The following is a 45,789-nucleotide window of genomic DNA, read 5'->3' as shown; positions in this document are numbered from 1 at the left end:
CCCGCACAGGGGCGACGCGTGAAGCGAGCTAACGTAACGCGGATGCCAGCGAAAAGCCAATTCGCGAATGCCAGCAAAATCAAAACCACCCCACCAGCGTCGCAGACAAAAAAAATCACTTCATCTGCACAGACCCTGAAACATTAACAGTCACGGTGGACGTCCCACCTTCAACCGGCACAGGCGCCGCCGCCTTGGCACTAACATCCGACCGCATGCTCATCATCATGACAGGCCGCGGCGGCACGCCGCCACTATGCCCGACATTCACTTCACGAATCGTATAACCGCTATACCCGAATGCCTGCGCAGCCGCACCAGCCTGCTGCTTGAACGATGCAATCGCCTGTCCCGTCAACTTCTGCCCGGCAGCGCGCTCAGCCTCCGGCGACAGTGAAAACTGCACATTCCCAACCTGCATGATCGAAGACAATTGCCCCGCAAGCTTCGACGCCGCCGCGAAGTCGTGCGACTCCAGCACGATCTCCGTGCGGCCCCGCCACGCGGAAATGCGCCCGTCGCGATCCGTCGACGGATAGATCGAGAACGACCCGGTGCGCGCCGTCACGCCGCTCACGCCCTTGGCCTTCTGCAACGCCTGGTCAGCATGCTGGTTCAACGTGCCCGTCAGCGACGACGGATCGCTCGCCTCCTGTTCGTAAAACAGCGTGATATCGACAACGTCCTGCGGTATATCGGCGCTCGCCTGCGCGTTCAGCGACAGCACGCCGGCCGGCTGGTACTGCTGCACAGCGGTTTGCGCATTGGCCGCGACGGACGTGAGCGCAAGTGCAACAGGCGCCGCGCACGCGCCGGCCGCGAGCGCCCACACGAGCGCAGATTTTCTGGTCATTCTTCGACTCCTTTGTTGAGCAGGTTGTGCATGCATGCGTCGAGGTCCGCGTCGCCAGACGCAGTGGCGCGGCGCGCGTGGCATGACGCTTGCGAGGCGGTTAGGCGTCTGAAAGGGGCGTCTGGTTCCCGAGTGAATGCTCGAATCTCACGCGAACGCCTGTTCACCACGCATTCATGCAGCGCGCTTTGCAAGCTGCTTCGTGATGAACGCCCATTCCGCCTCCGTGACGGGCGTGATCGACAGACGGTTGCCCTTCGCGAGCACGCGCATGTCGGCAAGCTCGGGATGCTCGCGCAACGCCGCCAGCGCAATCAGCTTGATCTTCTTCTTGAATACGACATCGACGAGCGTCCAGCGCGGCGTTTCCTGCGTCGATTTCTCGTCGTAATAGGGACTCTTCGGATCGAACTGGGTCGGGTCGGGATAGGGCGTCGACGATACTTCCGCGATGCCCGCAATGCCCGGCTCAGGGCAACTGGAGTGGTAGAACAGCACGCCGTCGCCAATCTTCATGACGTCGCGCATGAAGTTGCGCGCCTGATAATTGCGCACGCCCGTCCAGGGCAGCGTGCGTTGCGGGGCATTCGCGAGATCGTCGATGCTCGCTTCGTCCGGTTCGGACTTCATCAGCCAGTAGCGCATGAGTCGGATTGAACGTGAGATAAAAGGAAGGTCTTCGTCGAACTGCTTCAAACGGCTTGCAACGCGGAGCGCGCCAATCTGCACAAAGCGCGCGCCCAAAGAAAAACGGCACCGGACAAAGTCCGATGCCGTTCGTATGGGTCCCCGCCTTAGCCGCTAGGCCGGCATCCTGAACCTGAGGTTCAGAATTGGTCGCAGTTAGCAGCACTTCGGGTACATCAGACAGAGTGACGCGCACACCCGTGCTACAAATTTCCGCAACCGTGCACATAGCATTGGTTCAAGGAATATATGACCTTGGCGAACCAGGCAGGGAAGCTTTAAAACGTTTGCTCTACAACATGAGCCCGACCGCGAAACAATCAAGCCCACCAGAATTTTCTTTACTGCACGCTGCTGTACTGTTGAATCACAGTGCCCAGCTGCTCATTCATCTGGTGCATTGTACGCCGGATTTCTTCGGCGGGAAATGATTCTCCGTGTCGCACGCTGGCTTGCAACCTAAGCAGTTCCGATGCCAGCGACAATGCCGCCATCACCGCTATACGGTCCTGGCCGCGTACGTTGCTGTTGGAGCGGATCTTCGACATCTCGGCGTCGACACGCGCCACCGCTTCGAGCAGCGCCGCTTCCGTTTCCGGCGAGCAGGCGAGACGATAGGGCTGGCCGAGGATCGACACTTCGATCTGCTTCGTGGTCATGCGTTTTCTCCGTGGCGGGTCGCGTCGTTGTTCGCGTCGTGATTGGCCTGCACCTGCTGCTCGGGCGCGAGGAGATCGAGTTGATTGTCGGGCTCATGACCGCGAGCGCGCGGCAGCTTCTCGAGGATGGCGTTCAGACGCACCTGGGCGTCGTCGATCTTCGCGGACAGCGCATCGCGCTCCGCTTGCAATGCGGCGCGTTCTTCGCGGGTCTGTTCGAGTTCTACGCGGGTCGCTTCGCATTCGGCGCGCGCTTGTGCGAGCTGTTCTTCGAGTGCGAGGCGCGCTTCGTTGTAGCGTTGGCTGATCTCGATCAGCCGGCCGATGTTCTGTGACAGTGTTTCGAGTTCGGTGAGCATGTGCTGCGTCCTCTAAAGACATGGCATTCTAGCGCGGAATGTCGCACGCTCGGGCATTTGTCTCGTTTCGAGACGTAACAGTAGCGCTTTAATGCCGCATTATCCAGGTGTGTCGTCGCGATTCACGCATTTTTACCCTTGAAAAAGGGACTCTTTCTAACAGTCCACCCTCGTCGTCCCTGCGCCGTCCCCGCGTTTCTTGACGCGTGTGTGCGCCACTTCTAAACTTGCGGCACTCTGGTGCCCGCGCGCGGTATCGCGCCGCGCGCAGTTAAACGGGAAGCAGGGAGCGAAGTCCGCCCGGACGAGCCAACCTGCGCTGTCCTCGCAACGGTACAACGACCGCAGTTCCTGCAGGTCGACCCATGCACGCGTCGAGCCATCCATGAGAGCCGATGCCGTGCGAAGCGCCACTGCGCATGCTGCGTGGGAAGGCGGGTCGGCCAGTCGTCAGCCCGGATACCGGCCGGAGGCAAGGAGGGTGTTGCTCCTTGTACAGGCATCGGCCCACGAGGAGCGGGCCGCGCACAGGCCCACAGGACTCTTTCGATGCTCACCTCCGTGTTTGTCCACCCGGCGTATCTGCGCCAGGTGTTTCCGCGCCCGCTGTGCCCACACTTCACACGCGCGCCGCTTGCTGCGCTCGCCGTGATCGCCTTCGCTTCAGTCCCGCTCGCCGCAGGCGCGCAGACGGCCGACGAGGCGAACCCATCCGCCACATCCACGGATCGATCGGACAACGGCTCGACCGACATGTCGTCAAAGACGATCCCGGCGACGTTGTCGCCCATCGTGGTGACAGCCGACCGTCGCGCGCAGCGCCTCGCCGACGCGATTCCGCAGACCACGCTGTTCGACGCGCAGGACATCGCGGACAGCAGCGCGCGCGATTTGCCGGGACTGCTGCAGTTCGCGCCCGGCGCGCAGATCGTGCGAAACGGCGGGCCAGGCGCGACGTCGAGTCTCTTTCTGCGTGGCGCGTCGGCGACGCAATCGCTCGTGCTGATCGACGGCGTGCGCGTCGACTCGGTGAGCCAGGGCAACGCGCAGCTCGAACAGATTCCGCTCGACCAGATCGATCACGTCGAAGTGGTCAACGGCAACGTGTCGGCGCTGTACGGATCGGGTGCGATCGGCGGCGTAGTGCAGGTGTTCACGAAGGACGGCGGCAATCATCCGCCGCGTTTTCACTTCGACGTCGAGTACGGCAGCTATCACACGCAACGCCAGGCGGCGGGCGTCGACGGTGCACTCGACAAGGACGGCCGCACGACCTTCAGCGTCACACTCGCGCGCGCGAAGACGGACGGTTTTTCGTCGATCGACCCGGCGCTCGCGCCCGTCAATCCGAACGCAAACGGTTACTTCAACGAGAGCGTGAGCGCGTCGCTGCGCCACAAGCTCAACGACCAGTGGGACATCGGCCTGCGCTATTTTCAGTCGAACGGCAACGACAGCTTCGACAATCCCTTCGGTCTGCCCACCGATCTCAACAATCTGCACAGCAAGGTGCAGACGGCGTCAGCCTTCGCGAACGGCAAGCTCACCGACTGGTGGACCACGCGCTTCGTCGTCGCGACAGGCAACGATCGCAGCAACACGTCGCTCAACGGCGACTACCTATACCGCTACGATTCGGACAACCGGCAGTACACGTGGCAAAACGACTTTACGTTTTCGCGCGATCAAAAGCTTCAACTGGGCTACGAGCATCTCGACCAGACGCTCGACTCGAATCAGTACAGCGCGCCCGCGCGTCACGTGAACTCGGTATTCGCGGGCTACACGGGGCGCTTCGGCAACAGCCAGGTCCAGGCGAACCTGCGGCGCGACCAGTACTCGGATTTCGGCGGAGCCAACAGTTACTATCTGGGCTATGGCTACGACTTCAACGAGCACTGGAAGGTGACTGCAAGCTGGTCCGATGCGTTTCGCGCGCCGAGCTTCAACGATCTGTACTACCCGTACAGCGGCAATCCGCTCATTCAACCGGAGCACAGCCATTCCGTCGAAGCTGCACTACAGTACGCATCCGACGCGCTCGGCCTGCTGAAGCTCACGGCATTCCAGACGCGCTATACGAACCTCATCGACTATGTGCAGACCACGCCGGGCATCTACGTCGCGGAGAACGTGGGACATGCGAAAGTGCAGGGCATCGAAGGATCGTGGCAGGGCCATGTGGGCAAAACCGACGTGCGCGCGGCCGTGACGTTCCAGAATCCCGTCGATGAAGACACGCATACCGACCTGAACCGTCGCGCGCGTCATTTCGCGTCGTTCGCCGCGAACCGCAATCTCGGCAGCTGGCGGGTGGGCGGCGAATGGCTCGTGAGCGGCGAGCGCGACGACGGCGGCACGGTGCTCGGCGGGTATGGCATCGTGAACTTGTCCGCGCGCTATAACATCACGAAGTCATGGTACGTGGCCGCGCAAATCCAGAATCTCTTCGACAAGGACTATGAACTCGCCTACACGTACAACACGCCAAGGCGCGGCGCCTACCTCACGCTCGGCTGGCAGCAGCAATAACGCGCGATGAGCGGACTCGTGCAACGTCAGCCGCAACCCCGACCGGTCCAGCTCGCGCGCGGCATGAGTGCGAAGCGCGCGCTCGCCATCTGGACGGCGCTCGGCATCGCGGCGCTCGTGGTCTTCGTGGCGTCGCTCGCACTCGGCAGCGTGAGCGTCGCGCCGTCGCGCGTGCTCGATGCGTTGCTGCCGTCGCCTGATGCATCGTCCGATCTCGCCACGCAGATCGTTCGCACGCTGCGCCTGCCGCGTGCGCTCGCCGGCTTCGGTTGCGGCGCGTTGCTTGCGCTCGCGGGCGCATTGCTTCAGGTGCTGCTGCGCAATCCGCTGGCCGAGCCGTATGTGCTCGGCGTGTCGGGCGGCGCGGCGAGCTTCGCGCTGGTCGCGATGATGGCGGGCTGCGCGTGGTGGATCGTCGATGCATCGGCGTTCGCCGGAGCGTTCGTCTCGATCCTGCTGGTGCTCGGTCTTGCACGCGGCGCGCTGTGGCGCGGCGAGCCGCAGGACGCATCGCCGCGTCTGCTGCTGACGGGCGCGGTGATCGCGGCCGGGTGGGGCGCCGTGATTACGCTGCTGTTGACGGTCGCGCCCGACAGCCGCCTGCGCGGCATGCTGTTCTGGCTGACGGGCGATCTGAACGGCGGCGGCGCGCCGTGGCTCGCACTCGCTGCGTTGTGCATCGCGTTGCTCGCGATCGTGCCCATCGCGCCGCAACTCAATGTCCTGCTGCGTGGTGACGCCGCGGCGCAAGCGCTCGGCGTGCCCGTGATGCGCGCGCGGCTGCGCGTCTATCTGGTCGCGTCGCTCGCCGCCGCCGCTGCCGTGACGACGGGCGGCACGATCGGCTTCGTCGGGCTCGTCGTGCCGCACATGCTGCGGCTCGCGTTCGGCAACGATCAACGGATGCTCCTGCCCGCAGCCGCGCTCGGCGGCGGCGTTGCCGTGATGGGCGCCGATCTGGTCGCGCGCACGGTGATCGCGCCCGCGCAGTTGCCCGTCGGCGTCATCACCGCGTTGATCGGCGTGCCCGTGTTCCTGTGGATGCTGCTTCGACGGAGGCGCGCATGAACGCACGCATGATCGCAGACACAAGCGCCGATGCCACCCTGCATGCCGACCAATTGACCTTGCGGGCCGGCTCGCGCACCTTGCTGGGTGACTTCACGCACACGTTCTATCCAGGTGAAGTCTGGTGCATCGCCGGTCCGAACGGCGCGGGCAAGACGACGCTCATCTCGACGCTCGCGGGTCTTGTGCGTCCAGCGAAAGGACACATCGAACTGGACGGAATGCAGGTGAACGCATGGCCGCTCGCGCGCCTCGCGCAGCGCCGTGCGTTGATGCCGCAAACATCGCACGATGCGTTCAGCGCGAGCGTGCTCGATATCGTGCTGCTGAACCGTTTTCCGCACCTCGCGGGATGGGGCTGGGAGCGCGACGAGGATCGCGCCGCCGCGCATGCGGCGCTCGATGCGCTCGGTCTCGCGGACTTCGCTGCGCGCGACGTGCTGTCACTGTCGGGCGGCGAGCGGCAGCGCGTCGCGCTCGCGGCCGTGCTGTGCCAGGACGCGCCGCTGCTGCTGCTCGACGAGCCGCTCGCGCATCTGGACCTGCATCATCAGATCGACTGTCTCGAAGCATTGAGCGGATGGGCGCGCGGCGGCGGGCGTACAGTGATGTTCTCGTGCCACGATCTGAATCTCGCGCGGCGGTTCGCGACGCACGCGCTGCTGCTCGAAGGCAACGGCGTCGCGCATGCAGGACGCGCACGCGACGTGCTGACGCCCGAACTCGCCAGCCGCGCCTTCGGCTATCCGCTCGTGCTGATCCGTGACGGCGACGATGAAGCGCTGATTCCGGCGCTGCGCGCAGCGTCTCGCAACTGAACACGCATGAACCGAACTCTTCACGCAAACACGAACATGACCACTTCGCATTCCCTGCCTATCGTCGAGCCGCTCGAACAGTCATTGCGCGCCGAGATGCAACGCATCATCGACCTGAAGACCAAGCCGCCCGGCAGTCTCGGCCAGCTCGAGACGCTCGCGCGTCAGATGGGCATGATCCAGCGCAGCACGCAGCCCACCGTCACACGTCCCGCGATGATCGTCTTCGCCGGCGACCACGGTATTGCGAACGCGGGCGTGAGTCCGTATCCGCAAGCGGTGACGGCGCAGATGGTGCTCAATTTTCTCGCGGGCGGGGCGGCGATCAATGCGTTCAGCCGCGTGGCGGGCCTCGAACTCGAAGTGGTGAATGCAGGTGTCGCGCATGAGTTCGCGCCGCACGAAAGGCTCGTCGATATCCCCATCGCCCGTGGCACGCGCAACTTCGCGCAAGAGCCGGCCATGACGCGCGACGAAGCACTCGCCGCGATGCGCGCGGGCGCGGACCGTGTTCGTCATCATGCGTCGCTCGGCACCAACGTGATCGGCTTCGGCGAAATGGGCATTGCGAACACGTCGTCGGCTGCGTGCCTGATGAGCCGCCTGTGCGGCGTGCCCGTCGACGATTGCGTCGGGCGCGGCACGGGCCTCGACAACGCCGGGCTCGTGAAGAAGCGCAACGTGCTGGCGGCGGCGCTTGCGTATCACCCGGCATCGAATGATCCGCTCGATGTGCTCGCAACCTTCGGCGGCTTCGAGATTGCGATGATGGCGGGTGCGTACCTGGCAGCGGCGGCGGCACGCATGACGATCGTCGTCGATGGTTTCATCGCGACGTCCGCGCTGCTGGCGGCCGATGCATTCGCGCCCGCCGTGCGCGACTACTGCGTGTTCGCGCACGCGTCGAACGAAGCAGGGCACCGGCGCATGCTCGATCACTTCGGCGCGGTGCCGCTGCTCGCGCTCGATCTACGTCTTGGCGAAGGAACGGGCGCGGCGCTTGCTATGCCTTTGCTGCGCGCAGCCGTTGCATTCGTCAACGAGATGGCGAGCTTCGAATCGGCGGGCGTCGCGCAACGCGACGCATGATGCGCGACGCGTGCATCAATACAGGCGTTCGAAGCGAGAACGTTGATGAACAGAATGCGTCGAATCAGCCATGAATGAACTGCGTTATTTCTTCACGGCGCTCGGCTACTTCACGCGCGTGCCCGTGCCGCGCTGGGTCGGCTACGAACCGCATTATCTGAACGCGGCGGCGCGTTACTTTCCATTGATCGGCGCGTTGGTCGGCGCAGCGGGCGCCGTCGTATACATGGCCGCCCTGCGCATCTTTCCGCCGGGCGTGGCCGTGTTGCTGTCGATGGCAACGACGCTGCTCGTCACGGGCGCATTCCATGAAGACGGGCTGGCCGATTGCGTCGATGCGTTCGGCGGCGCCTATACGCGCGATGACACGCTGCGCATCATGCATGACTCGCGCATCGGCGCATTCGGCGCGATTGCGTTGATGGTCGCGCTTGCATTGAAGTGGCAAACGCTCGCGGCCTTGCCGCCGCTCTACGCGGCGTGGCTGATGATCGCGGCGCATGCGGCGAGTCGCGCCTGCGCGATCAGCTATCTCGTCACGCTCGATTACGTGCGAGCGCAAGGCAAGGCGAAACCGGTTGCGCAGCGCATGTCACGCAATGCTTTTGGCTGCGCTATCTTTCTGGGTATGCCATGGCTCTTCTGGCCGCACTGGCGTGCCGGTTGCATCACGCTGCTGGTGCTCGTGGTGTTGCGTTTCATGCTGGGCCGCTATTTCGTCAGACGCATCGGCGGCTATACGGGCGATTGCCTTGGCTTCGCGCAGCAGATCTTCGAACTGGCCATCTACCTGGTGGGACTCGCATGGATATCGTTCTGATCCGACACCCGGCTGTTTCCGTACAAGAGGGCGTGTGCTACGGCCAGAGCGACGTGGCGCTCGCCGATGCGCCGGAGGCGTCGGCGGCTGCCATCGCCGTGCGCCTGGCAACCTTGCAGGTGCCCGCGCCACGCGTGCTGCTGTCGAGCCCCCTCACACGCTGCGCGACGGTCGCGACCGCGCTCGCCGCGAACTTCGGTTGCGCGTACAGCATCGACGACAGCCTGAAGGAAATGGACTTCGGCACGTGGGAGTTGCAACGCTGGGACGATATCGATCGCGCGTTGCTCGATGCGTGGGCAGAGGATTTCGAAGGTGCGCGCGCGCATGGCGGCGAAAGCGTCGAGCAGTTCGTGGGCCGCGTGCGCGCGTGGTTCGACGTGTTCCAGCAGACACGGGAATTGACGCCGGCATATGTCGTCACGCATGCGGGCGTGATGCGCGTGATCGCGGCGACCGTGCTCGGGTTGCCTGTCGAGCGCTGCCTGAGATGGTCGATCGATATGGCGGGTTGCGTCTGGTTGCGCCGCGACGATACGAACCTGCAATGGTCGATCGTGCGCTGGAACGCGTGACGTCGGTTAATGGCCCGCGCGGCGCGAGCGCGCAACGTCGAGGTCTTCGCACAGTTGCGCCGCGCCTTGCGCGAGACGCGGCGCGGGGCGGTTGATCAGATCGCCGTCGATCGCAAACAGGTTGTGGCGCGCCACAGCCGTCATGCCGGGCCAGGCTTTCCATTTGTCGAGCGAAGGGAGTGGGCGATCCGGCTGCGTCGCGCCGGCCGCGGCCGTGACGATCGCCTCGGGATTGGCGGCCAGCACCGCTTCCGTCGAGACCGTCGGCACCAGCGGTTCGAGCTTCGCAAACACGTTGCGTCCGCCGCATAGTGCGATCACATCGCTGATCATGTGCTCCCCGTTGAGCGTCATCAAGGGCTCGTCCCATACCTGATAGAACACGCTGACGACAGGCTGCGTCGCATAGCGCGTGCGCAGCCGCGCGATCTCGTCGCGATAAGTGCGCGCCGCCGCGTCGGCGGATGGCGACGTGCCGAGCAGCGCGCCGAGCTTCGTCAGCGATACGGCGATATCGTCCAGGCGCTGCGGCTCGCTGAAGTAGAGGGGGATGTGCAGTTCGCGCAGCCGGTCGGTCTGCCGCTGCGCATTGCCATGCCGCCACACGACGATCAGATCGGGTTTCAACGCGACGATGCGTTCGAGATCGAGCGACTTGTTGTCGCCGACGCGGGGCACCTGTTTCGCCGCGGGCGGGTAGTCGCTATACGCGACCGCGCCGACGAGCTTCGCGCCGCCGCCTGCTGCGTAGATCAATTCCGTGACGTGCGGCGCGAGGCTGATGACGCGTTGCGCGGGTTGTGCGAGCGTCACGGTCGCGCCTGTGTCGTCGACGACGGTGACGGCCGCATGCGCGTGCGCTGTGATGGCAAGCGCGCAGGTCGCGATCAGTGCGCGAAGTGATCGGGAAAGTCGCATTGTTCTTATCGTGCCGTCATCGCGTGTTGCAGGCAGGTTTCCAGGCGGGTCCATTCGCTTTGCGTTGCAGGCAGCCCGAAGCGCACGCTCGCCGGATCGGCGAAGAAGCGTGTCCAGATACCTTGTTTTGCGAGCGCATCGTGCAGTTGCGCAGCGCGCGTGTCGGCGATCCATGCGAAGAGCGGCGTCGAATGCACGATGAAGCCGTGCGCAGACAGCAGCGCGACAAGTCGGGCGCTTTCGTCCGCGAGCTGCGCGCGCATGTCGTGCTGCCACGCCGTGTCGGCGAATGCGGCGCTGACGGCATGACGTGCCGGGCCGCTGACGGTCCATGCTCCCAGCGTGTGATCGAGCGGTTCGAGCAGTGAAGGGCAAGCCAGCACGAACCCCGCGCGCACGCCCGCAAGACCAAAGAACTTGCCGGGCGAGCGCAGCACGACGAGTCCTTCGCGATGCGTATGCGCGGCCAGCGACCCGGACGGCATCGCATCGGCGAACGCTTCGTCGACGATCAGCGTGCCGCCGCGTTCGCTCAGCGTTTCATGCCATTGCAGCAGCGTCGCGGCGCGCAGATGGTCGGCTGTCGGATTGTTCGGATTGACGACGACAGCATGCGTGATGTCATCAGGCAACGTCGAAAGTGTGACGTCGAGTGTCGTCACGCGGTGCCCTGCGCGCGAAAACGCAGGCGCGTATTCGCCATACGTCAGCGGTGCAATGCCGACCGTGCCCTGTCGAAGCAGGTGAGGCAGCGAGCGGATCGCCGCCTGGCTGCCCGCGACGGGCAACACATGCGATGCGTCCGGCGCGCCGTAGTAACGCGCCGCACGTTCGGCGAAACCGTCGCCGTTGTCGGGCAGACGCCGCCATGCATCGGCGGGAACGGGCGGCACCGGGTAGCCGTGCGGATTGATGCCCGTCGACAGATCGAGCCACGCGTCGTAAGGGATCGCGTAGCGGCGCGCCGCTTCATGCAGATTGCCGCCGTGCAGAATGGTTCGTGTCATCGTCTAGCTCTGAAACGGCACGCTCAACAGCGCGAGCGCGATGAACATGGCGAGCCACAGGATCACGCTGCGCTCGACCAGTATCAGCGCCGCCTCGATATGCTGCGCGCTCGCCGCGTGACCTGCGCCGAGCGTCGGACGTTGTTCTATCACACCGTGATAGATGGCCGCGCCGCCGAGCAGCACGTTGAGGCTGCCCGCGCCTGAGGCCATCACGGGCCCCGCGTTCGGGCTGTCCCAGCGCGGTGCCTGTTCACGCCAGCATTGCAGCGCGGTGCGCGTGTCGCCGAGCAACGCGTAGCTGAGGGCGGTCAGCCGCGCGGGCAGGTAGTTGAGCACATCGTCGAAACGCGCGGCTGCCCAGCCGAAGCGCAGATAGCGCGGCGTGCGATAACCCCACATCGCATCGAGCGTATTCGCGAGACGAAACCCCAGCGCGCCCGGACCGCCGAAGATCGCAAACCAGAACAATGCGCCGAAGATCGCATCGTTGCCGTTTTCCAATGCCGATTCGACGGCGGCACGCGACAGCGCGCTTTCGTCCGCATGCGATGTTTCGCGCGACACGATGCGCGCCGTCAACACGCGCGCTTGCGCGAGATCGCGTTTCGCGAGCGCGCGGCCGATCGGCTCGATGTGATCGTGCAAGCTGCGCGCGCCGAGCGCGAAGTACAGCAGCGCGACATGCAGCGCGCACGACCAGATCAACGGCAGCGTCAGCACGAGCCACGTGGCGATCAGAACGGGCGGCGCGACGGCAAGCAGCCACGCGAGAATGCCGAACAGCCGGCCGCGCCGGCCCGTGTTCAGCGCCGCTTCGAGCTTCGCTGCGAGCTTGCCGAAGCCGACCAGCGGATGCGCGCGGCGCGGTTCGCCGAGCCATTTGTCGACGGCGACGGCGGCCGTGGCGAGTGTCGCGACAAGCGGCAAGGACAGCAGCATCATGCGCGGCTCGCGGGTTTCAGTTGCAGCGGCAGGCCCGCGACCATCATCGTTGCCTGCGTGCTGACGGCCGCGATGCGCTGGTTGAGACGGCCCAGCTCGTCGACATACAGACGCGTGGCCGCGCCGAGCGGCACGACGCCCAGGCCAATCTCGTTGCTGACGACGATGATCTTCGCGCGCGCCTGCGCGAGCGTCGTTTCGAGCGCGGCGAAACGGTCGAGGTAATCGGCTAGCGGCGGCGAGCCGTCGGCAGGGCAAAGCAGGTTGGCGAGCCACAACGTCAGGCAGTCGATCAGCACGCAGTGCTGCGGCTGATCGACCTGCGCGACGGCTTGCGGCAGATCGAGCGGTGCTTCGAGCAAGGCCCACTGCGCGGGCCGTCGTTCGCGATGACGCGCGACGCGCGCAGCGAATTCGTCGTCGCCGATACGCGCGGTCGCGATATAAGTGACGGGCAACGCGCTCGCGCTAGCGAGTTGTTCGGCGTGCAGGCTCTTGCCCGAGCGGGCGCCGCCGAGGACGAAGGTGAGGTCGCGGGAAATCATCGCGTGATTGTACCGACTGTACCGACTGTACCGGCCGTGCCATCGTTCAGGCGCGTGGGCGAGAGTGCGATGGGATAATGCGGGCTTCCTTTCTCACCCTGTTCGCGCACACTGTGTCTTCCATTCCCGACGCTTTGTCTGAACCGCTCGACGTACCGCGCGGCACGCTGATGATCCAAGGCACGACCTCCGATGCGGGCAAGAGCACGCTCGTCGCAGGTCTATGCCGTCTCGCGCGGCGCACGGGCGCGCGGGTCGCGCCGTTCAAGCCGCAGAACATGGCGCTCAATAGCGCAGTGACCGTCGACGGCGGCGAAATCGGCCGCGCGCAGGCATTGCAGGCGGTGGCCGCGGGCATCGACGCGCATACCGATCTCAACCCCGTGCTGCTCAAGCCGACCAGCGACCGCGGCGCGCAGGTGATCATCCACGGCAAGGCGCGCATGAATCTCGATGCGCGCGCGTATCACGACTACAAACCCGTCGCGTTCGAAGCGGTGCTCGAATCGTACGCACGGCTCAAGGCGTCGTACGACACGATTTTCGTCGAAGGCGCGGGCAGTCCCGCCGAAATCAATCTGCGCGATCGCGACATCGCCAACATGGGTTTCGCGGAAGCGGTGGATTGCCCCGTCGTACTGGTCGCCGACATCGATCGCGGCGGCGTGTTCGCGCATCTGACGGGCACGCTCGCCTGTCTGTCCGAGACCGAGCAGGCGCGCGTGCGCGGCTTCGTGATCAACCGCTTTCGTGGCGACGTGAGTCTGTTGCAGCCGGGGCTCGACTGGCTCGAAGCGAAGACGGGCAAGCCCGTGCTCGGCGTCGTGCCGTATCTGCATGGCCTCACGCTCGATGCCGAAGACATGCTGCCGCGCGAGTTGCGGGCGGCGAATGCGGAGGGTCACGAGATGTTGCGCGTCGTCGTGCCCGTGCTGCCGCACATCAGCAATCACACGGATTTCGATGCGCTGCGCGCCCATCCGCAAGTCGATTTCCATTACGTGCGCGCGGGCAGCACGCCGCCGGCCGCGGATCTGATCATCCTGCCCGGCTCGAAGAACGTGCAGGGCGATCTGGCGTTTCTGCGCGCACAGGGCTGGGACGCCGTGCTGCAACGGCATCTGCGCTACGGCGGGCGGGTGATCGGCATTTGCGGCGGCATGCAGATGCTCGGGCGCGAAGTGGCGGACCCGTACGGCGTCGAAGGGCCGCCCGCGACCGTGGCCGGGCTCGGCTGGCTCGACTTCTCGACGACGCTCACGCGCGAGAAGACGCTCAAGAACGTGACGGGACGCCTCGCGGCCGAAGCCGCCGCGATCGCCGGCTACGAGATTCACATGGGCGAGACGCAAGGGCCCGCGCTCGATGTTCCGGCGCTGCTGCTCGCCGACGGGACAGGCGGCCTGCGCCCCGACGGCGCCCGTTCCAGCGACGGCCAGATTCTCGCCACCTACGTGCACGGTCTGTTCGACACGCCCGCCGCGTGTGCCTCGCTGCTGGCGTGGGCGGGGTTGAGGCAAGCCGAGGCGATCGACTATCCGGCGCTGCGCGAGGCGTCGCTGGAGCGCCTCGCCGACACGCTCGCCGAACATCTCGATCTGAAGCGCTTGTGGGCGGCCGTCGGTTGATTCGTTCTCAGCAGGAATTAATCTAAGCCGTGATGGCGATTTTTCCTACGCATCGGTTCGAATAAAGTCCGTTCCATCGACCGCGCATTCCGCGCGGTCAAACCTGATCCAAGGAACCGACATGAATCCGATCGCCGCCAGCAAACCCGAGCTTGCCGCCACGATCCTGCGCGTTGCGCTAGCCGTGTTGTATCTGGCGCACAGCCTGCAGAAAATCTTCGTCTTCACGCTGCCGGGCACGGCGCAGTTCTTTCAGTCGATCGGGTATCCGGGCTGGCTCGGTTATCTGACGGCCTTCGTCGAACTGTTCGGCGGCATTGCGTTGCTGCTTGGCGTGCAGGTCCGCTGGGTCGCCCTGGTGCTGCTGCCGTTCATGCTCGGCGCGATGTCGGTGCATCTGCCGAACGGCTGGGGCTTCGCGTCGCCGCATGGCGGCTGGGAATATCCGGCGTTCTGGGCGGTCACGCTCATCGTGCAGTCGCTGCTCGGCAATGGCCTGTTTGCAGTGGGCGGCGTGAAGGCGGCGCCGGTTGGCCAGGCGCGCAAGGCGGCCTGACGCATCGGGCGATGCAGCGCGGGCAGGCCGGTGCGCCGCTTGCCCGCTGAATCATGTGCGGCTTTGCCGTAACGCATCCGCGATGCGTTCGGCCACTTCCCGCCAGTCTCGCGCATCCGACTGCCGGAACAGGCGCATCACGCCCGGATACCACGGCGAGTCGTCCCGCTCCAGCAGCCAGCGCCAGTCCGTCCAGTCGCGCGGCAGCATCAGCCAGCACGGCTTGCCGAGCGCGCCCGCGATGTGCGCCGCTGCCGTGTCCACGGTGACAAGCAGGTCCAACTGCGCAACGATGGCCGCCGTATCGGCGAAATCCTCGATGGAGGAGCCCAGATGCACGATGGGCTGGCCTGCGGGCGGCGCAGCGGCTTCCGTCTCGCCCTGGCCTTTCTGCAGACTGAAGAATGTCGCGCCGGGCACCGTCCACAATGGCGCGAGCGGCGCGAGACCGGGAACCGAGCGCGTCTCGTCGTGCTGGTTTCCGGCGAAGCCTTTCCAGACCAGCCCGATCTTCAGCCCATTTCCTGCGGCCAGGCGCGGGCGCCAGCGCTCGATGCGTTCCGGCAAGGCACGCAGATAAGGCAGCGCGGCGGGCACCGTGTCGAGCCTGGTGCCGAACCGCAGCGGCAGGCTCAGCGGGTACGCCCAGTAGTCATGCGCGGGGAGGCCGGCGGTATGGCTTCTGATCTCGTCCACACCCGCCATCGTTGCCATCAGCGGCTTCATCGGCTCGGGGCACATCAGCGTCAGATGACGCACGCCGAGCGTTTTCAGGAGCGGCGCGTAGCGCGCGAACTGCACACAGTCGCCATAACCCTGCTCGTGCCACAACAGAAGCGACTTCCCTTCGAGCGATTCTCCCAGCCATTGCCGCATGCCCGCGGGCGGCGGCACGGCGTCCGGTTTGGGCTGCTGTGCGAGCCGGGCTTCGGCGTGCGGCCAGCCTTCTTCGAGGCGGCCTTGCGTGAGCAGCAGGACCCCGAGATTCCAGCGGGCATCGGCGAAATCCGGCGCGAGCGCGAGCGTCTGACGATAGGCGGCTTCCGCTTCATCGTAACGGCCCTGGAGCTTGAGCGCCGTGCCGAGATTGTGCAGCGCGTCGCGGTGATCGGATTGCACGGCGAGCGCGCCGCGGAACGCGGCTTCCGCTTCGACGGGCTGCGCGCCGCGCAGCAGCGCCATGCCGAGGTTGTACAACCCGTGGATATAGTTGCCGTCGAATTCCAGCGCCCGGCGAAACGCGGCAGCGCCTTCGTCGAGGCGGCCGAGGCTGACTAGCAGGTTCCCGAGATTGTTATGCGCAGCCAGGAACGGAGGTTCGAGGTCGATTGCGCGCCGATACGCGGCTTCGGCCTCCTCGACGCGCGAATCCGCGTTCAACGCTTCGGCGAGCTGGAAATGCGCGAAAGCGCAGTCCGGATCGATGCTGATCGCGCGATAGCAGATGGCATAAGCCTCTTGCGTCCGTTTGCGCATCAGCAGCAATTCCGCAAGATTGCCCAGGCAAAGTGCGTCTTCTCCCAGCGCGATCGCGCGGTAAAACAGCGCTTCGGCTTCGATCCACATGCCGCGCACCGTTAGCACGACGCCCAGCAGGCGTAGCGCATTGGGTTCATGCGGATTGCGTTCAAGCGTTTCGCGGTAGCCGCATTCGGCTTCGTCAAAGCGCCCGGCGCGATGCGCCTCTAGCGCGGCTTCAAGATTCGGGAGTTGAGAAGACATGTTGCTGGAGTGAGGGATACGGCGCGGTGACGACGCTGGCGCCCCCGATCATACGCGGGGGACGAGATGGGATTTGTCGTAAATCGTCATGGCGGCGCGTCGCCGCGCCAGATCCACCCCCACCGCAATCCCGTATCAGTACAGCACGATCTGCGTGCAGCGAAACAGCGCCATCGTCTTGCCGTCGGGCGCCGTCACCGTCGCGTCCCACACCTGTGTGCTGCGGCCCAGATGCACGGCTTTCGCGACGGCGCGGATCGTTCCTTCCGTCGACGTCCCGAGAAAGTTGCTCTTCAGCTCGATCGTCGTGAAATTGCGCGCATTGTCGGGCAGATGCGCGAGGCACGCGTAGCCGCAGGCGGTATCGGCGAGACCGATCACGGTGGCCGCATGCAGGAAGCCGTTCGGCGCGAGCAGTTCGCTGCGCACGGTCAGCTCGGCCGTCAGCGCGCCTTCTGCGAGGTCCGTGACGCGTACACCCAGCAAGCCCGGCAGCGAGCCTTTCTGGCGTTCGTGAAGCCGGTCGATCGTGTATTCGCTGCGCAGTTTGCTCATGGTCATGATTCTCGAAAAAAGGGGCTGGAAGCGTCCCTCAGGCGCGTAGGGACTTCGGCCTGACGGGTTTTGCCGATATTATCAACGGCTGGAACCAATCGGCCATGCCGCGCGCACGGGCAACGCAGGGGCACGAACCGTCGCAGCGAGCCACAATCGCGAGGCGGGCCGGAAGTCGAGCGGCAAACCGGCTGGCCAGCGCCAGCCATCTTCCCGGGAGAATTCATGACGGTGATCGTGGTGGCGAATCCAAAGGGCGGCGTGGGCAAGAGCACGCTGTCGACCAATCTGGCTGGCTATTTCGCGGCCGAGGGCCAATGGGTCGCGCTCGCCGACCTCGACCGGCAGCAGTCGGCGCATGCCTGGCTCGATCTGCGTCCGGAAACCTTGCCTGCCATCGAAACCTGGGAGGTCGACCCCGATGCGCCAGCGAAGCCGCCCAAAGGGCTCGAGCAGGCCGTGATCGACACGCCTGCCGGGCTGCACGGCAACCGGCTGAACGTGGCGTTGTCGCTGGCGGACAAGGTGATCGTGCCGCTGCAGCCGTCCATCTTCGATATTCTCGCAACCAAGGAATTTCTCGAACGCCTCGCCAAAGAGAAAGCCGTGCGCAAGGGCGCAATCGAAATCGGCGTGGTCGGCATGCGGGTGGATGCGCGTACGAAGTCGGCGGATCAGCTGCATCGCTTCGTCGAAGGGCTCGATCTGCCCGTGCTCGGCTATCTGCGCGACACGCAGAATTACGTGCAACTGGCGGCGCACGGCCTGACGCTCTGGGACGTGGCGAAGAGCCGCGTCGAAAAGGATCTGGAGCAGTGGGCGTCGATCACGTCGTGGGTCGACGGGAAGGCCGCGAACGGGAAGGGCGGCGGCAAGAAAAGTTAAAGGCGCCTGTCGCAAGCGCCTTCAACCGTGTCATGCATGAGGCTCAGACGGCCGGGGCGATCAGCTCCAGCTTTGCGTCGGGACGTGGTCGCGGCTGCCCTTGATCACGTTGTGTTCGTCGACGAACACCAGATCCGGCTTCCAGCCCGCCTTCAATTCTTCCTCGTCGACGTTCGCGAACGCCGCGATGATCACCAGATCGCCCAATTGCGCGCGCCGCGCCGCCGAGCCGTTCAGCGAAATCATGCCGCTGCCGCGCTCGCCCTTGATCGCGTACGTCGAGAAGCGCTCGCCGTTGTTGATGTTCCAGATGTCGATACGTTCGTTTTCGACGATGTTTGCCGCTTCGAGCAGGTTCTCGTCGATCGCGCACGAGCCTTCGTAGTGCAGTTCGCAGTGCGTGACCACCGCGCGGTGAATTTTCGACTTCAGCATGTTGCGTTGCATGGCTTGTCCTTCAGACCGTCAGATTTCGAGATTGTCGATCAGGCGCGTCGCGCCGAGCTTCGCGGCGGCGAGCACCACGAGTGGCGCGTCCAGTTCGTGCGCGGCGGGCGCGACGAGGTTCGAGCGCTTGCGGATCGCGATGTAGTCCGGCTTCCAGCCGCGCGCAGCCAGCGACGCGACGGCTTCCTGCTCCAGCTTCGCGAAGTCGCGGTTGCCCGACAGCACGCGCTCGCGCACGCTTTGTAGCGTGGCGGCGAGCATCGGCGCCTCGGCGCGCTCGGGCCCGGTCAGATAGCGGTTGCGCGAGCTGAGCGCGAGGCCGTCGGTGTCGCGCACGGTTTCGGCGGCGACGATGTCGCACGGCAGCGCGAACTGCTCGGTCATCGCGCGCACGATCATCAACTGCTGGTAATCCTTCTTGCCGAACACGGCGACGCGCGGCTGCACGCACGACATCAGCTTCATCACGACCGTGCACACGCCCGTGAAGAAGCCGGGGCGGAACTCGCCTTCGAGAATGTCGCCGAGATCGTGCGGCGGATGCACGCGGTATTCCTGCGGCTGCGGGTACATGTCCCGCTCCGTCGGCGCGAACAGCACGTAGACGTTTTCCTTCTGCAGCTTGTCGATGTCGTCCTGGAGCGTGCGCGGATACTTGTCGAAGTCTTCGTTCGGTCCGAACTGCAGGCGGTTCACGAAGATGCTCGCCACCACCGGGTCGCCGTGCTGACGCGCGAGGCGCATCAGCGACAGATGGCCCTCGTGCAGGTTGCCCATCGTCGGCACGAAGGCGGTGCGGTTCTGGCCGCGCAACTGGTCGCGCAATTCCTGGATCGAGCTGATGACTTTCATGATCGGGCAATGTTGTGAGTCACGCCGACCGCCGGCAGGCGGCAGCGAGGCTCGCGGTTGTCTCGTTCACGCGACGATTCGCGCGGTGTCGGGAAATCCACGCGAAGCCCGGCGCAGGCCGTCCGGCAGGCTGGCTTCGAGCGCGGGATTGTAGTGGATTTATTGTCGTGCTGCACCGAGTTTGGGCGGCGGGGTAAACGCCTGGCATCCCGGATATTGGAACGCGATGCGGGCCGGATAAGCCACGCGAGGCCGTGCGATACGGCGTCCGGAAAGCTTCGTTTCGGTTCCGTGAACGGCTGCGACAGCGGGAGGAAAGCGTGCTGCAATGACGTCCCCGCGCGCGGCCGGCAGCCCGTCAGGCGGGCAGGTAGGCCAGCCGCACGTAAATCGGCGCGAACGGCTCGGCTTGCGTGATCTCGATCAACGATTCACGCGACAGCTCGAGCATCGCGATGAAGTTCACGACCACGACGGGTACGCCGCGCGTCGTGTCGAACAGTTCGGAAAACTCCATGAAGCGCGCGCCCTGCAGCCGGCGCAGGATCACGCTCATGTGCTCGCGCACGGACAGCTCTTCGCGCGAGATCTTGTGATGCTGGACGAGCTTCGCGCGTTTGATCACGTCGGCCCACGCGGAGCGCAGGTCGTCCGTGTTCACGTCCGGGAAGCGCGGCGTGATGCTTTGCTCGATATACACCTCGGCGCGCAGGAAATCGCGTCCAAGTTGCGGCAACTGATCCAGGCGCTGGGCCGCGAGCTTCATCTGCTCGTATTCGAGCAGGCGGCGGACCAGTTCGGCGCGCGGGTCTTCCGCTTCCTCACCCGTGTCCGCCTTCTTGACGGGCAGCAGCATGCGCGACTTGATCTCGATGAGCATCGCGGCCATCAGCAGATATTCGGCGGCGAGTTCGAGATTGGTCTTGCGCAACTGTTCGACATAGCCGAGATACTGGTTCGTGACTTCGGCCATCGGGATGTCGAGCACGTTGAAGTTCTGCTTGCGGATCAGGTACAGCAGCAGATCCAGCGGGCCTTCGAACGTCTCCAGAAAGACTTCGAGCGCGTCGGGCGGGATGTAGAGATCCTGCGGCAGCTTGAAGAGCGGCTCGCCGTACAGGCGCGCGAAAGCGATGCCGTCGACGGTATTGGGCGTCGAGTCGGTAGCGGGCGCGGCGAGCGCTGCGTCGGGCTGTCCCGAAGCGGCGCGGGCCTCGTCGGCGGTGGTCACTTAGAAGTTCTGGTAGTAGACGTACGAGTTCTGCTTCACGCGCGCTTCCTGATTGGCTGCGCGCTCGTCGAGGTCGATTGGCTGCTTGTCCCACAGCAGCGAGCGGCCGCGGCGTTGCTCTTCTTCCAGGGTGGGCTTTTGCGCCTTCAGTTGATTCAGGAACTGCGTGATATCCGATTGATACATGGCTCGACGTCCGTGAATGAAGATGACGGCGCCCGACGTGCTGATGACGCGGGGCCGCTCGTGCAGAACAGGATTTTACCGCAAGCTCGCCAGCCTCAAGCGAAAAGTCGGCGGAACCGGGCGGAACCGTGGGCCGCCGGCCGCGTCCAAGGCGGGCGCCCGTTGCACCGTGCCGCCTCGGGGCAGCGTGCAGCGGCGTATCCCGTAAATGGCGCGGCGGCGCCGATGTGTTCAAATAGCGCTCGTTCCCCCTGCGCCCAGGCGGGCCGGGTGTCGGCAATCTTCAACAATGGTCAATAAGAGCCGGAGGTCGTGTTTGGCGGGGTGGGCCATCGAGCGGTCGCGCAAGCATCGCCACGAAAGCACCGTGACAGGGCGTCGCGCGATGCAGCGCGCGTCGTTGGCGGCGACGCTGCTGCGCGCATGTCTGTCGTGCGGGTTGTGCGTGCTGCTGCTCGCCACGACGCACGCGCACGCCGCGCGCGCGAAGCCGGCGTACACGGTCGACGTGGAAGCGGAGCCGCGCTCGCTGCGCAAGCTGCTCGAAGAGCATCTGGACATTTCCCGCTTCGCGAAACGCGAGGACATCAGCCCCGAGCAATTCGACTTTCTCGTGACGGCGACGCCGCAGCAGGTGCGCGACCTGACGTCGACGCAAGGCTATTTCACGCCCGTCGTGCGCACCGACGTGCGCACCGTCGACGACAAAAAAGTCGTGCGCGTTTCCGTCGATCCCGGCCCGCGCACGACCATCTCTTCGATTTCGCTGTCGTTTCGCGGCCCCGTGCTGACGGAAGACCCGGAGCAGGAAAACAAGACGCGCTTTGCGTTCTCGCTGCACGAGGGCGAACCGTTCACGCAGACGGACTGGGACGATGCGAAGGACGCGTCGCTCAAGGCGCTGCAATCGCGCCGCTATCTGGGCGCGAAGATCGCGCGTTCGGAGGCCCGGATCGATCCTCGCACGCATGACGCGAAACTGTCCGTCACCTACGACAGCGGCCCGACCTTCACGATGGGCAACCTGGATGTCTCGGGCACGCGGCGCTATCCGGAGCGGATCGTGCGGAACGTGAATCCGATCTCGCCGGGCGAAGTCTACGATGTCCAGCGTGTGACCGAGCTGCAGCGCCAGTTGCAGAACACGCCGTACTACGCGAGCGTCGCGATCGACGTCGGCAACGACACGGAAAAGCCGCTCGACACACCCGTGCACGTCAAGGTCAGCGAGTTTCCGTATAACAGCGTGCGCGGCGGCGTCGGCTATTCGACGGACACGGGCGCGCATGTGCAGGGCTCGTATTCGTATCTCGACACGTTCGGCGCGGCCTGGCCGTTTACCGTCGCTGGCCGGCTCGACCAGATCCAGCAGTACGGCCAGGTGACCCTTGCGATGCCGCCGGGCCTGCGCGGCTGGACCAATAGCGCGCTCCTGTCGTACACCAGCACCAACGTGTCCGACACGCGCATCTACAGCTTGCGCGCGGGCGTGCAGCGCACGCGGACCTCGCAGTACATCGACTACGCGTACTCGCTGCTCTACTACCAGGACAGGCTGGACCAGAATACCCAGGCGCCGACCACGAGCCGCGCGCTCGTGCCCGCGTGGTCATGGACGCGCCGCAATACCGACGACCCGCTGTTTCCGCGCTCGGGCAACCTGATCCACGTCGAGGCGGGCTTCGCGGTCAAGGGCGTGGCGACCGACCAGACCTTCATTCGCGGCTATGCGCGCGGCCAGCAATACCTGCCCGTCGGCGCGCGCGACCTCGTGCTGTTTCGCGCGGAGCTGGGCGGCGTGTTCACGAGCGGGCCGTCGAGCGGCGTGCCCGCGTCGCTGCTGTTCCGCGCGGGCGGCTCGAACTCGGTGCGCGGGTACGGGTATCAGAGTATCGGTAACAACGTCGGCGGCTCGATTCTGCCGACCAAGTACCTCGTGACGGCGACGTCCGAATATCAGCACTGGTTCAACCGCGACTGGGGCGCGGCCGCGTTCTTCGACATCGGCACGGCCACCGACGCGTGGGGCGAGAAAGTCTTCTATCCGGGCGTCGGCGTGGGCGCGCGCTGGCGCAGCCCCGTCGGCCCGGTCAACATCGACGTCGCGTACGGCACGCGCAACCGCAGTGTGCGGCCGTATCTGACGCTAGGTATCGCGTTCTGACATCACACTGAATCGACGGCACTTTTTGAGCATGACGACGGACCTATCCGAGAACTCATCCGACCACCCGTCCGGCGGCGCACCGTCCGGCGGCGAACCGCCGGGCGGTCCGGATGGTTCGGACACGCCGCCGCCGAGGAAGCGGCGTCGTCTGTGGAAAAAGATCGCATGGGCGATCACCGTGCCCGCAGTGCTCGTTGCGCTCGTCGGCGGGCTGCTGTACGGCGTGGTCGTCACCGAGCGCGGCACCGCGTACGCGTGGCAGACGGCCGTGAAGCTGCTGCACGGCCAGCTGGAAGGCAAGCTCGACGGCGGCGCGATCGCGACGGGGCTGCACATGCGCGACGTGCGCTGGCGCAGCCTCGACGGTAGCGGCACAGATATTCGCGTCGACCGCATCGACGGGAAATGGGCGCTGTCCGACAAGCCGTGGCGTTTCGTCGTCGATTATCTGCATGTCGGCACCGTCGAAGCGCGTATCGCGCCGTCCACGTCGAAGTCCAAGCCGCTGAGTCTGCCGCAGGATCTGCGGCTGCCGCTGCAACTGGCCGTGCGCGATCTGAGCGTCGGGAAGCTGATCCTGCACGAGGGCGCATCCACCTCGGAATACGCGCGGCTGCTGTTCCATGGGCGCAGCGACGGGCGCCATCACGAAGCGTCCGTCGATCGCCTCGATACGCCGTTCGGCGCAGTGACGGCAGCGGCGAAGCTAGACGGCGTGCGGCCGTTTCCGCTGACGGGCGACGCTGGCTATTCGGGCAAGGTCAACGACGAAGCCGTCCAGGTGAGCGCGCATCTGTCGGGTTCGCTCGAAACGCTGGTTGCCGAGCTCGACGCATCGGGCATGAAGCTGACAGGCCACGCGCGCGTCGAGGCGACGCCGTTCGCGGAGGTGCCACTGCAACGCGCGACGCTGAATTTCGATCACGTCAATCCGCAAGCGTTCGCGCCCGGCGCGCCGCTGGCCGATCTCGCCGTGCGCGCAGAACTCCAGCCGGTGCAGCGGGACGCGGCAGGGCATGGGGTGCCCGCGAGTGGCGCGGACGTGGCGAGTGCCGTGGCTGCTGCGAGCACGGTCACGGCGGCGGGTTCGGTGGGTTCGTCGGGTTCGGCGAGCGGGGGGAAATCTGCGCGTGCGGGCAGTTCGGCCAGTTCGGCGAAAGCAGGCCACGCGGCAAGTTCCTCAGTCCTCGCGAGCGCGGCAAGTGCACCTGGCGCACCGCTGGCGGCATCGCAGGCGGAAGCCGATGCCGCCCATCGCTCGCCGGGTTTCGCGGTGCAAGGCCAGGTGTCGATTGTGAACGCGAAGCCCGGCTCGATCGATGCGCATCTGCTGCCGCTGATCGACGCGCGCGCCGACGTGAGGCTCGACGCCAAGGCGCAGCGCATTTCGAACCTCGCCGTGCGCCTGCTGAAGGAAGCGACCGTCACGGGCGGCGGCGAGCTGATGGGCAAGCGTGGCCAGTTCGATCTGAAGGTCGCGAAGCTCGATCTGAACGCGCTGCAAGCGAGCGTGCGGCCGACGCAGTTCGCCGGCCCGGTCTCGATCCGGCTGAACGACGACGTGCAGAGCGTCACGCTCGACCTGAACGATCCGAAGGCGGCGCTGCGCGTGCAGGGCAAGGTCACGCTCGACCCCGCGCGCACCAGTTTCAACGACGTGCGCGTGAGTTCGGGCAAGGGACGCATCGACCTGAACGGTGCGATCAAGCGCGACGCCAGTTCCACCTATAACCTGAAGGCGACGCTGACGGATTTCGATCCGCTGTCGTTGACCACGCAGACGCCGTCGCGCGCGGCGGCGCCAGCCAGCGCGAGCGGCTCGGGCAAGGGCAAGAGCGCACCGGCAGGCGCGCCGAAAGCGCCCGTGAAAGCTCCCGCGTCGCGCAAGATCGAGGCACGCGTGAACGGCACGCTGACGGCGGCGGGCCTGCTCGCACCAACCTTCACGACAAAAGCCGAGTTCCGTCTCGGCGAAAGCGTCTACGACGGCCTGCCGATGACGGGCAGCGGCACGATCCAGCTCGCCGGATCGCGCATTCTGCCGAGCCGCGCGAATTTGTCGGTGGCGGGCAATCAGGTCGATCTGCAAGGCAGCTTCGGCGCGCGCGGCGACCGGCTGCGCTTTCATGTCGACGCGCCGGAACTGGAGCGGCTCGGCTTCGGTCTCGCCGGCGTGGTCGCGGCGCAGGGCGACGTGACGGGCACGTTCGAGCATCCGAATGTCATGCTCGACTACAACGCCGACAGCGTCGTGTTCGGTGCGAACAAGGTCGGGCACGCCGAAGGGCACGCCGAACTGCGCGACGGTGCGAACGGCGCGATGGTCTTCACGACGGACGCGCGCAATCTCAGCACGGCGGGCGTCGAACTGAACACGCTCACCGCGCGCCTGAACGGCACGCGTGCAAAGCACACGCTCGAAGCCGCCGCGAAAGGCACGCTGCAAGGCCGCCCACTCGATCTGGCCGTGGCCGCGAACGGCAAACTCACCGATGCGCGCGACGGCACGCACTGGGACGGCACCGTCACGCGCCTGTCGAACAAGGGCACGCCTGCGCTCAACATGGAGACGCCGCTGACCGTCAGCGCGGGCGGCCAGCGCGTGACGCTCGGCCCGACGCGCCTCACGCTGGAGGGCTCGGTGCTCGACCTGAAGTCGTTTGCGCTCGATCACGGGCGCATCAGGTCGGCGGGTACGCTGACGGGCGTGTCGGTGGCGCGCATGCTCGAACTGCGCCAGGAGTTCACGGGCGTGCCGTCGACCTTGAAGACGGACCTCGTGTTCGACGGCGACTGGGACTTTGCGCTCGGCGAGACCGCGACAGGCCATATCCAGCTGAAGCGGCGCGGCGGCGACATTACGATCGAGGTCGGACGCGGCTTCTCGCCGCTCGGCATCACCGACGTCGCGGCGCGTGCGGATTTCAGCGGCGGCAATCAGCTGAACGCGACCGTACATGCGCAGGCAAGCCGCATCGGCGTGGTCGACGCGTCGGCGCACACGACGCTCGTACCGCGCGACGGCGTGCTGATGGTCAACGACGAAGGGCCGCTGTCGGGCTCGATCAACGCGAACGTGCCGTCGCTGAAGACGACGGGCGGCCTGTTCGGGCCGAGCTACCTGCTCGACGGCCATCTGGCGTTGAAGCTCGCGCTCGGCGGCACGGTCGCGAAGCCGAATCTGTCGGGATCGCTGGTCGGCGACGGTCTGTCCGCGACGCTGGTCGATCTGGGGGTGCAGTTGAAGGACGGCGTGGTGCGCATCGCGTTGTCGGAGAACCTCGTCGATTTCCAGCAGGTCGAGTTCCACGGCGCGACAGGCACGCTGCGCGCGACGGGCCGCGTGCGGCTGGATAACACGGAGCCCGACCTGACGGCGAGCATCGTCGCCGATCAGCTCGAACTGTTCGCGTCGCCGGACCGGCAACTGACCATGTCGGGCAGCGCGAGCGTCGCCAACGCGGGCACCCAGGGCGGCCTCGCGATCAACGGCAAGTTCGTCATCGATCACGCGCTGTTCGATATGCCCGACAAGTCCGAGCCGCGGCTGGGCGACGACGTGGTGGTGGTGCGTCCGGATGGCTCGGTGGCGAGCGGCAAGCCGCAGGAAGTCGGCAATTCGAACAAGCCCGTCGGCGCGTTTGCGCCGCGCGCGAACATCGATATCGATCTCGGCCAGAAATTCCGCTTCCGCGGCCAGGGCGCCGATGTCGGTCTGCGCGGCACGATCACGGCGCTGTCCGCGCCGAATCTGCCGCTGCGGGCAGTGGGCAACGTGCGCGTGACGGAGGGTTCGACCTATACGGCATTCGGCCGCAAGCTCGGCATCGAGAACGGCTTCTTCACGTTCAACGGGCCGGTTGCGAACCCCGGCATCAATATTCTCGCGATGCGCCGCAACCAGCAGGTCGAAGCGGGCGTGCAGGTGACGGGCACGATCCAGTCGCCCGTCGCGAAGCTGGTGTCGGAGCCGAACGTGCCCGACAACGAAAAGCTGTCGTGGCTGCTGTTCGGCCACGGCACCGACCAGGGCAACAACGTCGGCCAGCAAAGCACGATGACGACGGCGCTCGCGTTGCTCGGCAGTGCGAGCGGCAAGCGTATCGCGCAGGAGTTCGGGCTCGACGAGTTCTCGATCGGGCGAAGCGAAGTGGGGCTGACCGATCCACAGGTCGTGATGGTGTCGAAGGCGATGAGCGAATGGCTCGTGATCGGCTACGAACAGGGTTTGCAGTCGGCGAGCAACGCGATCAAGGCGACGGTGAACCTGACGCGTTACTGGTCGGTGGCCGCGTACGGCGGCACCTTCCAGGGGATGGATCTGCAGTACACGCGGCGCTTCGACCGGCTGCGGTGGTGACAAAAAAACCGGCGGGGCGGCGAGCGCCCGGCCGGTTTCTGGCTGGAAGACGGAGGCGACGTTCTACGCCGCCGTCACGTGGTCAGATTCGAGTCTGCAAGTTCACGTGGCCTTGCGCCTGTGCGTTCACGAGCGCCAGCACATTCCGGCCAAACGCTTCGGGCCGCCCCTCGAAAATCCGTTCTACCGCTTTCGTCTCGATCATCTTGCGGCGCAACGCTTCGCGCTCCTCGTGCTGGGTGGCGAGCCGCACGGCTGCGCGCACGTATTCGTCGACGGAATGGGTGGTCAGCCAGCCGGGCATGTCGCAGCGTTCAAACAGCCCGCTGTCGATGTGCTCGAAGACCTCGCGGCCGCACAGGTTGACGCCGGGCAGGCCGAGCGTGAATGCATCGACGATGCCGTTGGTGTTGCCGAACGGGAACGGGCTGACGAACATGTCCATCAGGTTGATCACCCTCAGATAGGCCGGATAGCTCATCCCGCCGTACACCACGACATTTTCGAGCGGCAGCGCGGACTCGACCAGACGGCGCACGTACGCGATATCGAGTCCTTCTGACCAGGACGTCATGAAGTGGAAGCCCACCGGGATGCCGGCCGTGTCGATGATGCGGCGGCACGCGTCGAGAAAGCGCGGATTGAGCTTCATCGCGCTCGCCGTCACGGCGATGTTGATGAACTCGCCACGCCTGGGGAGGCTCGGCGCAACGTCGGTCAGCAGCCTGGACGGCACGTACGGCTGGCCGTCTTTCGGCAGTTGCATCAGCTTTTCGCTGAAGCACGCGGGATCGCCGACGAAGTCTTCCTCGACGCTCACGTAGTCGATGCATTCGGCGTGCATCGTCGCGGGATGGCCGAGCGCGGCGATCTGCAGCGGCGCGACGCGCACGTTCGTCATGAAGACGGTATGCGGGAACATGCCGACGCTCGGCATGTACAGCACGGCCGCCTGATTCTCGAGCGCGAAGTCCCGCACCTGCCGGACGATCTCGCCGACATATTCGGCATGCTCGAACGGTATGAAGCGGTCGAACACCGCGCGTCCCGCTTCGTCTACATGCTGCGCGTCGCCGAACGCAACGACTTCGAAGCGCTCGCGGGCGGCGAGCATCGTGCGCGAATGGGTGCGATAGATCGAATGGCCGCCGTTGAACCATTCGAGCACCACCACCATCAGCGGCTTGCGTTCGCCGCGCGATGCCGCAGCTTCGGGCGTTGCAGCACGGCCGACTTCGGCTTCGTGGTCGAGCAGGCCGAGTGTGCCCAGCTTCTTGCGCACCAGCCGGCTGATGCCGCGCTTGATCGCGTGCCGGTTCGGCAAGTCCGAATAGCTGCAATGCATGTACGCACCGCAAACAGCCGGGCCGGCCAGATCGTCGAGATCTTCGATGGATTCGAGGGCGCTGGGCAGCCATTCGATCAGACGTTCGCGCTTGGCGTGCGCTGCGGGCGAAATCACCACGGCCGAACTGACGACCGACATGCCGAGGCTCGTTGCCAGCACGGGATCGCTCTTCGCCATGTCGGCGAGATCGATGTCGTACTCCGATTCCACGGTGTAGAGCACGATCTGCTTCCTGATCAGCGCTTTCGCGACGTCGGCGGCGGGCGCTTCGCCTGCGTCGGCGAGCAGCGTGCGCAGAATGTGGTCCGTGCTGCCATACGCCGACGCGACGAACAGCATGTTGAGGAAATGCCGGGCGGAGAAAAGCTGATTGAACTGTTTTTCGTTCAGCTGGAATTGCGGATCGGCGAGGAGCGCGGTGATGGCGTCCGTGATGCGCTGCAGCGTCCGCGCGCCTTCTTCGTTGGCCGGTCGGGTGGGGTCGGCGAGCGCCAGTTCGACGCCGGGCAGCCTGCTGCGGTTCGAGGCCAACGTATTGAACAACACGATCAGCTCTTCATTCGCGGCGTCGTGATCGCGCGCAGAAACGAGGGATTCGAACCGGTCGAGGGAGAATTCAGTGCTCATGTCAATGCTCTGTGGAAGCGGCTCAGCTTGCGCGAGCGCGTCGTGTTCAATGGAAAGCGGATAGCGCGGCGGCGTAGCGGGTGCATCTACCGCGAAGCGCGTGCCGTCTGCGTAGGAGGCCCGCGGCGCGCGTCTCATAAAGCGATCTCGATTTTCGAAGAATTCGCTGCGGATGAATCTAGGAGGAGTCTTATTTTGAGAGAGGAAGCCGCTGCAAAAAGCCCGGGCGTAAGGGCGAAAAAAAAGCACGTCGGGAGACGTGCTTTTTTGCGTGGGCGCGGGGGCCGCGCCGGAGGATGGCCGCTTAGGTGTTACTTGACGCGCATGCCGGGCTTCGCGCCGCTGTCCGGTTCGAGCACATAGATGCCCGGTTCGGCCTTTTCGTCAGCCGCCGATGCCGCGAGCACCATGCCTTCCGACAACCCGAACTTCATCTTGCGGGGCGCGAGGTTCGCGACCATCACGGTCAGCTTGCCGACCAGCTGTTCCGGTTGATACGCCGACTTGATGCCGGAGAACACGTTGCGCGTCTTCTCTTCGCCGACGTCGAGCGTGAGTTGCAGCAGCTTGTCCGACCCCTCGACCGCGCGGCAGTCGACGATCTTCGCGATGCGCAGATCGATCTTCGCGAAGTCGTCGATCGTGATGATGCCGCTGTCGTCCGGCTTCGCTTGCGCGTCGCCGTGCACGGCCGCCGTCGCTTTCGCGTGCGCCTTGGCTTTGGTTTTTGCGTCGGCGGCCTGGGCCTCGGGCGACACAGCCGGCTGCAGCGAGCCCCGGTTCGCGGCGAGCAGCGCCTCGATCTGCTTCGGGTCGACGCGCGTCATCAGATGCTTGTACGCGTTGATCGCGCGCGCCGAGCTCAGTGGCGTATTCGCGTGCGACCACGTCAGCGGCTCGATGCCGAGGAACGATTCGGCCGCTTCGATGACCTTCGGCAGCACGGGCTTGAGGGCCAGCGACAGCAGCCGGAACGCCTCGAGCGACACGCTGCACGTCTCGTGCAGCGCGACGGCATTGGCCGGGTCCTTCGCCTGATCCCACGGCTTGGCCGTATCGACGTACGCGTTGACGGCGTCTGCGAGTTCCATGGTCTGACGCAGCGCGCGGCCGTAGTCGCGTGCCTCGTAATGCGCGGCGATCTGCGGAATCGCCGTGCGCAGCGACGCGAGCAGCGGATGCTGCATCGCGCTGTCCTGCACGCGCCCGTCGAAACGCTTGATCAGAAAGCCCGCCGCGCGGCTCGCGATGTTCACGTACTTGCCGACGAGATCGCTGTTCACGCGCGCCTGGAAGTCCTCGAGATTCAGGTCGATGTCTTCCATCGTGCTGTTCAGCTTGGCCGCGAAGTAGTAGCGCAGCCACTCGGGGTTCATCCCCGTTTCGATCACGCTGTTGGCGGTGATGAACGTGCCACGCGACTTCGACATCTTCGCGCCGTCGACGGTCAGGAAGCCGTGCGCGAACACGTTGGTCGGCGTGCGATGGCCCGAAAATTCCAGCATGGCCGGCCAGAACAGCGTGTGGAAATACAGGATGTCCTTGCCGATGAAGTGATACTGCTCGGTCGTCGCGCCTTGCTTCGTCCATGCGTCGAAATCGAGGCCGCGCTTTTCCGCCAGATTGCGGAAGCTCGCGTAGTAGCCGACGGGCGCGTCCAGCCACACGTAGAAATACTTGCCCGGCGCGCCGGGAATCTCGAAGCCGAAGTAGGGCGCGTCGCGCGAGATGTCCCAGTCGGCGAGCTTCGCTTCACCCGCGTCGCCGAGCCATTCGCGCATCTTGTTGGTCGCTTCCTGCTGCGCGAGGCCGCCGACCCAGCCGCGCAGGAAATTCTCGCAGCGCGGATCGGACAGCTTGAAGAAGTAGTGCGTCGAGGTCTTCTTCACGGGCGTCGCGCCCGACACGACGGAATACGGGTTGATCAGCTCGGTCGGCTGATAGGTCGAGCCGCACACTTCGCAGTTGTCGCCGTACTGGTCCTTGGCGTGGCACTTCGGGCACTCGCCCTTGATGAAGCGGTCCGGCAGGAACATTTCCTTGACCGGGTCGTACGCCTGCTCGATGTCGCGCGCTTCGATCAGGCCGGCCTTCTGCAATGCCGTGTAGATCGATTCAGACAATACGCGATTCTCTTCGGAATCCGTCGAGTAGTAGTTGTCGAACGAAATGCCGAAGTTGTCGAAGTCGCGCTTGTGCTCCTGCCACACGCGCTCGATCAGCTGCTTCGGCGTGATGCCTTCCTGCTCCGCCTTCAGCATGATCGGGGTGCCGTGCGTGTCGTCGGCGCCGACGTAGTAGACCTCGTGCCCGTGCATTCGCAGCGCGCGGACCCAGATGTCCGTCTGGATATATTCGACCAGATGGCCGATATGGATTTGCCCGTTCGCGTACGGCAGGGCAGACGTGACGAGGATCTGACGGCGGCCCTTCGGCGCGCCGGCGGCGGTGAGGTCCGCGGATTGAACCGCGGTGGCGTCGGTTGCTGACATGTGGGTTCTATGGACTGGCGGAAGGTACGGGCGGCCGTCACGACGTTTCGGCGTCAGCGGACGGCGCTGTGCCCAGGACCGCATGGGCGGAGTGTCCGCTCATGCAGCTCGGGTGTCGAACGCGGCTTTGCGGACTCTCGTCGCGCGCGGAACCGGCCCGAATCGTCGATTTTACCAGCGTGAACTGCTGGCGACAGCGCGCGGAGAATGATGGTGCGGGGACGCGAGCGCGATGCGAGGAAAAATGGGGGGCTTCGCCTGCGGAACGAACGCCAGTGGCTGGCGAAAGCGGGGCAGGAACCCGTCAGAAAACAGGCAAAAAAAACCGGGGCTATAGGCCCCGGAGCAACAACGACAAGAGGAGAATGGTGACGCGGCGGCGTCGCCGCACACGTACCGTAAAGACAGACCGCGGAATTTCACAAGAGTTCGAAAAATTTTTCGATCAGCTTGTGAGGCCCTTCGAGGTTCGACTGAACGCGCCTCGCAAACCGGCGCGTGGATGCCTGCTCTGACGGTCTGTCTTTCCCCAAAAGCTTATTGGGCGTGCTGCGCCGTCGCACGCAGGTAGATTTCGACGCGGCGGTTTTGCGCGCGGCCCGCTTCCGTGTTGTTGTCGGCGATCGGCTGGTTGGCGCCCATGCCCGATGCCGCGAGGCGCTGTTGCGCGACGCCGTCTTGCGCGAGCTGGTTCACGACGCTTTGCGCGCGGTTGACGGAGAGCGTCTGGTTGTAGGCGGGCTGGCCGGTGCTGTCCGTGTGGCCCACGACTTGCGCGACGACTTCCGGGTTCTGGTTCAGCGTTTGCGCAACCTGCGTCAGCACGGGGGCGAACGTCGGCTTGATCGCGTAGCTGTTCGTGTCGAACGTGACCGAGCTCGGGATGTTCAGCTTCAGCGAGCCGTCCGGCTGCTCGGTGATCTGCGTGCCCGTGCCCTTCGTCGCGCCCGACAGCTTGTTCTTGATGTTCTGCCAGTTGTAGCCGGTCACGCCGCCGACAGCCGCGCCGACGCCTGCGCCGATCGCAGCGCCCTTGCCGCCGCCGAAGATCGCGCCGAGCGCGGCGCCCGTGCCTGCGCCGACGCCCGTGCCGACAGCCGTATCCGTGCCTTGCTGGGTCGCGCAGCCGCCGAGCAGCGCACCGACGACAGCCAGTGCCGACAAACGGGTCATGATTTTTGCATTCATTCTGGTTCCTCTCTTCAATTAAACAGTCGACAGTTGCAAGGGCTTGGGACCGTGCCGACAGCCGGAAAGGGTCTTCCGGCAGGCCCCTGCGTCAGCCACTACAATGACGACTGAGCAGGCGACGATTCGGCCCTATTGCAAAACTTGCGCGGCAAGCGTGCCAATGAGATAGGTTTTAGGCAATGCCGGATAACAATTTCTTTCAATATTTCAGGCGTGCAGCGCAGATTTCGATCGCGCACCGCGCCACGCGTTCCCACGGAGACTCAATGAGCATCGATCGGGCTTTGGTAGACGCCGCCCTCGCGGCCATCGCCGACCCTAACACCCAAAAGCCCTTCGCCGCAGCGAAGAACTTCAGGAACGTCAGCGTCGATGGTGCCACGGTCAGCGTCGACGTGGTACTCGGCTATCCGGCCAGGCGTCAGTTCGAAGCGATCCGCGCGCAAGTCGAGCAGGCGCTGCGCGCGGTGCCTGGCGTCGAAGCGGCGCGTGTGCAAGTGTCGCAGGACATCGCTGCGCATACCGTGCAGCGGGGCGTCAAACTGTTGCCGAACGTGAAGAATATCGTGGCCGTTGCGTCGGGCAAGGGCGGTGTCGGCAAGAGCACGACGGCCGTGAACCTTGCGCTTGCACTGGCGAGCGAAGGCGCGTCGGTGGGTATTCTGGACGCCGACATCTACGGCCCGTCGCTGCCCATGATGCTCGGCATCGAGGGCCGCCCGGAGTCGCCCGACGGCCAGTCGATGAACCCGATGGCGGGCCATGGCGTGCAGGCGAACTCGATCGGCTTTCTGGTCGAACAGGACAACCCGATGGTGTGGCGCGGCCCGATGGCCACGTCCGCGCTCGAGCAGTTGCTGCGGCAGACCAACTGGAAAGATCTCGACTACCTGATCGTCGACATGCCGCCGGGCACGGGCGACATCCAGCTCACGCTGTCGCAGCGCGTGCCCGTCACGGGCGCCGTGATCGTCACGACGCCGCAGGACATCGCGTTGCTCGATGCTAAGAAGGGCTTGAAGATGTTCGAGAAGGTAGGCATTCCCATTCTCGGCATCGTCGAGAACATGGGCATGCATATCTGCTCGAACTGCGGTCACGAAGAGCATATCTTCGGGACGGGCGGGGCGGAACGGATGTCGAAGGAATATGGCGTCGACGTGCTCGGCAGCCTGCCGCTCGACATCGCGATTCGCGAACAGGCCGACTCGGGCACGCCGACCGTGGTCGCGGACCCGGACGGCCGCATCGCGGAGATCTACCGGACGATTGCGCGCAAGGTCGCGATTCATATCGCCGAGCGCTCGCGCGACATGAGCTCGAAGTTCCCGACCATCGTCGTGCAGAACACATAAGGCGCGAAGGCGTTGCTGTGGCCGGCGCGGCGCAATTGAACAACGCGCCGGACAACGCTTCGATCAACGCTTCCGGGAACGGGTGGAAAGGGGTCTGAATGCGGCCCCGCTCGCGGTATCATGTCGGCTTCATCAGGTCCGGCAACGCGGTCGCGGAGACGGCCGGCGCTCGACAAGAGGATCGCATGAGAAAACGAATCGGCGGCGAGGCGATCAAGACCATCGTCGTCCTGGCTGCGGCCAGCGCCCTGCTGTCAGGGTGCATGGGCTTCCTGAAGCCACAGGAGAAACGCGCTGACGCGCAACTGCTGCCGACGCTGGGCAACCAGACGCGCGGCATGGTTACGTTCATCGAACGTTCTGACGGCGTTCAGGTGACCTACAACCTCACGGGCTTGCCGCCGAACAGCGATCACGCGCTGCAGGTGCACGAACGCGGCGACTGCAATTCCGCCGACGGCGCCGGCGCGGGCGCCGTGTTCGCACCCGCTGCGGAGCGGTTGAAGTCGGGTTCGCGCGTCGAGGGCGACCTCGGCAACATCCACGCGGACGCGGCGGGCGTGGCGGCGGGCTTCATCGTCGCGCCTGATGTCTCGCTCGACGGCGTGCGCTCCGTGCTGCAGCGCGCCGTGCTGGTCCACCGCGAAGCGTCCGATCCCTACGCGTATCCGCAACACGGCGCCGGCCCCGCGCTCGCGTGCGGGCTGATCCGTCAGTAAGCAGCGCCGTTCGCCTTCGGCAGTTCGTCCTGCTTCTTATCCGCCAATCGTTTGCGCGATACGCAAACGCCCGTTCTCCCGCCTGTTTTCGCTTCGATTCCTGCCGTTATCCACGTTGCATCGTCGATGGCTGTCAGAGCCGGCGCGCGCCATGGCGCGGCTCGTCCGCGCATGCGATTCAGCTTGCATCGGGCACGCCCGCCAGGTTCGCGTAAAATAAGCGCCTTTCGTCCGGCGGCGCGTGTTGCGAAAGCAGCGCGCAAGCGTCAGCCGGCCCGATTTCACCCCGTCAGCAGCGTTCACCTATGAGCATCAAATCCGACAAGTGGATCCGGCGCATGGCCGCAGAGCACAAGATGATCGAGCCGTTCGCGCCAGGCCAGGTGCGCGCGACGGAAGACGGTCGCAAGATCGTCAGTTACGGCACGTCGAGCTACGGCTACGACATCCGCTGCGCCGACGAATTCAAGATCTTCACGAACATCAACTCGACCATCGTCGATCCGAAGAACTTCGACGAGAAATCGTTTGTCGATTTCAAGGGCGACGTCTGCATCATCCCGCCCAACTCGTTCGCGCTCGCGCGCACGGTCGAGTATTTCCGCATTCCGCGCAGCGTGCTGACGGTCTGCCTCGGCAAATCGACGTACGCGCGCTGCGGCATCATCGTCAACGTGACGCCGTTCGAGCCGGAATGGGAAGGGCACGTCACGCTCGAATTCTCAAATACGACACCTTTGCCTGCGAAAATCTACGCGAACGAAGGCGTTGCGCAGGTGCTGTTCTTCGAAAGCGACGAGATTTGCGACGTGTCGTACGCGGATCGCGGCGGCAAATATCAAGGACAGCATGGCGTGACGTTACCGAAGACGTAACGCAACCGCGCATTGAATCACCAGCTATCCGGGTGACCGCTGCGCATCAGAAGCAGCGGTCGTTCTTTTTGGAGAATCGCACATGAAGTTTCGTTTTCCCGTCGTCATCATCGACGAGGACTTCCGCTCCGAGAACATCTCGGGTTCCGGCATCCGGGCGCTTGCCGAGGCTATCGAGAAAGAAGGCGCGGAAGTGCTGGGTCTCACGAGCTATGGCGATCTGACCTCGTTCGCGCAGCAGTCGAGCCGCGCGTCGTGCTTCATCCTGTCGATCGACGACGATGAACTGCTGCCCTACGTCGAGAACGGCGACGGCGAAACGCCCGACGTCGCGCCCGCGATCGTCGACCTGCGCGCGTTCGTCGAGGCGGTGCGCAAGCGCAATGCGGACATCCCCATCTTCCTGTACGGCGAAACGCGCACCTCGCGCCATCTGCCGAACGACATCCTGCGCGAACTGCATGGCTTCATCCACATGTTCGAGGACACGCCGGAGTTCGTCGCGCGGCACATCATCCGCGAGGCGAAGGTGTATCTGGATTCGCTCGCGCCGCCGTTCTTCAAGGAACTGGTGCAATACGCGGACGAAGGCTCGTACTCGTGGCACTGTCCCGGCCACTCGGGCGGCGTGGCGTTCCTGAAGAACCCGCTCGGCCAGATGTTCCACCAGTTTTTCGGCGAGAACATGCTGCGCGCGGACGTCTGCAATGCCGTCGACGAACTCGGCCAGCTGCTCGACCACACCGGCCCGGTCGCGGCATCGGAGCGCAACGCGGCGCGCATCTTCAGCGCGGACCATCTGTTCTTCGTGACGAACGGCACGTCCACGTCCAACAAGATCGTCTGGCATGCCACCGTGGCGCCGGGCGACATCGTGCTGGTGGACCGCAACTGCCACAAGTCGATCCTGCACGCGATCACGATGACGCACGCGATCCCCGTGTTCCTGACGCCGACGCGCAATCACTTCGGCATCATCGGGCCGATTCCGCGCGACGAATTCAAGCCGGAAAACATCCGCAAGAAGATCGAGGCGAATCCGTTCGCGCGCGAGGCGCTCGCGAAGAACCCGAACCTCAAGCCGCGCATTTTGACAATCACGCAGAGCACGTATGACGGCGTGATCTACAACGTCGAAATGATCAAGGATCTGCTCGGCGATCTGCTCGACACGCTGCACTTCGACGAGGCGTGGCTGCCGCACGCCGAGTTTCACGAGTTCTATCAGGACATGCACGCGATCGGCGCGGGCCGCCCGCGCACGGGCGCGCTGGTGTTCGCGACGCACTCCACGCACAAGCTGCTGGCGGGTATTTCGCAGGCGTCGCAGATTCTCGTGCAGGACAGCGAGAACAGCACCTTCGACCGCCACCGCTTCAACGAGGCGTATCTGATGCACACGTCCACCTCGCCGCAATACGCGATCATCGCGTCGTGCGACGTGGCGGCGGCGATGATGGAGCCGCCGGGCGGCACGGCGCTGGTCGAGGAATCGATTGCCGAGGCGCTCGACTTCCGCCGCGCGATGCGCAAGGTCGATGCCGAATACGGCGACGACTGGTTCTTCAAGGTCTGGGGCCCGGAAGAACTGGCGGAAGAAGGCATCGGCTCGCGCGAAGACTGGATGCTGCGTCCGAACGACCGCTGGCACGGCTTCGGCCCGCTCGCGGACGGCTTCAACATGCTCGACCCGATCAAGGCGACGATCATCACGCCGGGGCTCGACGTGGACGGCGAATTCGGCGAGACGGGCATTCCCGCGGCGATCGTCACGAAGTATCTGGCGGAGCACGGCATCATCGTCGAGAAGACGGGTTTGTACTCGTTCTTCATCATGTTCACGATCGGCATCACGAAGGGCCGCTGGAACTCGATGGTCACGGAGCTTCAGCAGTTCAAGGACGACTACGACAACAACCAGCCGCTGTGGCGCGTGCTGCCCGAGTTCGTCGCGCAACATCCGGCCTATGAGCGCATCGGCCTGCGCGATCTGTGCGAACAGATCCACAGCGTCTACCGTGCGAACGACATCGCGCGTCTGACGACGGAGATGTACCTGTCGAGCATGGAGCCCGCCATGAAGCCTTCGGACGCGTTCGCGAAGCTCGCGCACCGCGAGATCGACCGCGTGCCCATCGACGAACTCGAAGGCCGCGTCACGTCGATCCTGCTGACGCCGTACCCGCCGGGCATTCCGCTGCTGATTCCGGGCGAGCGCTTCAACCGGACCATCGTCAACTATCTGCGCTTCGCGCGCGAGTTCAACGAGCGCTTCCCGGGCTTCCATACGGATATCCACGGGCTGGTCGGTGAGACGATCAACGGGCGCATCGAGTACTTCGTCGATTGCGTGCGCGATTCGTGATGGTGAAGACAGCACTGCGCTCCGGGTGGTGGCGTCGTGCGCGCGAGAGCGCGCCGGCGGCGCTGTGCGCGTTCGCATCGGCAGTGACGTTGGCGAGCGCGCTGATGATGGCACCCGGCGCGGCGCATGCCGAAGTCGCTGCCGCCGACCCCATCGACGCATCGATGCGCGCGTGTCTGGCGCGCGCCGACATGTCGTCGACGATCGGTCAGGTGCAGTGCATGGACGCGGCGCGGCTCGCGTGGCAGGCGTCGATGGACCAGTCGTTGCAGCAGTTGCTGTCCAAAGCACCCGACGCGCAGCGCAAGAAGTGGGAAGAAAGCCAGAAGCGCTGGAAGGCCTGGCGCGAAGCGGACGGCAAGTTGCTCGCCGACGTGCTCGCCACGACACGCGGCACGTCCTACCAGCTCGCGGTCGCCGACATGCAGTTGCAGCCGGTGCGCGACCGCGCGCTCGCGCTGCGCGCAGCGGCGTTGAACGCGGGCAGGCAGGACCCGAAGAAGCGCCCGCGCGCCTGCTCGTTCGACGCGCAATGCGAGCACGCGATGTTCGACCTGAACCGCTATTACCGGCGCCTGCACGCGAAGCTGCCTGCACATACGCGGCCCGTCCTGTCTCGCGCGCAACGCGCGTGGACGGCTTACCGCGATGCGACCGTCCCATTGATGGACGCGCGCTCGCAGGTCGATATCATCGGCGCGCGCGTCGCCCAGCTCAAGCGCATGGGCGACACGGCCGGCAACGACTGAGCCGCAGACTTCGAAAAAATTGTTCAATTAGCCAAGTGCTTCTCACCGCACGCATGTTCTATGCGCGGTGAGTCAAATCGTCCTGCGCGCGCTCCCATTTAGTGACATTTTTTTAAAGATGCATCGCCAGGTGCCGTTATCTTACGTTGCGTTACCAGAGCGTCGGATAGAAGCACGGCACGCAGCACGCCTGATCCCGATGGCCCTGGAACGCGAGCCATTCTTTGAACGGGATCACTATCTTGAAGCTAACCAAACCCTCCGCATTGCTCGTCGCCACGTTCGTTGCTGCGGCACTGAGCGGATGCGCGACGGAGGCGTCGCGCTCGCTGCCGACGCCCGAAGTCAGCAGTGCACAAGTGCCGTATGCCGGCAAGCCGGTGCTCGTCTCCGTCGGCAAGTTCGACAATCGTTCGAGCTACTTGCGCGGCATCTTCTCCAACGGCATCGACGTGGTGGGCAGCCAGGCGAAGACTATCCTCGTCACGACCTTGCAGCAGAGCCGCCGCTTCTCGGTACTCGAGCGCGACAACATGAATGAGATCGCGCAGGAAGCGTCGCTTGCGAACAAGACGCAGAAGCTCAAAGGCGCAAGCTACGTGATTACCGGCGACGTCACCGAGTTCGGCCGCAAGGAAGTCGGCGACCACCAGTTGTTCGGCATTCTGGGGCAGGGCAAGAGCCAGATCGCGTACGCCAAGGTCAGTCTGAACATCGTCGACACGACGACTTCCGAAGTGGTCGCAACCAGCCAGGGCGCGGGCGAATACAGTCTGTCGAACCGCGAAGTGATCGGCTTCGGCGGCACGGCTTCGTACGACTCCACGCTCAACGGCAAGGTGCTCGATCTGGCCATCAAGGAAGCCGTCAATCATCTGGTGCAGCAGGTCGACGCAGGCGCATTGCAGGCGTCGAAGTAAGTCCGTTACGGGATATTCCGAGGAACCACAATGAAAAAAGAACAATGGCTGACGGGCCTCGCGTTGCCCGTCGCGGCAGCGTGCGCGCTGCTGACGGGGTGCGCGAACACGACGAAGAGCGTTGCGCTCTATCAATGGGACGGCTACCAGCCGCAGGTCTACGAGTACTTCAAGGGCAAGAACAGTCCGCAGCAGCAGATCGATGCGCTCGAGAAGGCGCGTCAGCAGATCGCCGCGAAGGGCGCAGCGGTGCCGCCGGGCTTCCATGCCCATTTGGGCATGCTGTACGCGAGCGTCGGCAACGATCAGCAGGCGAAGCAGGAATTGCTCGCCGAAAAGCAGTCGTTTCCTGAGTCGACGGTTTACATGGACTTCCTGTTGAGCAAATTCCAATAATGATGAAACGCATTCTTTCACTCAAACTGATCGCTGCGATGTCCGTGCTGGTCGCACTCACGGCATGCGTGTCGAAGCCCGCGCGTCAGATGGACTACACCGCGTTCCGCAACAGCAAGCCGAGCACGATTCTCGTGCTGCCGCCCGTCAACGACACGACCGACGTCGGCGCGAGCTACAGCATGCTGTCGCAGATGACGATGCCGCTCGCGGAAGGCGGCTATTACGTGGTGCCTGTCGCCGAAATGGAAGAGACGTTCAAGCACAACGGGCTGACCAATGCGAACGATATCCAGAACGTCGCGCCCGACAAGCTGCGCAGCATCTTCGGCGCGGACGCCGCGCTGTACACGAAGATCTCGCAATATGGCTCGAAGTACATGGTGATCGACAGCACGACGGCCGTTACGGCCAGCGCGAAGCTGGTCGATCTGCGTTCCGGCGATACCCTCTGGTCCGGCGCAGCCGGCGCGACGGGCAAGGAACTGGGCGGCAACGTGAACGTCGGCGGCGGGCTGATCGGCGCGCTGGTGCAGGCGGCCGTGAAGCAGGTCGCGCACACGTTGAGCGACGAAGCGCACGACGTCGCGGGCCTGACGAGCCGCAAGCTGCTGTCGAGCGGCGGCGCGGATGGTTTGCTGTATGGTCCGCGTTCGCCGAAGTACGGCACGGACTGATATTGCTGTAACGGACGCGCGCCGGGCGGGCTCGGCGCGCGTTTCCCGTGCGCGCGTCAGGTGAGCAGGTAACCGTCTTTCGCAGCGGTTTTTTGCAGCGAAGGCTGCGCGAGCAGGTCGCGCGCGGCGTCTTCGATGAACCCGGACAGCGCATCGAGCGCGAGGTCGTTGTCGTCGGTGCCGAACGGCTCTTCAATCTGCGATGCGATCGCGTCGAGCGCCATGAACGTGTACGCGACGAACACCGAGAACACGGGCGTGAACACGCCGACCGTTTCCACCAGCCCGAAGGGCAACGCCGCGCAGAAGAAGTACACGGTGCGGTGAATCATTACTGAATACGCGAACGGCAGCGGCGTCGACACGATCCGCTCGCAGCCGCCGACCACATCCGAGAGCCCATTCAGATTGCGGTCGATGGCCTGGACCGTCCATGCGTCCAGCTTGCCGTCGCGCGCCTGGCGCTGCGTCCATTCGCCGAGCCAGAGCATGATCGTCGCGGGCCGATAGCGCGACAACATGACGCGCTCGAAGAGCGGCTTGTCGAGTCTCGTCGACAGATCTTCCGACGGGTCCGTACCTCTCAACTGATGCCGCAGCGCATGCGCGAACCCGCACAAGGCTTGCACGAAGGCTTGCGTTTCGCTTGCGTCGATATGGGCGCTCGGCAGCGTCAACACCTGACGCGTGAGCGAACGCGTCTCGTTGAGCAGGCTGCCCCAGAGCTTGCGCGCTTCCCAGTAGCGGTCATAGCTCGCGCTGTTGCGAAAGCCGAGGAAGATAGCCAGTGCAATGCCGATCAGCGAGAACGGCGTGGTGGTCATGTTGATGCTGATCTTCAGCAGATGAACATGCACGGCGAGCGCGACCAGCGAAATGAGCAGGATGACGCACAGACGCGGCAGCAGTTCGGGCAGCACGGAACCGCGCCACGCGAGCAGCATGCGGAACCAGCGGAGTTGTGGGCGGATGATCATGACAGTGAACGATGAAAGCCGATGGTTGCCGTGATAGTAGCCGACGACGGCGCTTCGCAACGGCAGGCGAGGCGACAGCGGCCCACTGTTGCCGCGGTGCAGCGAAGGCGCACGGGTCTGAAGCCGCAGGCAACCCGTGCGAAAACAAAAAAGGCGAACCCTCGCCAGAGAGTCCGCCTTTCAGCAGCCGAATGGAAGCGGCCTAGCCGAGCGCAGCCCGCGCAGCGGCAACAGCGGCGCGCACCTGATCCGGCGCGGTGCCGCCCGGATGATTGCGGCTCGCCACCGATCCTTCGAGCGTCAGATAGCCGAACACATCGTCGCCCAGCAACGAAGCGACGTTCGGCAGTTCAGCCTTCATCTCGTCGAGCGTGAGATCGGCCAGATCGCAGCCGCGCTGTTCGCAGAAACGAACCGCGTGCGCGACGGCTTCGTGCGCGTCGCGGAACGGCAAGCCGCGCTTGACGAGGTAGTCGGCGAGATCGGTTGCCGTCGAGAAGCCTTGCAGTGCAGCCGCACGCATGTTGTCCGCCTTCACCGTGATGCCCGCGACCATCTCGGCGAAGATACGCAGCGTATCGGCGACGGTGTCGACGGTATCGAACAGCGGTTCCTTGTCTTCCTGATTGTCCTTGTTGTACGCGAGCGGCTGGCCTTTCATCAGCGTGAGCAGCGCCATCAGATGGCCGTTCACGCGGCCCGTCTTGCCGCGCGCCAGTTCGGGCACGTCCGGGTTCTTCTTCTGCGGCATGATCGACGAGCCGGTGCAGAAGCGGTCGGCGATGTCGATGAAGCCGACGCGCGGGCTCATCCACAGCACGAGTTCTTCGGAGAAGCGCGACACGTGCGTCATGACCAGCGCCGACGCCGCCGTGAATTCGATCGCGAAGTCGCGGTCGGACACGGCGTCGAGCGAGTTCGCGCAGATGCCGTCGAAGCCGAGCGTCTTCGCGACGGCGTGACGGTCGATCGGATAGCTCGTGCCGGCGAGCGCCGCTGCGCCGAGCGGCAGGCGGTTCACGCGCTTGCGGCAATCCACCATGCGCTCGGCGTCGCGCGAGAACATCTCGACGTAGGCGAGCAGGTGATGGCCGAACGTCACGGGCTGCGCGACCTGCAAATGCGTGAAGCCCGGCATGATCGTGCCGGCGTTGGTTTCGGCGAGTTCGAGGAGCGCGAGACGCAGATCCTTCAGCAGACCGCCGATACGGTCGATTTCGCCGCGCAGCCACAGGCGGATGTCGGTCGCGACCTGGTCGTTGCGCGAGCGGCCCGTGTGCAGGCGCTTGCCGGCATCGCCGATCAGGGCGGTGAGGCGCGCTTCGATGTTCAGGTGCACGTCTTCGAGGTCGAGTTGCCATTCGAACTCGCCGCGCTCGATTTCACCCTTGATCTGCGCCATGCCGCGCTGGATTGCCGCGAGGTCGTCGGCGCTGATGATCTTTTGCGCGGCCAGCATCGACGCGTGCGCAAGCGAGCCTTCGATATCGACGAGCGCCAGACGCTTGTCGAAGAAGACCGACGACGTGTAGCGCTTGACGAGTTCCGACATCGGCTCGGAGAAGCGAGCCGACCAGGCTTCGCCTTTTTTATGCAGTTGGGACGTCATGGTGATGGGCAGTATGCGAGGTGAAGACGCTGACGGCGCATGGAGACGCGCGCCGCCTCGAAGGAGACAACGATTTTAACACCCGCCGTGCGGGCCGCTTTCGGGTGGCCGGGAAAGCTCATTCGCGCATCAGCACGACGAGCTTCAGGTCTTCGCGGTGCGCGGGCTTGAAGGTGATCTGGTTGTAGACGACGTGGCCGTCGCGCGGATGATCGAAGCGGCGCTGGCCGCCTTCGCGCTCGTTGACGTCTTGCGACGCCCAGAAGCGCGCGAACGCGTCGCTCGAGGCGGACAGTTCGTCGATCAGCGAGCGCGTGGGCGCGTCGTTCTGATGGCGGATCGAATCGGCGCGATATTCGGCGGCGAGACGCCGCGCGCGGATTTCCCAGTCGACGATCAGGCTGCGCGCATCCGGCGACAGGAATGTGTAGCGCAGCAGATTGCGGTCGTGCTCGCCGTCGAGCCAGCCGACGAACAGGTCTGCCGCTGGCTCGTTCCAGGCGAGCGCGGTGAACTGGCGGTCGAGCACGTAGGCGGGCGCGCTGACGAGCTGCACGGTCTTGAGCAGCATGGCGGGGGTATCGGCGGCGGCGGGGTCCGGCTCGGCCGGGTCGCGCTGGGCGGCCAGTTCGAACAGATACGCGCGTTCGGCGCGCGAGAGCTGCAGCGCGACGGCGATACGCGCGAGCGCGTCGGCGGACGCGGACACGGGCCGTCCCTGTTCGATCCAGGTGTACCAGGTCGGGCTGACGCCGCACAGCTGCGCGACTTCCTCGCGCCGCAGGCCGGGTGTGCGGCGACGCGGGCCGGGCGGCAGGCCGACGGCTTGCGGCGACAGGCGCTCGCGATGCGCGCGGATGAACTCGCCGAGCGCGCGGGCGGGCGATGCATCGAGCGGCGGGGCGGAATCGGCGGGGGACGGCGTGGTCATGTGGCGAAACGGCGGTGGCTGGTAATGTTGATACCAGAATAATTGCTTGACTTGTACTGGTACAGGGCGGGCTCTATTGTAGCGACAGGCGAGGCGCCTCGCGACTTTGACCCTATCCTCACAAACAGCCCTGAAGGCACAGGAGCACACGATGAAGCATCACGATCAGGTAGCCGACGCGTTCGGCTCGACGGCAGCCTCGTATTTGACGAGCCAGGTTCACGCGACGGGCGTGGATTTGCAGACGCTGGCGGCTGCTGTGGCGGCGACGCCGGGCGCGGCGGTGCTCGATATGGGATGCGGCGCGGGGCATGCGAGTTTTGCGGTTGCGGTTTCTGCTGGATCTGTCGTGGCTTATGACATTGCGCCGCAGATGCTGGCTACGGTTGCTGCTGCCGCTGCTGAGCGCGGGTTGTCGAATATTCGTACGCAGCAGGGTGCGGCTGAAAAGATGCCGTTCGACGATGCTTCGTTTGATTGGGTCGTCAGCCGGATGAGCGCGCATCATTGGCACGATGTGCCGTTGGCGCTTGCCGAAGTGCGGCGGGTTTTGAAGCCTGGCGGGCGCGTGATGTTCATTGATATCGCTGGAAGCGAGCATCCACTGCTCGATACGCATCTTCAGGCTGTCGAAGTGCTGCGCGATGGGTCGCATATTCGCGATTATCGTGCGGATGAGTGGGTGGCGTTTTTTGCTGCGGCAGGGTTCGAGGCTATAGTGCGGGAGCGCTGGCGGCTCAATATCGAGTTTGCGTCGTGGGTCGCAAGGATGAGGACGCCTGAGGCGCGTGTCGCTGCGATTCGCTCTTTGTGGGCGTTCGCCCCGGATGAGGTTCGGGAATACTTCGATGTACACGAAGATGGGTCGTTTAAGCTCGATGCTTTGATGATTGAGGCGTGGTGAGGTTTGAGGTTTTTTTGTCTGCGACGCGTTTGGGTGGTGTGCTTATGTTTGCGCTGGCATCCGCGATTTGGACTTTGCGCTGGCATCCGCGTTACGTTAGCTCGCCTCACGCGTCGCCCCTGTGCGGGGCGGCACTGTAGTGGTCAAGTATTCCTGGACACTTTTTCTGCTTTCCACCTTTTGTGCATCG

The 45,789-nt window shown here is 64.9% G+C and carries 40 protein-coding genes, 1 other RNA gene and 1 riboswitch; of the genes, 20 read left to right on the top strand and 21 right to left on the bottom strand.

Annotated features, from left to right (window positions below; translation table 11 throughout):
* Positions 1 to 115: 115 nt before the first annotated feature.
* The 5 genes from KFO72_RS27750 to KFO72_RS27730 all read right to left on the bottom strand — a co-directional run bounded on the left by KFO72_RS27750 (position 116) and on the right by KFO72_RS27730 (position 2,558).
* A complete protein-coding gene (locus KFO72_RS27750; protein ID WP_225033462.1) occupies positions 116 to 853 on the bottom strand; it encodes an SIMPL domain-containing protein in 738 nt (245 codons plus the stop codon).
* Between the two features lie 174 nt (positions 854 to 1,027).
* Positions 1,028 to 1,498: an EVE domain-containing protein gene (locus KFO72_RS27745; RefSeq protein ID WP_054929884.1), complete on the bottom strand. Its 471-nt coding sequence runs from the start codon at positions 1,496 to 1,498 to the stop codon at positions 1,028 to 1,030.
* 137 nt (positions 1,499 to 1,635) lie between these two features.
* Positions 1,636 to 1,817: non-coding RNA, 6S RNA (gene ssrS / locus KFO72_RS27740), on the bottom strand.
* A gap of 64 nt (positions 1,818 to 1,881) precedes the next feature.
* Positions 1,882 to 2,199 (bottom strand): cell division protein ZapA, encoded by a 318-nt coding sequence (locus KFO72_RS27735; protein WP_036003393.1) that lies wholly within the window; start codon positions 2,197 to 2,199, stop codon positions 1,882 to 1,884.
* Positions 2,196 to 2,558, bottom strand: coding sequence for a hypothetical protein (locus KFO72_RS27730; protein ID WP_054929856.1), 363 nt, complete (start codon positions 2,556 to 2,558; stop codon positions 2,196 to 2,198). Before KFO72_RS27730 ends, KFO72_RS27735 begins: the two co-directional genes overlap by 4 nt.
* Before the next feature lie 221 nt (positions 2,559 to 2,779).
* Positions 2,780 to 3,044, top strand: a riboswitch (cobalamin riboswitch).
* A 63-nt stretch (positions 3,045 to 3,107) separates the two neighbouring features.
* On the opposite strand from KFO72_RS27730, the gene KFO72_RS27725 reads away from it, so the two are divergent.
* The 6 genes from KFO72_RS27725 (at position 3,108) to cobC (ending at position 9,460) form a co-directional block, all read left to right on the top strand.
* Complete coding sequence (locus tag KFO72_RS27725; RefSeq protein WP_412101802.1) at positions 3,108 to 5,090, top strand: TonB-dependent receptor domain-containing protein; 1,983 nt, start codon at positions 3,108 to 3,110, stop codon at positions 5,088 to 5,090.
* A 6-nt stretch (positions 5,091 to 5,096) separates the two neighbouring features.
* The gene (locus KFO72_RS27720; RefSeq protein ID WP_225033461.1) at positions 5,097 to 6,158 is read left to right on the top strand and encodes a FecCD family ABC transporter permease; all 1,062 of its coding nucleotides are present in this window, start codon (positions 5,097 to 5,099) and stop codon (positions 6,156 to 6,158) included.
* Positions 6,155 to 6,976 carry an ABC transporter ATP-binding protein gene (locus KFO72_RS27715; protein ID WP_225033460.1) on the top strand — a complete coding sequence of 274 codons (822 nt, stop codon included), beginning with the start codon at positions 6,155 to 6,157 and terminating at the stop codon, positions 6,974 to 6,976. Before KFO72_RS27720 ends, KFO72_RS27715 begins: the two co-directional genes overlap by 4 nt.
* A gap of 36 nt (positions 6,977 to 7,012) precedes the next feature.
* Positions 7,013 to 8,065 (top strand): nicotinate-nucleotide--dimethylbenzimidazole phosphoribosyltransferase, encoded by a 1,053-nt coding sequence (gene cobT / locus KFO72_RS27710; RefSeq protein ID WP_225033463.1) that lies wholly within the window; start codon positions 7,013 to 7,015, stop codon positions 8,063 to 8,065.
* 70 nt (positions 8,066 to 8,135) lie between these two features.
* Entirely contained in the window at positions 8,136 to 8,885 is a 750-nt protein-coding gene (locus KFO72_RS27705) for an adenosylcobinamide-GDP ribazoletransferase (protein ID WP_060599972.1), read from the top strand.
* Entirely contained in the window at positions 8,870 to 9,460 is a 591-nt protein-coding gene (gene cobC / locus KFO72_RS27700) for an alpha-ribazole phosphatase (RefSeq protein ID WP_062915620.1), read from the top strand. Before KFO72_RS27705 ends, cobC begins: the two co-directional genes overlap by 16 nt.
* 6 nt (positions 9,461 to 9,466) lie before the next feature.
* Here the strand turns inward: cobC and KFO72_RS27695 are convergent, their stop codons facing one another.
* The 4 genes from KFO72_RS27695 to cobU are packed head-to-tail and all read right to left on the bottom strand — an operon-like array spanning position 9,467 to position 12,875.
* Positions 9,467 to 10,378, bottom strand: coding sequence for a cobalamin-binding protein (locus KFO72_RS27695; RefSeq protein WP_225033459.1), 912 nt, complete (start codon positions 10,376 to 10,378; stop codon positions 9,467 to 9,469).
* A gap of 5 nt (positions 10,379 to 10,383) precedes the next feature.
* On the bottom strand, positions 10,384 to 11,385 hold the full coding sequence (gene cobD / locus KFO72_RS27690; protein ID WP_225033458.1) for a threonine-phosphate decarboxylase CobD: 1,002 nt from the start codon (positions 11,383 to 11,385) through the stop codon (positions 10,384 to 10,386).
* A 3-nt stretch (positions 11,386 to 11,388) separates the two neighbouring features.
* Complete coding sequence (gene cbiB, locus KFO72_RS27685; RefSeq protein ID WP_036003423.1) at positions 11,389 to 12,330, bottom strand: adenosylcobinamide-phosphate synthase CbiB; 942 nt, start codon at positions 12,328 to 12,330, stop codon at positions 11,389 to 11,391.
* Positions 12,327 to 12,875 carry a bifunctional adenosylcobinamide kinase/adenosylcobinamide-phosphate guanylyltransferase gene (cobU, locus tag KFO72_RS27680; RefSeq protein WP_062915616.1) on the bottom strand — a complete coding sequence of 183 codons (549 nt, stop codon included), beginning with the start codon at positions 12,873 to 12,875 and terminating at the stop codon, positions 12,327 to 12,329. Before cobU ends, cbiB begins: the two co-directional genes overlap by 4 nt.
* Before the next feature lie 170 nt (positions 12,876 to 13,045).
* On the opposite strand from cobU, the gene KFO72_RS27675 reads away from it, so the two are divergent.
* Together KFO72_RS27675 and KFO72_RS27670 are read left to right on the top strand one after the other, a co-directional pair.
* Entirely contained in the window at positions 13,046 to 14,503 is a 1,458-nt protein-coding gene (locus KFO72_RS27675; RefSeq protein ID WP_224100247.1) for a cobyric acid synthase, read from the top strand.
* 121 nt (positions 14,504 to 14,624) lie between these two features.
* A complete protein-coding gene (locus KFO72_RS27670; RefSeq protein WP_054929866.1) occupies positions 14,625 to 15,059 on the top strand; it encodes a DoxX family protein in 435 nt (144 codons plus the stop codon).
* A gap of 51 nt (positions 15,060 to 15,110) precedes the next feature.
* Here KFO72_RS27670 and KFO72_RS27665 read toward each other — a convergent pair whose 3' ends face one another.
* Positions 15,111 to 16,781: a tetratricopeptide repeat protein gene (locus KFO72_RS27665; protein WP_225033457.1), complete on the bottom strand. Its 1,671-nt coding sequence runs from the start codon at positions 16,779 to 16,781 to the stop codon at positions 15,111 to 15,113.
* Between the two features lie 135 nt (positions 16,782 to 16,916).
* Positions 16,917 to 17,336: a PaaI family thioesterase gene (locus KFO72_RS27660; protein WP_060599986.1), complete on the bottom strand. Its 420-nt coding sequence runs from the start codon at positions 17,334 to 17,336 to the stop codon at positions 16,917 to 16,919.
* A gap of 225 nt (positions 17,337 to 17,561) precedes the next feature.
* Here KFO72_RS27660 and KFO72_RS27655 point away from each other — a divergent pair, with 225 nt between their 5' ends.
* The gene (locus KFO72_RS27655; RefSeq protein ID WP_054929869.1) at positions 17,562 to 18,221 is read left to right on the top strand and encodes a ParA family protein; all 660 of its coding nucleotides are present in this window, start codon (positions 17,562 to 17,564) and stop codon (positions 18,219 to 18,221) included.
* 60 nt (positions 18,222 to 18,281) lie between these two features.
* Here KFO72_RS27655 and panD read toward each other — a convergent pair whose 3' ends face one another.
* From panD to KFO72_RS27635, 4 genes are all read right to left on the bottom strand, one after another.
* Complete coding sequence (gene panD, locus KFO72_RS27650; RefSeq protein ID WP_054929870.1) at positions 18,282 to 18,668, bottom strand: aspartate 1-decarboxylase; 387 nt, start codon at positions 18,666 to 18,668, stop codon at positions 18,282 to 18,284.
* Positions 18,669 to 18,686: 18 nt separating this feature from the next.
* The gene (panC, locus tag KFO72_RS27645; RefSeq protein WP_054929871.1) at positions 18,687 to 19,520 is read right to left on the bottom strand and encodes a pantoate--beta-alanine ligase; all 834 of its coding nucleotides are present in this window, start codon (positions 19,518 to 19,520) and stop codon (positions 18,687 to 18,689) included.
* Positions 19,521 to 19,878: 358 nt separating this feature from the next.
* Positions 19,879 to 20,751 (bottom strand): segregation and condensation protein A, encoded by an 873-nt coding sequence (locus tag KFO72_RS27640; RefSeq protein ID WP_036003440.1) that lies wholly within the window; start codon positions 20,749 to 20,751, stop codon positions 19,879 to 19,881.
* Positions 20,752 to 20,937, bottom strand: coding sequence for a DUF3460 family protein (locus KFO72_RS27635; RefSeq protein WP_036003444.1), 186 nt, complete (start codon positions 20,935 to 20,937; stop codon positions 20,752 to 20,754).
* A 385-nt stretch (positions 20,938 to 21,322) separates the two neighbouring features.
* Here KFO72_RS27635 and KFO72_RS27630 point away from each other — a divergent pair, with 385 nt between their 5' ends.
* Entirely contained in the window at positions 21,323 to 23,101 is a 1,779-nt protein-coding gene (locus KFO72_RS27630; protein WP_374727130.1) for an autotransporter assembly complex protein TamA, read from the top strand.
* Between the two features lie 31 nt (positions 23,102 to 23,132).
* The gene (locus KFO72_RS27625) at positions 23,133 to 27,464 is read left to right on the top strand and encodes a translocation/assembly module TamB domain-containing protein (protein ID WP_225033456.1); all 4,332 of its coding nucleotides are present in this window, start codon (positions 23,133 to 23,135) and stop codon (positions 27,462 to 27,464) included.
* 82 nt (positions 27,465 to 27,546) lie between these two features.
* On the opposite strand, the gene KFO72_RS27620 is transcribed toward KFO72_RS27625, so the two are convergent.
* From KFO72_RS27620 to KFO72_RS27610, 3 genes are all read right to left on the bottom strand, one after another.
* Positions 27,547 to 29,439: an adhesin gene (locus KFO72_RS27620; protein ID WP_225033455.1), complete on the bottom strand. Its 1,893-nt coding sequence runs from the start codon at positions 29,437 to 29,439 to the stop codon at positions 27,547 to 27,549.
* Positions 29,440 to 29,750: 311 nt separating this feature from the next.
* Positions 29,751 to 31,931: a methionine--tRNA ligase gene (metG, locus tag KFO72_RS27615; RefSeq protein ID WP_225033454.1), complete on the bottom strand. Its 2,181-nt coding sequence runs from the start codon at positions 31,929 to 31,931 to the stop codon at positions 29,751 to 29,753.
* A gap of 537 nt (positions 31,932 to 32,468) precedes the next feature.
* Positions 32,469 to 33,119, bottom strand: a complete 651-nt coding sequence (locus KFO72_RS27610; RefSeq protein ID WP_054929875.1) for an OmpA family protein — start codon at positions 33,117 to 33,119, stop codon at positions 32,469 to 32,471.
* Positions 33,120 to 33,388: 269 nt separating this feature from the next.
* Between KFO72_RS27610 and apbC the strand changes: the two genes are divergently transcribed.
* The 8 genes from apbC to KFO72_RS27570 all read left to right on the top strand — a co-directional run bounded on the left by apbC (position 33,389) and on the right by KFO72_RS27570 (position 41,178).
* Positions 33,389 to 34,477, top strand: coding sequence for an iron-sulfur cluster carrier protein ApbC (gene apbC, locus KFO72_RS27605; RefSeq protein WP_054929887.1), 1,089 nt, complete (start codon positions 33,389 to 33,391; stop codon positions 34,475 to 34,477).
* A 185-nt stretch (positions 34,478 to 34,662) separates the two neighbouring features.
* Positions 34,663 to 35,196 carry a superoxide dismutase family protein gene (locus tag KFO72_RS27600; RefSeq protein WP_054929888.1) on the top strand — a complete coding sequence of 178 codons (534 nt, stop codon included), beginning with the start codon at positions 34,663 to 34,665 and terminating at the stop codon, positions 35,194 to 35,196.
* A gap of 305 nt (positions 35,197 to 35,501) precedes the next feature.
* The gene (gene dcd, locus KFO72_RS27595) at positions 35,502 to 36,071 is read left to right on the top strand and encodes a dCTP deaminase (RefSeq protein ID WP_036003461.1); all 570 of its coding nucleotides are present in this window, start codon (positions 35,502 to 35,504) and stop codon (positions 36,069 to 36,071) included.
* An 82-nt stretch (positions 36,072 to 36,153) separates the two neighbouring features.
* Complete coding sequence (locus KFO72_RS27590; RefSeq protein WP_054929876.1) at positions 36,154 to 38,436, top strand: arginine/lysine/ornithine decarboxylase; 2,283 nt, start codon at positions 36,154 to 36,156, stop codon at positions 38,434 to 38,436.
* Positions 38,436 to 39,185 carry a lysozyme inhibitor LprI family protein gene (locus tag KFO72_RS27585; protein ID WP_176053737.1) on the top strand — a complete coding sequence of 250 codons (750 nt, stop codon included), beginning with the start codon at positions 38,436 to 38,438 and terminating at the stop codon, positions 39,183 to 39,185. The genes KFO72_RS27590 and KFO72_RS27585 overlap by 1 nt, the downstream gene beginning before the upstream one ends.
* Positions 39,186 to 39,427: 242 nt before the next feature.
* Entirely contained in the window at positions 39,428 to 40,105 is a 678-nt protein-coding gene (locus tag KFO72_RS27580; RefSeq protein ID WP_036003470.1) for a CsgG/HfaB family protein, read from the top strand.
* A gap of 30 nt (positions 40,106 to 40,135) precedes the next feature.
* Complete coding sequence (locus KFO72_RS27575) at positions 40,136 to 40,501, top strand: DUF4810 domain-containing protein (protein ID WP_060599997.1); 366 nt, start codon at positions 40,136 to 40,138, stop codon at positions 40,499 to 40,501.
* Between the two features lie 2 nt (positions 40,502 to 40,503).
* The gene (locus KFO72_RS27570) at positions 40,504 to 41,178 is read left to right on the top strand and encodes a DUF799 domain-containing protein (protein ID WP_054929889.1); all 675 of its coding nucleotides are present in this window, start codon (positions 40,504 to 40,506) and stop codon (positions 41,176 to 41,178) included.
* 56 nt (positions 41,179 to 41,234) lie between these two features.
* Here the strand turns inward: KFO72_RS27570 and KFO72_RS27565 are convergent, their stop codons facing one another.
* From KFO72_RS27565 to KFO72_RS27555, 3 genes are all read right to left on the bottom strand, one after another.
* On the bottom strand, positions 41,235 to 42,155 hold the full coding sequence (locus KFO72_RS27565; protein ID WP_224100234.1) for a bestrophin family protein: 921 nt from the start codon (positions 42,153 to 42,155) through the stop codon (positions 41,235 to 41,237).
* Positions 42,156 to 42,357: 202 nt separating this feature from the next.
* A complete protein-coding gene (gene argH, locus KFO72_RS27560) occupies positions 42,358 to 43,764 on the bottom strand; it encodes an argininosuccinate lyase (protein ID WP_225033453.1) in 1,407 nt (468 codons plus the stop codon).
* 118 nt (positions 43,765 to 43,882) lie between these two features.
* Complete coding sequence (locus tag KFO72_RS27555) at positions 43,883 to 44,695, bottom strand: helix-turn-helix transcriptional regulator (RefSeq protein ID WP_036003478.1); 813 nt, start codon at positions 44,693 to 44,695, stop codon at positions 43,883 to 43,885.
* A gap of 151 nt (positions 44,696 to 44,846) precedes the next feature.
* Between KFO72_RS27555 and KFO72_RS27550 the strand changes: the two genes are divergently transcribed.
* Positions 44,847 to 45,599 (top strand): class I SAM-dependent methyltransferase, encoded by a 753-nt coding sequence (locus KFO72_RS27550; protein ID WP_225033452.1) that lies wholly within the window; start codon positions 44,847 to 44,849, stop codon positions 45,597 to 45,599.
* Positions 45,600 to 45,789 lie beyond the last annotated feature (190 nt).

This window comes from Paraburkholderia sp. XV (assembly GCF_020177535.1).
Classification (GTDB): Bacteria; Pseudomonadota; Gammaproteobacteria; order Burkholderiales; family Burkholderiaceae; genus Paraburkholderia; species Paraburkholderia caribensis.
Note: the sequence above shows the minus strand (reverse complement) of the source record. Positions and strands in the feature narration are given on the sequence as shown.

Excerpts from the sequence above, each read along its gene's own strand:
- KFO72_RS27745 (WP_054929884.1), bottom strand. The coding sequence starts at position 1,498 with ATGCGCTACTGGCTGATGAAGTCCGAACCGGACGAAGCGAGCATCGAC.
- KFO72_RS27665 (WP_225033457.1), bottom strand. The coding sequence starts at position 16,781 with ATGTCTTCTCAACTCCCGAATCTTGAAGCCGCGCTAGAGGCGCATCGC.
- dcd (WP_036003461.1), top strand. The coding sequence starts at position 35,502 with ATGAGCATCAAATCCGACAAGTGGATCCGGCGCATGGCCGCAGAGCAC.
- KFO72_RS27720 (WP_225033461.1), top strand. The coding sequence starts at position 5,097 with ATGAGCGGACTCGTGCAACGTCAGCCGCAACCCCGACCGGTCCAGCTC.
- KFO72_RS27675 (WP_224100247.1), top strand. The coding sequence starts at position 13,046 with ATGATCCAAGGCACGACCTCCGATGCGGGCAAGAGCACGCTCGTCGCA.
- apbC (WP_054929887.1), top strand. The coding sequence starts at position 33,389 with ATGAGCATCGATCGGGCTTTGGTAGACGCCGCCCTCGCGGCCATCGCC.
- KFO72_RS27620 (WP_225033455.1), bottom strand. The coding sequence starts at position 29,439 with ATGAGCACTGAATTCTCCCTCGACCGGTTCGAATCCCTCGTTTCTGCG.
- KFO72_RS27750 (WP_225033462.1), bottom strand. The coding sequence starts at position 853 with ATGACCAGAAAATCTGCGCTCGTGTGGGCGCTCGCGGCCGGCGCGTGC.
- cobT (WP_225033463.1), top strand. The coding sequence starts at position 7,013 with ATGACCACTTCGCATTCCCTGCCTATCGTCGAGCCGCTCGAACAGTCA.
- KFO72_RS27715 (WP_225033460.1), top strand. The coding sequence starts at position 6,155 with ATGAACGCACGCATGATCGCAGACACAAGCGCCGATGCCACCCTGCAT.
- KFO72_RS27575 (WP_060599997.1), top strand. The coding sequence starts at position 40,136 with ATGAAAAAAGAACAATGGCTGACGGGCCTCGCGTTGCCCGTCGCGGCA.
- KFO72_RS27660 (WP_060599986.1), bottom strand. The coding sequence starts at position 17,336 with ATGAGCAAACTGCGCAGCGAATACACGATCGACCGGCTTCACGAACGC.
- KFO72_RS27630 (WP_374727130.1), top strand. The coding sequence starts at position 21,323 with ATGCAGCGCGCGTCGTTGGCGGCGACGCTGCTGCGCGCATGTCTGTCG.
- KFO72_RS27590 (WP_054929876.1), top strand. The coding sequence starts at position 36,154 with ATGAAGTTTCGTTTTCCCGTCGTCATCATCGACGAGGACTTCCGCTCC.
- KFO72_RS27695 (WP_225033459.1), bottom strand. The coding sequence starts at position 10,378 with ATGCGACTTTCCCGATCACTTCGCGCACTGATCGCGACCTGCGCGCTT.
- metG (WP_225033454.1), bottom strand. The coding sequence starts at position 31,931 with ATGTCAGCAACCGACGCCACCGCGGTTCAATCCGCGGACCTCACCGCC.
- KFO72_RS27625 (WP_225033456.1), top strand. The coding sequence starts at position 23,133 with ATGACGACGGACCTATCCGAGAACTCATCCGACCACCCGTCCGGCGGC.
- cobU (WP_062915616.1), bottom strand. The coding sequence starts at position 12,875 with ATGATTTCCCGCGACCTCACCTTCGTCCTCGGCGGCGCCCGCTCGGGC.
- KFO72_RS27600 (WP_054929888.1), top strand. The coding sequence starts at position 34,663 with ATGAGAAAACGAATCGGCGGCGAGGCGATCAAGACCATCGTCGTCCTG.
- KFO72_RS27550 (WP_225033452.1), top strand. The coding sequence starts at position 44,847 with ATGAAGCATCACGATCAGGTAGCCGACGCGTTCGGCTCGACGGCAGCC.
- KFO72_RS27565 (WP_224100234.1), bottom strand. The coding sequence starts at position 42,155 with ATGATCATCCGCCCACAACTCCGCTGGTTCCGCATGCTGCTCGCGTGG.
- KFO72_RS27705 (WP_060599972.1), top strand. The coding sequence starts at position 8,136 with ATGAATGAACTGCGTTATTTCTTCACGGCGCTCGGCTACTTCACGCGC.
- argH (WP_225033453.1), bottom strand. The coding sequence starts at position 43,764 with ATGACGTCCCAACTGCATAAAAAAGGCGAAGCCTGGTCGGCTCGCTTC.
- panC (WP_054929871.1), bottom strand. The coding sequence starts at position 19,520 with ATGAAAGTCATCAGCTCGATCCAGGAATTGCGCGACCAGTTGCGCGGC.
- KFO72_RS27585 (WP_176053737.1), top strand. The coding sequence starts at position 38,436 with ATGGTGAAGACAGCACTGCGCTCCGGGTGGTGGCGTCGTGCGCGCGAG.
- panD (WP_054929870.1), bottom strand. The coding sequence starts at position 18,668 with ATGCAACGCAACATGCTGAAGTCGAAAATTCACCGCGCGGTGGTCACG.
- KFO72_RS27725 (WP_412101802.1), top strand. The coding sequence starts at position 3,108 with ATGCTCACCTCCGTGTTTGTCCACCCGGCGTATCTGCGCCAGGTGTTT.
- cobC (WP_062915620.1), top strand. The coding sequence starts at position 8,870 with ATGGATATCGTTCTGATCCGACACCCGGCTGTTTCCGTACAAGAGGGC.
- KFO72_RS27730 (WP_054929856.1), bottom strand. The coding sequence starts at position 2,558 with ATGCTCACCGAACTCGAAACACTGTCACAGAACATCGGCCGGCTGATC.
- KFO72_RS27670 (WP_054929866.1), top strand. The coding sequence starts at position 14,625 with ATGAATCCGATCGCCGCCAGCAAACCCGAGCTTGCCGCCACGATCCTG.
- KFO72_RS27655 (WP_054929869.1), top strand. The coding sequence starts at position 17,562 with ATGACGGTGATCGTGGTGGCGAATCCAAAGGGCGGCGTGGGCAAGAGC.
- KFO72_RS27735 (WP_036003393.1), bottom strand. The coding sequence starts at position 2,199 with ATGACCACGAAGCAGATCGAAGTGTCGATCCTCGGCCAGCCCTATCGT.
- cobD (WP_225033458.1), bottom strand. The coding sequence starts at position 11,385 with ATGACACGAACCATTCTGCACGGCGGCAATCTGCATGAAGCGGCGCGC.
- KFO72_RS27610 (WP_054929875.1), bottom strand. The coding sequence starts at position 33,119 with ATGAATGCAAAAATCATGACCCGTTTGTCGGCACTGGCTGTCGTCGGT.
- KFO72_RS27635 (WP_036003444.1), bottom strand. The coding sequence starts at position 20,937 with ATGTATCAATCGGATATCACGCAGTTCCTGAATCAACTGAAGGCGCAA.
- KFO72_RS27555 (WP_036003478.1), bottom strand. The coding sequence starts at position 44,695 with ATGACCACGCCGTCCCCCGCCGATTCCGCCCCGCCGCTCGATGCATCG.
- cbiB (WP_036003423.1), bottom strand. The coding sequence starts at position 12,330 with ATGATGCTGCTGTCCTTGCCGCTTGTCGCGACACTCGCCACGGCCGCC.
- KFO72_RS27570 (WP_054929889.1), top strand. The coding sequence starts at position 40,504 with ATGAAACGCATTCTTTCACTCAAACTGATCGCTGCGATGTCCGTGCTG.